This window comes from Acidobacterium capsulatum ATCC 51196, assembly GCF_000022565.1.
In the GTDB taxonomy this organism is placed as follows: Bacteria; Acidobacteriota; Terriglobia; order Terriglobales; family Acidobacteriaceae; genus Acidobacterium; species Acidobacterium capsulatum.
Map to the genome: position 1 here is coordinate 1266967 of NC_012483.1, position 57671 is coordinate 1324637.

General features: G+C 58.1%; 48 protein-coding genes (2 of these 48 only partly in view). 23 read left to right on the forward strand and 25 right to left on the reverse strand.

Annotation, left to right across the window (positions count from 1 at the left end; translation table 11 throughout):
* From ACP_RS05260 to ACP_RS05315, 12 genes are all read left to right on the forward strand, one after another.
* A protein-coding gene (locus ACP_RS05260) for a TadE/TadG family type IV pilus assembly protein (RefSeq protein WP_169305920.1) crosses the window boundary here: on the forward strand, positions 1-322 show its 3' portion. It extends 194 nt beyond the left edge of the window; 322 of the gene's 516 nt are visible here — the last part of the coding sequence; the start codon falls outside the window, past its left edge; the stop codon is at positions 320-322.
* A 2-nt stretch (positions 323-324) separates the two neighbouring features.
* Positions 325-774, forward strand: a complete 450-nt coding sequence (locus ACP_RS05265; protein ID WP_015896259.1) for a TadE/TadG family type IV pilus assembly protein — start codon at positions 325-327, stop codon at positions 772-774.
* Positions 764-2533 carry a pilus assembly protein TadG-related protein gene (locus ACP_RS05270; protein WP_169305921.1) on the forward strand — a complete coding sequence of 590 codons (1770 nt, stop codon included), beginning with the start codon at positions 764-766 and terminating at the stop codon, positions 2531-2533. Before ACP_RS05265 ends, ACP_RS05270 begins: the two co-directional genes overlap by 11 nt.
* Positions 2534-2774: 241 nt before the next feature.
* Positions 2775-2960 (forward strand): Flp family type IVb pilin, encoded by a 186-nt coding sequence (locus tag ACP_RS05275; RefSeq protein ID WP_041839306.1) that lies wholly within the window; start codon positions 2775-2777, stop codon positions 2958-2960.
* Positions 2961-3078: 118 nt separating this feature from the next.
* Positions 3079-3654, forward strand: coding sequence for an A24 family peptidase (locus ACP_RS05280; RefSeq protein WP_015896262.1), 576 nt, complete (start codon positions 3079-3081; stop codon positions 3652-3654).
* A gap of 3 nt (positions 3655-3657) precedes the next feature.
* Positions 3658-4473 carry a Flp pilus assembly protein CpaB gene (gene cpaB / locus ACP_RS17195; protein WP_015896263.1) on the forward strand — a complete coding sequence of 272 codons (816 nt, stop codon included), beginning with the start codon at positions 3658-3660 and terminating at the stop codon, positions 4471-4473.
* A 53-nt stretch (positions 4474-4526) separates the two neighbouring features.
* Positions 4527-5918 carry a type II and III secretion system protein family protein gene (locus tag ACP_RS05290; RefSeq protein WP_169305922.1) on the forward strand — a complete coding sequence of 464 codons (1392 nt, stop codon included), beginning with the start codon at positions 4527-4529 and terminating at the stop codon, positions 5916-5918.
* Between the two features lie 2 nt (positions 5919-5920).
* Positions 5921-7147: a CpaE/TadZ family protein gene (locus tag ACP_RS05295; RefSeq protein WP_015896265.1), complete on the forward strand. Its 1227-nt coding sequence runs from the start codon at positions 5921-5923 to the stop codon at positions 7145-7147.
* 27 nt (positions 7148-7174) lie between these two features.
* Positions 7175-8533, forward strand: coding sequence for a TadA family conjugal transfer-associated ATPase (locus ACP_RS05300; protein ID WP_015896266.1), 1359 nt, complete (start codon positions 7175-7177; stop codon positions 8531-8533).
* Between the two features lie 2 nt (positions 8534-8535).
* Positions 8536-9507, forward strand: a complete 972-nt coding sequence (locus ACP_RS05305) for a type II secretion system F family protein (RefSeq protein ID WP_015896267.1) — start codon at positions 8536-8538, stop codon at positions 9505-9507.
* A 5-nt stretch (positions 9508-9512) separates the two neighbouring features.
* Positions 9513-10412, forward strand: a complete 900-nt coding sequence (locus tag ACP_RS05310) for a type II secretion system F family protein (protein WP_015896268.1) — start codon at positions 9513-9515, stop codon at positions 10410-10412.
* Between the two features lie 241 nt (positions 10413-10653).
* On the forward strand, positions 10654-11013 hold the full coding sequence (locus tag ACP_RS05315; RefSeq protein WP_015896270.1) for a DUF192 domain-containing protein: 360 nt from the start codon (positions 10654-10656) through the stop codon (positions 11011-11013).
* 89 nt (positions 11014-11102) lie between these two features.
* Here ACP_RS05315 and ACP_RS05320 read toward each other — a convergent pair whose 3' ends face one another.
* From ACP_RS05320 to ACP_RS05340, 5 genes are all read right to left on the reverse strand, one after another.
* A complete protein-coding gene (locus ACP_RS05320; protein WP_238525660.1) occupies positions 11103-14033 on the reverse strand; it encodes a M14 family zinc carboxypeptidase in 2931 nt (976 codons plus the stop codon).
* Positions 14034-14198: 165 nt separating this feature from the next.
* Positions 14199-15749 carry a glutamine-hydrolyzing GMP synthase gene (guaA, locus tag ACP_RS05325; RefSeq protein WP_015896272.1) on the reverse strand — a complete coding sequence of 517 codons (1551 nt, stop codon included), beginning with the start codon at positions 15747-15749 and terminating at the stop codon, positions 14199-14201.
* A 28-nt stretch (positions 15750-15777) separates the two neighbouring features.
* Positions 15778-16623: a hypothetical protein gene (locus ACP_RS05330; protein ID WP_015896273.1), complete on the reverse strand. Its 846-nt coding sequence runs from the start codon at positions 16621-16623 to the stop codon at positions 15778-15780.
* A gap of 36 nt (positions 16624-16659) precedes the next feature.
* On the reverse strand, positions 16660-19323 hold the full coding sequence (leuS, locus tag ACP_RS05335; RefSeq protein WP_015896274.1) for a leucine--tRNA ligase: 2664 nt from the start codon (positions 19321-19323) through the stop codon (positions 16660-16662).
* A 66-nt stretch (positions 19324-19389) separates the two neighbouring features.
* Positions 19390-20250 (reverse strand): deoxyribonuclease IV, encoded by an 861-nt coding sequence (locus tag ACP_RS05340; RefSeq protein ID WP_015896275.1) that lies wholly within the window; start codon positions 20248-20250, stop codon positions 19390-19392.
* A gap of 28 nt (positions 20251-20278) precedes the next feature.
* Between ACP_RS05340 and nagA the strand changes: the two genes are divergently transcribed.
* Positions 20279-21448 carry an N-acetylglucosamine-6-phosphate deacetylase gene (nagA, locus tag ACP_RS05345; RefSeq protein ID WP_015896276.1) on the forward strand — a complete coding sequence of 390 codons (1170 nt, stop codon included), beginning with the start codon at positions 20279-20281 and terminating at the stop codon, positions 21446-21448.
* 87 nt (positions 21449-21535) lie between these two features.
* Here nagA and ACP_RS05350 read toward each other — a convergent pair whose 3' ends face one another.
* A complete protein-coding gene (locus ACP_RS05350) occupies positions 21536-21727 on the reverse strand; it encodes a CPXCG motif-containing cysteine-rich protein (protein WP_238525661.1) in 192 nt (63 codons plus the stop codon).
* Between the two features lie 38 nt (positions 21728-21765).
* Complete coding sequence (locus ACP_RS05355; protein WP_015896279.1) at positions 21766-23235, reverse strand: hypothetical protein; 1470 nt, start codon at positions 23233-23235, stop codon at positions 21766-21768.
* A gap of 102 nt (positions 23236-23337) precedes the next feature.
* Between ACP_RS05355 and ACP_RS05360 the strand changes: the two genes are divergently transcribed.
* The 3 genes from ACP_RS05360 (at position 23338) to ACP_RS05370 (ending at position 26097) form a co-directional block, all read left to right on the forward strand.
* Positions 23338-24246, forward strand: a complete 909-nt coding sequence (locus ACP_RS05360; protein ID WP_015896280.1) for a D-hexose-6-phosphate mutarotase — start codon at positions 23338-23340, stop codon at positions 24244-24246.
* Between the two features lie 91 nt (positions 24247-24337).
* A complete protein-coding gene (locus tag ACP_RS05365) occupies positions 24338-25435 on the forward strand; it encodes a sugar kinase (protein WP_015896281.1) in 1098 nt (365 codons plus the stop codon).
* 5 nt (positions 25436-25440) lie between these two features.
* Complete coding sequence (locus ACP_RS05370) at positions 25441-26097, forward strand: bifunctional 4-hydroxy-2-oxoglutarate aldolase/2-dehydro-3-deoxy-phosphogluconate aldolase (RefSeq protein ID WP_015896282.1); 657 nt, start codon at positions 25441-25443, stop codon at positions 26095-26097.
* Positions 26098-26110: 13 nt separating this feature from the next.
* Here ACP_RS05370 and manD read toward each other — a convergent pair whose 3' ends face one another.
* The 12 genes from manD to ACP_RS05430 all read right to left on the reverse strand — a co-directional run bounded on the left by manD (position 26111) and on the right by ACP_RS05430 (position 41488).
* The gene (manD, locus tag ACP_RS05375) at positions 26111-27319 is read right to left on the reverse strand and encodes a D-mannonate dehydratase ManD (RefSeq protein WP_015896283.1); all 1209 of its coding nucleotides are present in this window, start codon (positions 27317-27319) and stop codon (positions 26111-26113) included.
* A gap of 24 nt (positions 27320-27343) precedes the next feature.
* Positions 27344-28552: an ROK family transcriptional regulator gene (locus tag ACP_RS05380; RefSeq protein WP_015896284.1), complete on the reverse strand. Its 1209-nt coding sequence runs from the start codon at positions 28550-28552 to the stop codon at positions 27344-27346.
* 93 nt (positions 28553-28645) lie between these two features.
* The gene (locus ACP_RS05385) at positions 28646-29422 is read right to left on the reverse strand and encodes an SDR family NAD(P)-dependent oxidoreductase (protein ID WP_015896285.1); all 777 of its coding nucleotides are present in this window, start codon (positions 29420-29422) and stop codon (positions 28646-28648) included.
* Positions 29423-29613: 191 nt separating this feature from the next.
* Complete coding sequence (locus ACP_RS05390; protein ID WP_169305923.1) at positions 29614-30762, reverse strand: efflux RND transporter periplasmic adaptor subunit; 1149 nt, start codon at positions 30760-30762, stop codon at positions 29614-29616.
* 70 nt (positions 30763-30832) lie between these two features.
* Complete coding sequence (locus tag ACP_RS05395) at positions 30833-33991, reverse strand: efflux RND transporter permease subunit (protein WP_015896287.1); 3159 nt, start codon at positions 33989-33991, stop codon at positions 30833-30835.
* A 3-nt stretch (positions 33992-33994) separates the two neighbouring features.
* Positions 33995-35401, reverse strand: a complete 1407-nt coding sequence (locus ACP_RS05400; RefSeq protein WP_169305924.1) for a TolC family protein — start codon at positions 35399-35401, stop codon at positions 33995-33997.
* A 255-nt stretch (positions 35402-35656) separates the two neighbouring features.
* The gene (locus ACP_RS05405; protein ID WP_148215045.1) at positions 35657-36061 is read right to left on the reverse strand and encodes a hypothetical protein; all 405 of its coding nucleotides are present in this window, start codon (positions 36059-36061) and stop codon (positions 35657-35659) included.
* Between the two features lie 164 nt (positions 36062-36225).
* Positions 36226-38997: an MSCRAMM family protein gene (locus ACP_RS05410; protein WP_041839310.1), complete on the reverse strand. Its 2772-nt coding sequence runs from the start codon at positions 38995-38997 to the stop codon at positions 36226-36228.
* Positions 38994-39806, reverse strand: a complete 813-nt coding sequence (locus tag ACP_RS05415) for a hypothetical protein (RefSeq protein ID WP_015896292.1) — start codon at positions 39804-39806, stop codon at positions 38994-38996. Before ACP_RS05415 ends, ACP_RS05410 begins: the two co-directional genes overlap by 4 nt.
* A 38-nt stretch (positions 39807-39844) precedes the next feature.
* A complete protein-coding gene (locus tag ACP_RS05420) occupies positions 39845-40402 on the reverse strand; it encodes a hypothetical protein (RefSeq protein ID WP_015896293.1) in 558 nt (185 codons plus the stop codon).
* Positions 40403-40429: 27 nt separating this feature from the next.
* Positions 40430-41035 (reverse strand): hypothetical protein, encoded by a 606-nt coding sequence (locus ACP_RS05425; RefSeq protein ID WP_148215046.1) that lies wholly within the window; start codon positions 41033-41035, stop codon positions 40430-40432.
* 27 nt (positions 41036-41062) lie between these two features.
* Positions 41063-41488, reverse strand: a complete 426-nt coding sequence (locus ACP_RS05430; RefSeq protein ID WP_148215047.1) for a hypothetical protein — start codon at positions 41486-41488, stop codon at positions 41063-41065.
* Positions 41489-41638: 150 nt separating this feature from the next.
* Here ACP_RS05430 and ACP_RS05435 point away from each other — a divergent pair, with 150 nt between their 5' ends.
* Positions 41639-41869, forward strand: a complete 231-nt coding sequence (locus tag ACP_RS05435; RefSeq protein WP_041839311.1) for a hypothetical protein — start codon at positions 41639-41641, stop codon at positions 41867-41869.
* 351 nt (positions 41870-42220) lie between these two features.
* On the opposite strand, the gene ACP_RS05440 is transcribed toward ACP_RS05435, so the two are convergent.
* From ACP_RS05440 to ACP_RS05465, 6 genes are all read right to left on the reverse strand, one after another.
* The gene (locus ACP_RS05440; protein WP_015896296.1) at positions 42221-43045 is read right to left on the reverse strand and encodes a ParA family protein; all 825 of its coding nucleotides are present in this window, start codon (positions 43043-43045) and stop codon (positions 42221-42223) included.
* 1040 nt (positions 43046-44085) lie between these two features.
* On the reverse strand, positions 44086-45198 hold the full coding sequence (locus ACP_RS05445; RefSeq protein ID WP_015896298.1) for an alpha/beta hydrolase: 1113 nt from the start codon (positions 45196-45198) through the stop codon (positions 44086-44088).
* Positions 45195-47237 carry an alpha-L-arabinofuranosidase C-terminal domain-containing protein gene (locus tag ACP_RS05450; protein ID WP_238525662.1) on the reverse strand — a complete coding sequence of 681 codons (2043 nt, stop codon included), beginning with the start codon at positions 47235-47237 and terminating at the stop codon, positions 45195-45197. The genes ACP_RS05445 and ACP_RS05450 overlap by 4 nt, the downstream gene beginning before the upstream one ends.
* Before the next feature lie 545 nt (positions 47238-47782).
* Positions 47783-50791, reverse strand: a complete 3009-nt coding sequence (locus ACP_RS05455) for a glycosyl hydrolase family 95 catalytic domain-containing protein (RefSeq protein WP_041839312.1) — start codon at positions 50789-50791, stop codon at positions 47783-47785.
* 295 nt (positions 50792-51086) lie between these two features.
* On the reverse strand, positions 51087-51293 hold the full coding sequence (locus tag ACP_RS05460) for a hypothetical protein (RefSeq protein WP_041839313.1): 207 nt from the start codon (positions 51291-51293) through the stop codon (positions 51087-51089).
* A 349-nt stretch (positions 51294-51642) separates the two neighbouring features.
* Complete coding sequence (locus ACP_RS05465; protein WP_015896302.1) at positions 51643-53181, reverse strand: glycosyltransferase family 4 protein; 1539 nt, start codon at positions 53179-53181, stop codon at positions 51643-51645.
* A gap of 197 nt (positions 53182-53378) precedes the next feature.
* Here ACP_RS05465 and ACP_RS05470 point away from each other — a divergent pair, with 197 nt between their 5' ends.
* The 6 genes from ACP_RS05470 to sbnA all read left to right on the forward strand — a co-directional run.
* Positions 53379-54212 carry a sulfotransferase gene (locus ACP_RS05470; RefSeq protein ID WP_041839315.1) on the forward strand — a complete coding sequence of 278 codons (834 nt, stop codon included), beginning with the start codon at positions 53379-53381 and terminating at the stop codon, positions 54210-54212.
* On the forward strand, positions 54209-55015 hold the full coding sequence (locus tag ACP_RS05475; protein ID WP_015896304.1) for a thioesterase II family protein: 807 nt from the start codon (positions 54209-54211) through the stop codon (positions 55013-55015). The genes ACP_RS05470 and ACP_RS05475 overlap by 4 nt, the downstream gene beginning before the upstream one ends.
* A gap of 217 nt (positions 55016-55232) precedes the next feature.
* Positions 55233-55526 carry a DUF6072 family protein gene (locus ACP_RS05480; RefSeq protein WP_015896305.1) on the forward strand — a complete coding sequence of 98 codons (294 nt, stop codon included), beginning with the start codon at positions 55233-55235 and terminating at the stop codon, positions 55524-55526.
* Between the two features lie 96 nt (positions 55527-55622).
* Complete coding sequence (locus tag ACP_RS05485) at positions 55623-56060, forward strand: DUF6072 family protein (protein ID WP_015896306.1); 438 nt, start codon at positions 55623-55625, stop codon at positions 56058-56060.
* Between the two features lie 44 nt (positions 56061-56104).
* Positions 56105-56314, forward strand: coding sequence for a hypothetical protein (locus ACP_RS05490; protein WP_015896307.1), 210 nt, complete (start codon positions 56105-56107; stop codon positions 56312-56314).
* Positions 56315-56464: 150 nt separating this feature from the next.
* Positions 56465-57671: the 5' portion of a 2,3-diaminopropionate biosynthesis protein SbnA gene (gene sbnA, locus ACP_RS18260; RefSeq protein ID WP_015896309.1), read on the forward strand. 869 nt of this gene lie beyond the right edge of the window; 1207 of the gene's 2076 nt are visible here — the first part of the coding sequence; its start codon is at positions 56465-56467; its stop codon lies off the right edge, out of view.

Sequence of the window (57671 nt, forward strand, 5' to 3'; positions counted from 1 at the left end):
GGTAGCGGCGCTGGCTCTCGCCGATCTGGGCGGGCTGGCCAAATCGACAACGGTCACGACGATTACGGTGTGCTCAAAGCAATTGGGCACCAGCAACAACTACACCAAATGTGCCACCTATAACTACACCGGCGGCAGCACGCCCTATAGCACCACCACTACGACGGCGACGGAAGCCGATCCGGAAGCGCCCACCTTCTACCTGAATCGTGTGGATGTGACGTATAAGGTGCAGCCTCCGATTCCCATCTCGCTGTTTGGAGCAAACCTGGTGCCCAGCAGCAGCTTTCATCGAGCGGTCGTGATGCGAGCGGAGGACTGATCATGTTGCGCCGCCTGCGATCCCTGCTTCGCCGCACGCATGGCTCGGCCACGCTGGAGACGGCGCTGGCCTTGATTGTGGGGATCCCTTTTTGCCTGTACGCCTTTGAGACGTGCATGCTCACCTACACCGAAGGCGTGATTGCGGATGCGACGCGGCTCGGCGTGCGCTATGCCATTGTGCATGGAACCGACAGCAGCAATTGCAGTGGACCCAGCAAGGGCTGCGGCGACAGCACGGGAACAAATGTACAGAATGTGGTTACAAATAACGCTGTCATCAGCCTGCACAACATGACGGGGCTGGTGGTGACGGTCACTTATCCGGACGGAACATCCACCCCCGGCTCGCATGTGAAGGTGGAGTCCAGCTATGAGTATGTGCCCTACTTCAGCATGCCGGGAATCGCTCAGACCCTGCAGGCGGAATCGGAGGGGGTTGTTGTCTACTGACTTGCGCAGCAAAGTGCGAAACGCGCGGGCGGAGTCAGGCCAGGCAGCGATTGTGCTGCTTGCCTTTTTCTCTGTGCTGCTGCTCACCGCCGCAGGGTTGGCTGTGGATGTGAGCAATCTCTGGTTTCATCGGCAATCTGCGCAAGCAGCAGCGGACGCCGCCTGCCAGGCAGGCGCGCTGGACCTGCTGGACTCTTCTGCCGGAGGAACTCCCAGCTCGGGATTCACGCCGGGCACTGCCGGCACCTGCACTTCTACTTCCTCGGCCAGCATCTGCAAGTATGCCGCCTTCAATGGATTCAATAGCGCTGGTCCCAGTTCACCCTCTGCTACGAATACCAGTGCATGGAACAGTGTCAGTTATAGTTTTCCCAGCAGTATTGCCGGCATCACCACGCCTCCCACTTCGATGACCAGCACACCGTACCTGCAGGTCACTGTCACAGAGAGCGTTGGGACCTTCCTAATTCAACTAGTGCATGGCTTTCACTACTCGCAGGTGAAGGCCACATCGATCTGCGGACTGGCGGAAGTCATGGAACCGGCTCCCGTTCTGGTGCTGGATCCCACTGCTTCGGGCGCGTTCTATTATTCCGGCGGAGCCAGCCTGAACATCATCGGCGGACCATCACGCGCATTGCAGGTGGACTCGAACAGCAGCAGCGCAGTTGTGTGTGCTCCTTCAGGCGTGATCAACACAAGTCTCGGCGGCCCCAAGTATACGGGCTCTGACGTGGGCATCACGGGCGACGAACCGCTCAACACCAATGGCTGCCAGAACAGCGGCGGCTATGTCGGCTTCAACCCCGGCACCACCGGAAGTTGGAATCCCAATGTGCTGCCTGTGGGAGATCCTTATTCCGGCGTTGCGGCACCGACGAGCGTCATGTCGATTACGCCCGCGACCTACACCGCAACCAAGAACAGCAACTATGCGGCAGGCACTTATTACCGCTGGGTGGGCTACCATGTGGATGGCTGCCCTGACCCCAATGCGCCAGCTTACGACAACGGCATACCGACCAACTGCGCAGAGTTCGCGCCGGGCTACTACCCTAACGGCATCACTCTGCCGAACAACTACTCAACAGTCATTTTTCTGCCGGGCATCTATTACATCAATGGATCGCTGAACGTTACCAACAACGATGTTCGCGTTGGTCTTCCCTGCTGGAGCAGCTATACCTCGGGATACTCTGCAGCGGCATGCAGCCCGGTTTCGTCTGCGGAAGGATGGGATTACAGCCAGGGCCAGGGAGTGATGTTCTACTTCTCTTCGGGCACCTATACGGCCTCAGGCGGCAGCGGAGACAGTGGTCTCGATACGGTTCCTGCGACCATGCTGACCTGCGATGGATCATCACCACCATCCGAACTCAACATGCCATCCTCTCTGAATGATGACGACCTGCTGTGGGCACCCTGCACGCAGAACGGCACCTACTATGACAGCGGCGGAGACACGACTGACTCTGCCGGCAATCCGGGCGTGCGCGGGATTCTCATCTTTCAGGCGCATGGCGACACAGCCTCGCCGAACTTCTCAGGCAGCGCGGGCCTGTCTTTTGCCGGATCGCTCTACTTTCACTCCAGCAGCTATGGAGATGTGCTGAAACTCAGCGGCGGCACCAGCACCGGGACCTTCATTGTGGGCGACATTGTGACGGACCAGATCAGCCTGACCGGTAGCGGAGCCATCAATCTTGCCTTGCCCTCCACTCCCTCCATACCCACGCTGAAAGTCGCCGCATTTCAATAAACTTCGGGACTTTTATGGTTTTCCTGGGGATTATGCGTGTAGAGCTGGATGATTCCTTAGATGCCCGCTTCATCGTTACAAATATTTACCAAAAGTAACCGCACACTTGTGTTACCTGAGTACCACCAAAGTGCCAGCATGGAATGGGTACCAAAAGAGCGCTTTGAGGTTACTATTCTACCCAGGAGGCCGGACCGGTAAGGAAGTACGAGCCGGGTTTCGAGCCCTGGAGGAGAGACACATGAAGCACTATCGCACCGTTCTGAATAATCTGCTGCAGGATGAATCCGGTCAGGATCTGATCGAATACGCTCTCGTCGCCGCACTCATCGGCCTGGCCGCCGTTGCCGCCATGAGCGGAGTGGCCAACGGAATCAAGAACGCCTTTAACAGTGTCAACAATCAGCTCACAACCGCCACCAGCTAAGCCGATGAAACTTTCCTGGGTGGGCACCGCGCCCGATGACGGTGCCCATTCCTGAATCTCTATAACCCGCACGGCAGCCACACTCCCCTCAAAATATCGAGCTGCCTGCGATTGCCAGATGTACCTGGTTTTGACTGCTTTGGTGACTCCCATGAATGCTTCCCACCCTGCGCTGATCTATGTAATTGCAGCCTCCGCAGTTGCCCTTGCAGGCGCCGTCCACGATGCGCGCACCCGGCGGATTCCGAACAAGCTAACGGGGCCGGCGCTGCTGGCGGGGCTGCTGCTGCACTTTGCTTTTGACGGTTGGCGCGGAATGGGAATGGCAGCCCTGGCGGCGTTGCTGGCGTTTGTAGTCTTTCTGGTTTTCTTTCTTGCAGGCGGCATGGGCGCCGGCGATGTCAAGCTGATGACGGCTGTAGCCTGTGTGGCTGGGAATCACTTTGTGATCGAACTACTCGTCACCACGGCTATCGCCGGCGGTGTGATGGCCCTTGGATTGGCACTGGCACGTGGCCGTTTCAAGCAGACCCTGGGCAATGTCGCGATGCTCATGTCGCACCATCGCCATGCGGGATTGCAACCACATCCTGAGCTGAATGTCAGAAATCAGCAGAGCCTGCGTCTGCCTTATGGACTGGCGATTGCTGCCGGATGCATTTTTACCCTGGCATCGACCTATGTACGAGGTTAAGCGATGAAGAGCCGTCAACTAACCGCGCTGCTCGCCGCATTGGTCATCTCAGGCGGATTCACGTTGCTGCTCGGCAGAAAACTGACTCACTCGGCGCATCGCGCCGCACCGCAAAAACAATATATGGCTGCGGCACGACCCATCGCAGTCGGTGAGGTGATTCAGGCCGCGGATGTAAAGACGATTCTCTGGCCTGCGAATCTACCGTTGCAGGGTGGCATGGCTACGACCAAGGATGTCATAGGCCGCGCTGCCATTTTTCCTGTAACAGTGGGGCAACCCATCCTCAGTACCGATCTGGCGGCTCCCGGCTCCAGCCTCGGCATCACGACGCGCATTCCCAATGGCATGCGTGCTATCGCGCTGCATACGGACGATGTGATTGCAGTGGGCGGTTTCATCTTTCCAGGCTCGCATGTGGATGTGCTGGTGACCTACCGGAATCCGGGAAGTCCGCAGCCGATTACCGCAACCGTACTGCAGAACGCACTGGTTCTGGCGACGGGGCATCAGACGCAGCCTGATCCGCAAGGCAAGCCAACCACCGTGAACATTGTGACTCTGCTGCTTTCCCCAGAGGATGCAGAACGTGCCGTGCTGGCGAGCACACAGGGCACCATTCACTTTGTGCTGCGCAACGGCGCAGATCAGCAGAAGGGCATGCCTCCGCCGGCAGACCTGGCAGAGTTGGATGGCTACTCACCGCAACCGCGACACACTGTGGCATCTGGCGGGCACCGGCGGCAGGCGGTTTCAAAGCCAAAGCCATATGTGGTGCAAACCATACTCGGAAGCAAGATTGAGGACAGTACGTTCTGACCATGAACATCACTGCTCCAACTCGGAGGAACCTACTGCATCGAGCGATGACCGTGGCGCTGATCGCAGTGCTGCCGCTTGCCGGTGCGCGCCCTGTCAATGCCGCGGCAGCAGCAGAAACGGCACAGGGGCCGGTCGATTTTGTGCAACTCAACAACAGCAATTTCATGTTGCATCTGCTGGTAGGCCGCTCCATGTTTCTGGACACTGCGACGCCGCTGAAGCGCGTCTATGTGAGCGATCCTGCCGTGTTGAATTCCTTTACGGCAAGTCCGCATCAGGTACTCATCACGGCCAAGGCGCCCGGGATCAGCAGCCTTGTGGTATGGGATGAAAGCGGCCGCAGCAATGTTTATACCGTGTCGTCTGACATTGACGTGAGCGGCTTGCAGGCCGCGATCAATGCAGCTTTTCCGCACGATATGATTCACGCTTCGGCGTTACAGGATCGAGTGACGCTGACCGGCGAGGTTGCCACCGAGAGCGAAGCGGCGGCCGCAGAGAAACTTGCGCAAGGCTATGCCAAGACGGTGGAGAACTCGATCGATCTAGCGCCACAACGCGTGCAACAGGTGCAACTGAAGGTGCGATTTGCTGAAGTGGATCGGACGCGCGCGCAACAACTTGGCTTCAACTTTATCAGCGCAGGCCGCAACGCCGCGGTGACCGGCACGCAGCAGTTCCCTTCGTTCAGCAACTACACATTGGGAGGAAATTCCACAGCGAATCCTATTACGGTGTCCAATCCGCTCGATCTGCTGCTGTACAGCTCTGACCTGAATCTGGGCGCTACTATCCAGGCTCTGGAAAATGACCAGGTACTGCAAATTCTGGCAGAGCCTACGATTACATCCATCAGTGGCGTCGAAGCCAGCTTTCTTTCCGGAGGTCAGTTTCCATTTCCCGTGGTGCAGGGCGGCACGACGGGCTTTACTTCGGTTACGGTTCAGTTCCGCCCTTATGGGGTAAAGCTCGACTTCACACCGTATGTAAATCCCGATGGAACGATCCGGCTGAAGGTCGCACCCGAGGTAAGTGCGCTGGACTACACGAATGAAGTGCAGATTTCCGGCTACAGCATTCCTGCGATAGATACCCGGCGCGCGAAGACCGAAGTCGTTCTGAAAAATGGACAGAGTTTTGCGATCTCAGGGTTGCTTGACCATCGCCTGACCAATGATTACGAGCGCATGCCTGGTATCTCGAGAATTCCGATTCTTGGCCAGCTCTTCCGGTCTTACCAGAAGCAGGCATCGACCACGGACCTGATCGTGATTGTCACGCCGACCATCGTTGATCCGCTGCATGAGCCTACTGTTGCACCGAAGCTGCCCGCACTGGCCAAGCCTTATCTCGACAACAAGCTTTTTGATCAGCGACTCAAAAAGCACCCACGCCACAAGAAGCAAAAGGGGAACCCTCCTCCGATGCCAGTGGAGCCATGAATATGACGATCCCAGGAACAGATACCGTCGTGGCCCTCTTCACGGTGTGCGCTGATGCTGCGCTCAATGAACTTGCCGCGCAGGTTCCACAGCAATTTCAAACGGTGCAATTTGCAGGAGAATTTCAGCAGTACATTTCCGCGAGCCAGCGGCCGCACTTTCCGCAAAGTATGCGCAGTGCCCCGTGCTGTGTTGCGCTCATAGATTTTGACCGTGATGTGGAAGCGGCGCTGGAAACAGCGGAGACACTGCACACCATGGCTTCACCTCGCGTCACTTGCGTAGGCGTCTCGACAAATCTGGACACAGAGATCCTGCTGCGCGCCATGCGTGCCGGATGCAACGAGTTTCTTCAGAAGCCCCTCGACTCTACACACTTGGTAGAGACCCTCGAGCGAATTCAAGGACGAATTTTCTCGAAGATGGAATCGACAGCCGCGCGCGGCCGAGTGCTCTCAGTTTTTGGCGCCAAAGGCGGCGTAGGAACCACCACGCTTGCCGTGCACCTGGCCTCTTACCTCGTCAGACGCTGCAGCAAGAAGACGCTCTTAATTGACCACTACCATCAGCTCGGGCACGTGTGCCTTCACCTGGGACTGAAGGAGAGCAACTATCATTTTGACGACCTGATCCGCAATGTAGACCGGCTCGACTCAGATTTACTTCAGGGCTTTCTGCTGCGACATGCGAGCGGCCTCTCTGTCATTTGCTCCCCTGACACATGCACGGCTCGTTCCCGCGCAAGCTATGAAGATCTGGAACGCATCTTCGACTTTTTGCGCCGCGAATATGACTACATCATCCTCGACTCCTCGTTGCAGTACGAGGAGACCGCAGCGGCGATGATTCGCCTTTCAGACAGCGTCTATCTTGTATCCACGCCTGACGTAGCCGCGTTGCGCGATCTTTCGCGCCACATCGAGAACCTGAGCCTTTCAGAGATGAACTCCTCCCGGCTGCGCATTGTGATCAATCGCGCTTCTTCTCACGATGCCATCGATGCCGAACAGATTGAGAAAGTGGTCCGCTTCCCTGTTTCCATCAGCGTTCCTAACAGCTACGCAGAGCTGCTAAAAGCGATCAATGCCGGAGAGCCGATCTCAGCACAGCGCCGGTCAGATTTTTCAACCAGCATTAGCAAGTGGGCCGATCAGGTGACCTCGGATTCTGGCGAAACCCACACTATGAACAGCGCGGGCGGGAAGAAGAAATTCGCCTTCTGGAAATAGCCATGAGAGCAAACAGAGGAGTACAACATGGCCGCTGACCCAATTTTAAGATTGAATGCGATCACTCGTCCGACAGCGGTGGAGCCGAAATCAACAGCAGCTCCCCTGCCGCTGAACCGCTACCACGAGCTCAAGTCGGCCGTGCATCACGAGCTCATCAAACGAGTTGACCTGGAAAAGCTGGGCGTACTGCAGGGCCAGCGCAATGGTCAGGGGCAACTGCTCACCCTGATTCAACAACTGATTGGCGAACAGGGCGTTCCACTCAGCGCTATCGATCGTGACCGGCTTGCGCAGGAAGTACTGGATGAGGTTTTTGGCCTTGGTCCACTTGAGCCTTTGTTGCAGGACCCCACCGTCAACGACATTCTGGTCAATACGCACAAGGTTGTGTACGTTGAGCGCAAAGGTGTGCTGGAGCGCACGAACGTCGTCTTCAAAGACGAAACACACCTGATGCACATCATCGACAAGATCGTCTCTGCCGTGGGCCGTCGTGTGGACGAGTCTTCTCCCATGGTCGATGCTCGTCTGCTCGATGGATCACGCGTCAACATCGTGATTCCGCCGCTGGCAATCGATGGTCCGAGCATCTCGATCCGCCGATTTCCAAGCTCTCCGCTGACAGCCGACGATCTGGTACGCTTCCGCGCCTTGACGCCAGCCATGCTGGAACTGCTGAAGGGTGCGGTGCGCGCTCGCCTCAACATTGTGGTGGCCGGCGGTACGGGTGCTGGCAAAACGACCCTACTCAATGTGCTCTCTGGGTTTATCTCAGAGAGAGAGCGCATTGTTACGATTGAAGACTCCGCCGAATTGCAACTGAAGCAGGATCATGTGGTGCGGCTGGAATGCCGTCCTCCGAATGTGGAGGGCAAAGGAGCTATTCGCCAGCGGGAACTAGTGATCAACGCACTGCGTATGCGCCCTGATCGCGTGGTGCTCGGTGAAATTCGCGGGGAAGAAGCCCTGGACATGCTGCAGGCCATGAACACAGGCCACGATGGCTCCATCACCACCCTGCATGCGAACACTCCTCGCGACGCCATCTCGCGCCTGGAGACGATGTGCATGATGGGCAACGTCACTTTGCCGGAAAAAGCAATCCGCAATCAGATTGCTTCAGCCGTGCACATTCTGATTCAAGCGCACCGCCTGAGCGATGGTAGCCGCCGCATCACGCATATCAGCGAGATTACCGGAACCAGCGGCGATGTGGTCAGCATGCAGGATATCTTTCTCTTCGAAAAAATGGGGCTTGGCCCCAATGGGAAAGTGAAGGGCCGCTTTTACTCAACCGGAATTGTGCCGAAGTTTGCAGAGAAATTGAAGGCTGCCGGCATTCCATTCAATCTCAATATGCTTGATCAACCGGTGGAGGTGTAGCGATGTTGCTGATCCTTATCTTCCTCATCATGCTGCTGATCAGCTTTGCGATGATTGCGGTGCTGTCCCGCCCATCCAAACAGGAAAAAAAGGTCTATCAACGGCTCGATGCACTGACATCGCGCGGCTCCGTGCAGGAAAACAAAGCTGGTACTCCAGAGACGCTGCTCAAGCAGCCTCTTGGAGCAGGCAGTGTGGCACGGGTGGATGCATTCCTGGACCGCTTCGATTTCTATCCGCGGCTGGAGAAGATAATCCTGCAGGCCCACCGCAACACAACTCCGGGACGTGTCCTTTTGCAGACTGGAGGATTTTGTATTGGAGGATTCATTGCAGCTCGTTTGCTCTATCCGCAACTGATCGTAGAGATCGGCGCTCCAGTTATTGGCCTGGTATTTCCGTTCGTCGCGTTAAATTTTCAACGTGCTCAACGATTGAAGAAGTTCAACGCCGCGCTGCCTGACTCTATCGACTTACTCGGACGAGCTCTGCGCGCCGGACATTCCGTTGCATCCGCTATTGAGGTGGTTTCAGAGCAGGGCCAGGAGCCTGTTGCCTCGGAATTTGGCGAAGTCTTTCGCGCACAGAATTTTGGACTTCCCTTTCGGGACGCCATGCTGCAACTGGCAGAACGAGTGCCATCAAGCGATTTGCGTTTCCTGGTGACAGCCATGATGGTGCAAAAGGAGACGGGCGGCAATCTCACGGAGATTCTTGATCGCACGACCTACGTCATTCGCGAGCGGCTCCGCATTCAAGGTGAGGTGAAAACAAAAACGGCGCAAGGTCGGCTCACGGGCGTGATTCTGGCATTGCTGCCCATCATTCTTGGAATTCTCATCAATGTGATCAACCCCGATTATGCGAAGCCACTCTTCACTGATCCGCTTGGGAAGAAGATGCTGTATGCGGGCGCGGGACTAATCTCTGTTGGAGCATTCTTTATCAACAAGATCGTAAAGATCGAAGTGTAACTGCCATGACTACGCTTTTTTATCTCGCTCTTGCCATCATGCTCTTCAGCGTTAGCGCGCTATTGGTGAACCTTCTTCTGGCTGCTCCCGAGCGTACGGCAGCGCGGCGCATTGCAGAAGTAACGCAGCACGAAGTTGTACGCGGTCCATCCCCCACCAAGGTTCTTGGCAAGAGCATGCTGCATGCCATGAAGGGACTGCGTGTGACGCTGGGGATGGTGGAAAACCAGAAATTGCGCGACCGCTTCATGGCCGCCGGAATGCGCAAGCCGGAGCATATGGAACTCTATCTGGGCGCGCGTCTGCTGGCTCCTCTCTTGGGCGTGCTGATAGGGACGTTCTTCCCAAGCAATACATTTCTGTGGGCCGTCGCACTTGCAGGTGCCGGATATCTTGGTCCGGACTTCTGGCTGGAGCGCAAAGTGAAGGGACGCCGTCACAGAATCAGCCGCAGCATGCCCGACGCTATCGATCTGCTTGTGATCTGCGTCGATGCCGGGCTTGGACTCGACCAGGCGATGTTGCGTGTCGGACAGGAACTAGCCGTCAGCCATCCTGAGATCAATGAAGAGTTTCTACAGATCAACCGGGAGCAGCGAGCAGGACGGCCTCGTGTCGATGCATGGAAGGGTTTTGCTGAGCGCACAAGATTGCCTGAGATTCAGAACTTCGTCAGCATGCTTGTGCAGACAGAACGATTTGGCACGCCAATCACGCGCGCGCTGAACACCTTCTCAGACAGCATGCGCCTCAAGCGCAAGCAGATTGCAGAAGAGAAAGCGGCAAAGACAACCGTAAAAATGCTCTTCCCACTGGTTCTTTTTATCTTCCCCTGCATTTTTATTGTTCTGCTAGGCCCCGCGTTTATCACCATTTCCAAAGGGCTGTTTCATATGACTCAATAGGAGCAAGAGAGGTGCTGTGAAACAGCCACAAAAGAGAGATTAGAACAGTTTGCTGTAAAGGATGTATCGCCCCGAATGCTATCGCCGCCTGAAGCAGCGATTTTGACAACAAACCATTACTCAAGAGGAGAGAGAAACCATGATCAGCACTACTTTGATTCGCATCATCGCAGGTATCGGAATCGTTGTTGTAGCCGCTATTCTCGTTATGCGCCGCAAGAACAAGGCAGCCTAACCACAGATGAAGCAGGTACGCATCTTCAACAAGAGCAAGGCTACCGTGGCCGGCGAACGAATCGCGGTAGCCAACTCTTTTCTAACCCGGTTGATCGGCCTGATGGGCCGTACGTCCTTGGCTCCGGGCGAAGGCATGTTGATCACGCCCTCCTCAGGAGTACATACGTGCTGGATGCGCATGAAGATCGACGTGGTCGCCCTCGACAGGATGAAGCGTGTACTGCGAGTGGGACATGAAGTAAAGCCTTGGCGACTGTGCGGGCTCACACTGCGCACGGCGCACGTGCTCGAACTGCCCCCTGGACAGATTCGAGCCTGTGGCATAGAGGTAGGCGACGAGCTCGAAATCGACCAACAGAATTAGTTGTCTCAAAAAGAACACGGCTCGCGCTTCCTGCCAGGGAGACGCTGAGCCGTAGTCTGTTTAATTACTGCCTTAGTCAGCCAGATGGTCTATTGAGCCACCTGATTGAGCCTGTCGAAGTTGAGAATGGCATTGAACACCAACGGATATGTGCCGATGGTTTCTCCGCGATAAACCGGATTGATAGCGAACAGAAGCGTATTACCGCTTCCATAATGTGCATCTACTACGACCGGCCGGTTGGCGATATTACCTGCGCGGACCAGCAGTCCAGAGAGCAGTAGTCCATTGGCTGGGCCAAGGCGCACCAGCACCTGCGGACGATCTGCCACCGGAATCACCCACGGGTTGTTCCGCGTCTGCTCAATATTGAGTGGGGTTGCCTGCCACGGCTCGGGGGACGGCAGCACCACTTGCGGAGCAGGCGGACGAGCTTCCGGCGTGTCGACCGCATTCGGACCACCTCGTCCCGTGGGGCGCTTATAGTCCTGCTGGGTAGGCACATATTGCCGCACCATCTCATTGCTAATCGCAAAGGTCATGCCCGATTCGCTATAGACGCCAAAGTTGCCACGGTAGCCGGCAAGGACTGGACCGGCGCTCATCGGAGTTGCATTCAACACCGAGCCGACGACGCGAGTGCCGCTGGTCTGATTCATAAATACTCCAGGCGCCATACCTTCATCGATGGCGAACCGAGCCGTACTCTCTGACGTAATCAGCAGGCCGCCCTGACTCACAAAGCTCTTCAAATGCTGGAGTCCATCGAGACCCAATTCGGGGCGCATGTCGGCGGTAGAATCGATGCGGCCAAGATTGGGAGTGATGGGCGACTTCTCCCACGGGATGGGGTTGCCCCACATCGGCATGCCATCGATGATCTGCTCATCGCTCACATAACTGACGGGTGCGAAGATGATCACATCATATTTACTGCGCAGGTCCTGCTCTTTTGCAACTGTTTGAGTGCTGATGTAAGCGTAGGGTACATGGAGTTTGTCGAATGCGAGACGCCACCAGCCTTCGGTCTGCGTGGTAAGCCACGTGTGCATGAAGGCAATCCGTGGCAAGGGAGCTACGTGCATCTTCACGTTTGGCATGGTTGCGAGCGTGATGCCCTGTAAATCCGCGACGTGCAGTGCGTCACGTAGCTTTGTCTCATCAGCATCTTGAATGAGGAGCGAGCCTGCATGAAAGCTGTGCCCTGCCGCATTGAAGCTCGCATCCGCAATCGAGACCTTGGCGTCTTTCATGGCATAGCGCAGGCCGAGCAGAGAGATCTCGCCCTTTTGATCCACGGCTACAATGCCACCACCCGTCAGCGTCTGGTCAGCTTGCTTCTGCTCCAGCGCAGCCACAGACGGCACTGGTGTCATGGGCGCCTTTAGGATCCCATCATCGGTGACGCGCAGTGTATGTACTCCAAAGAGGTCGGGGAAAGACCATCCTGTATCGTCATAGGGATGCTTCTGCGGATCATCAGGCGCCCAGTACTGACGGTCGAGCAACGCGTCGGCAATCCGCGAGTAAGGCTGATCCATGCGGATGACATAGCTTCCAGCAGGGATGGTCGTGGTCACGGCCGGAGCGTTCGGCTGATTCTGAATATCCGGCTTCTGCGTGATGGTGAATGGCTGGCTCAGGCGTTGTATCTCGACATGCTGCAGCTTCATCACCTGCAACAGAGCGACGCGGCGGCTCGACGCACCATCAGGGTAGATGACGTAAGCGGCGGGTCCTGCCAGACTGGGTTTCTCGACAGAGCGCTTCGACTTCAGGTAGTAGTTCTGCAACCACTCTGAGCCGTGGTGCGAGAAGTAAGACAGCGTGCTCAGCAGCGCGGTCTCTTCATAGTTATTGTTGTCGCGCTGCGACCACATGGTCTCTGGCAACGGCGGATTGGGCTTGTACCAGGTACGCTCATACTCATCAGGATCGAGAATGCGCTTTTCAGTATCAGCGCCGCCATTGCCAAAGGTTTCATACAAACGGCTGATGCCGTTGTGCATTGCCGCCAGAAACATCAGGTAGCCGGGACTCCAAGTGTCAAAGTCGCCATGCGTAAAGACACCCGGCATGCCAAGCTGCGTCATCGTTTGCACGTTGTTCCAGCCAAGCTGCTGCCACTCGCCAGTCAAGATCGGATCGATCCATGCATTGTAGGGGCCGTCGCCCACCGTGTTGTCGTAGAGGAACGGCACTGACTCGTGCAGATCATGCAGCACCTGGGCATGCCAATCGAGATAGGTGTTCAGCACGTTGCGCGTCAGATCGAGCGACATGCCCATGGCATCGCGGTTGTTGTCATGCGCAACGTAGTGGCCCCAGTACAGCAGGTGCGGCCACTGCTCGTTTGGATGCGCCCGATGCCAGCGGTATATGTCCACCATGCGGTCGCGGCCATCCACCTCGACCACCGGGGTGATGAGGACAATCATGTGCGACCGAATGTACTGAATGTAAGGCGAATTATCGACCGCAAGCCGGTAAGCCAATTCCATCAGCGCTGTAGGCGCGCCGGTTTCAATGGAGTGGATGGTACCGGTGATGTAGTAGACCGGGTAGGACTGCTTTTCCAATTGCGCTGCGACTCTGTCATCCATGTGAATGGTGCGCGGATCGGCCAGCTTTGCAAGCCGAGCATTGTTAGCCTGCTGCTGGTCAAGCAAGGGCTGATCCGCAATCGCGACGGCGATCATCTCGCGGCCTTCTTCTGTGTGGCCGATGGTGTAAACACGCACGCGCGGGGTGCTCTTGGCCAGCAGACGGAAGTACTTGTAGACGGTCTCCGCATAGGGCAGCGTGTTGGGCGCCCCGCTCACATCGCCCAGCACAGCTTCAGGCGTGGGAACTGTCTTCGACGCCGGCAGATAGTCGGTCAGCGGAGAGTTGAAGTACGGCTCAGTGGTGTACTGCTTGATGTGTTGGGTGTATTGATGATCGATCGGCTGCTGCGGATCGCGCGCGAAGTAGTTCAGCGTATCGCTGCTCTGAGCAAAAAGGAAAGAGGAGCATGCCATCAAAATGGCTGCAGTCACAAGAGAGCGGAACCGGGGCATATCGGGCATCCTTGCAGAGGGAAAATGGGGATGCCGAAGGATATCAAAGAGCAGCTAAAGAGCAACCTTGTATTCGTGATGTTTGCCTGCATGCCATTGAAATGATGGCATGCAGGCGGTCAGAGACTACTCCCACTCGATGGTGCCGGGCGGCTTTGACGTGATGTCATACACGACGCGGTTGATGCCACGTACTTCATTCACGATGCGGCTGGAGATTTTCTTGAGCACATCGTAGGGCAGCGGCACCCAGTCAGCTGTCATGCCGTCATCTGAGTGGACGGCACGAATGGCACACGTGTAGGCATAGGTGCGCTGGTCGCCCATGACGCCCACGCTTTTGACCGGCAGCAGCACGGCAAAGGATTGCCATATCTGCTGATACAAACCGGCCTTCTTGATCTCGTCCACCACGATGTCATCGGCTTCCTGCAGCAGGGCGACACGCTCAGGCGTAATTTCACCGAGAATGCGCACAGCCAGACCAGGCCCCGGAAAGGGCTGGCGCTGCAGAATGTCCTGCGGCATGCCCAGATCGGCTCCGATGCGACGGACTTCATCTTTGAAAAGATCGCGCAGCGGCTCAATCAACTTGAGCTTCATATCCTCAGGCAGGCCACCGACGTTGTGATGGCTCTTGATGGTCTGCGAAGGACCTTTGACGGATGAAGACTCAATCACGTCAGGATAGAGCGTGCCCTGCACCAGCCAGTCCACGCCGCCGGTCTGCTGCGCAATGCGGTGCGCCTCATCGTCAAAAACCGCGATGAACTCGTTGCCGATGATCTTGCGCTTCGCCTCCGGATCGGTGACGCCGGCCAGCTTATCGAGGAAGCGCTTGCTTGCATCCACGGCTACCAGGTTCAGGCCGAGCTTGCCGCGCAAGTTTTGCTGCACCTTCTCAAATTCATTCAGGCGCAACACCCCGTTGTCGACGAACACGCAGGTCAGCTGGTCGCCAATGGCGCGATGCACCAGCACTGCGGCCACCGATGAATCTACTCCGCCTGAGAGCGCGCAGATGGCCTGGCCATCGCCAACTTTTTCGCGAATGGCGGCCACCGTGCTCTGAATGAAGAGCTCCGGCGTCCATTCCGGCTTCGCATCGCAGATGTTGAAGACAAAGTTGCGCAGCAGATCAGTGCCGTGCGCCGTGTGCTTGACCTCAGGATGAAACTGCACGGCCCAAATGCGGCGCTCGGGGTTGGCAATGCCGGCGACAGCATTTGCCGTCTTCGCGGTGCGATGAAATCCGGGCGGCAGTTCGAGCGCCTCGTCGCCGTGCGACATCCACACGTTCACCGAAGGAGGAACATTCGTGAAAAGCGCGTTGCCTGCGTCTTCTACCATGACCTCGGCATGACCGTATTCGCGCTTCTCTGCCGAGCGAACTTTGCCGCCAAGATGATGCGTGATGAATTGCAAGCCATAGCAGATGCCGAGCACCGGCAGGCCCAGCTCGAGCACGCGCGGATCGGCCGGCGGCGCATCGGCGTCGTAGACCGAGCAGGGACCACCTGACAGAATGATGCCGAGTGGACGCTGTGCCTGCACTTCTTCGAGCGAGGCCGTGCATGGCAGCACGACAGAAAAGACGTTCTGCTCACGAATACGGCGCGCGATGAGCTGCGTGTACTGAGAGCCAAAATCAAGGATGACGATCGAGGAGGTTTCCACGTATCTAGTTTACGTGGTTCGGGCAAGCTCAGGCAGCCGGGGCTGACTTCCAAAGCTGAAGAAATATCCCCTGCCGGACCATGCCGAGGAAGGCCGAGGCCACCAGGTAGAGGACGGTCACCATCGTCCACCATAGGTACAGCCCAAGCCCGGCGAGCCCCAAGGGAACGGGCAACCCGCTGAGCGCTATGGAGAGCAGAGCCAGCATGAGCCGGATCAGGCTGATTCCCAGATTGGCCTGCGCCAGACGGGCGCTCCATGGCCTCGGACGCAGACTCTGCACCAGGCTCGCGGCAAAGCTGCGGCCCTCCAGCAAAAGCAGCAGCGGAGCGGCATAAAAGACCCAGCTCCACACCGTCCAAAGCGCGCAAAAAGCGAGCAAAAAGAGAAGAACCCAGCCGAAATAGGCCGTCAAATCCGGGGCTTGGCCACCATGAGACGTGGAAAACGCCGCCCACTGAATGCTGCGCCACCAGAGGGTGAGCGTAACGGCTAGGGCCCCCAGCCGCAAGGCCTGCATGGCTACCAGATGCCATGGTTTGCGAGGCAGTTCCGGCGCGTACCGGTGAAGCACCGCCATGCGGCCAAAACCAAACGCCAATGCCCAGCCCGCCCCGAGCAGCGGCAACAACCACATGGCGACGGCACTGACGGCCGGTTGCAGCACCTGCATCATACCGGCCAGAATGAAGGCGCTTTGATTCACATGTGTGAAGGAGAATTTCCGTAAGCCGGCGGCCAGCAGGGCAGGCCTGGCTTGCTGGTAAATCCGCCAACACTCGTAAGCAGTGAGCAGCAGAGCCGGAACACCGTATCCCCACCGCCAGGCCAGCTCGCGAGCCAGCAGGCCCGGCCGGAGCCAGCACGCCCTCATCCGTTGCGCGAGAGAAGGCGTGGGCTCCGGCATGGCTTACCGAACCACGAGATTCACCAGTTTGGCAGGCACCACGATGACCTTGACCACCTGCTTGCCCTCGATCGCAGCGGCAACCTTTTCATCGGCCATGGCCGTGTCGCGCAGCGTATCCTGCGTAGCCTCGGCGGCCACGCGAATCACCGAACGCAGCTTGCCGTTGATCTGCACGGGAATCTCTATCTCATCTTCGCGGGCCAGCGCCTCTTCAAACTTCGGCCATGGAGCGCGCAGCAGATTATCCTGCTCGCCGAGTTGGTCCCATAGCTCAAAGGCCAGATACGGCGCGAACGGAGCCAGCAGCAGCACCAGGTTTCGCAGCAGCTCGCGCAGCACCGCATCTGACACTTCTCCGTTCTGAATGGCAGCTTCTGCGGCGGTCGCGGTGTTCACCAGCTCCATGATGGCGGCGATGCAGGTGTTGAAGTGCCAGCGGCCACCAAAGTCCTCAGTGATTTTACGAATCGTCTGATGCAGCTTGCGCAGCAGTGCCTGTTCGGTCGCGGAGTTTGCTTCCGCCCCGCCGCTGGCCTGCTTTGCGCGTTCGGCATGACGCATGGCCAGCCGGTAGACGCGTGACAGGAAGCGGCTCACTCCGGCGACGCCATCTTCCTGCCAGTCCAGATCGCGGTCGGGCGGCGCGGCAAACAGCGCGTACATGCGCGTGGCATCCGCTCCATAGCGCGCAATCATGTCTTCGGGCGAAACCACATTGCCCTTGGACTTCGACATCTTCGCGCCGTTCTTGATGACCATGCCCTGCGTGAAAAGCCGAGTGGCAGGCTCGTCGTTTTTGACAATACCGAGATCGCGCATCACCTTCGTCCAGAAGCGCGAGTAGATCAGATGCAGAATGGCATGCTCGACGCCGCCAATGTACTGGTCAATCGGAAACCAATATGCCACCGTGTCAGTGTCAAATGGAGCCTTGTCATTGCGAGCGCTGGTGTAGCGGTAGAAATACCAGGACGAATCGACAAAGGTGTCCATGGTATCGGTCTCGCGCCGCGCCTTGCCGCCGCACTTCGGGCAAGTGGTGTTCACAAAGCCGGGGTCGCGGCCCAGAGGCGATCCGCCCTGCTGCGTGATCTCGATCTGGGGCGGCAGCAGTACCGGCAACTGATCGTCCGGCACCGGCACAATGCCGTCCTTCTCGCAATGGATCATCGGGATGGGCGTGCCCCAGTAGCGCTGACGGCTGACGCCCCAATCCTTGAGCCGGAAGGTGACCTGCGCCTGGCCGAAGCTGTTCTCCTGGGCGTAGGCGGCCATCTTCTGCTGCGCTTCCTGGCAGCCGAGCGTGTTGAAGTCGCCAGAGTTGATGAGGATGCTCTCCTCTGAGGTGAACGGCAGCAACGGCTCTTCCGGCTCGCCGTCGGGCGTCGGCTCATCCGTGCGGCGCGGCAGCACGACCACGCGCATCTCCAGCCCATACTTGTGCGCAAACTCAAAGTCGCGCTCATCATGCGCGGGCACAGACATGATGGCGCCGGTACCGTAGTCGGCCAGAATGTAGTTGCCCACCCAGATAGGCAGGCGCTCGCCATTGAACGGGTTGATGGCGTAATGCCCTGTAAAGACACCATGCTTTTCAATGGCGCCTACGTCACCGGCTTCCCGCGCCTTGCGCTGCTGCTCGAGCAGTTCGTCCACTTCGCGAGCCAGTTTCTCGTCAGCCGCGCTAAACTCTTTGACCAGCACGTGCTCCGGAGCCAGTTGCAGACTGGTCGCGCCGTAAATCGTATCAATACGGGTGGTAAATACCCGGATACTTTGGCCGCTCGCTTTTACCGTTTCTCCGGCAGGCAAAATCGCGGTTCCGCCGCGGCGCTGCTGCTCGTCCTCTGAAATCGAGGCGGCGTCTTCCACGGCAAATTCGACTTCCGCGCCTTCGCTGCGGCCGATCCAGTTGCGCTGCATGGTGCGCACCTTTTCCGGCCAGCCTTCGAGCTGGTTCAGGTCGTCCAGCAGCTCCTGCGCGTAGTTGGTGATGCGTAAGAACCATTGCTCCAGGTCACGCTGCTCCACAATCTGGTCTTCATGCCGCCAGCAGCAGCCATTCACCACCTGCTCATTGGCCAGCACGGTGGCGCATTGCGGGCACCAGTTCACCTTGCTCTGCTTGCGGTAGGCCAGCCCCTTCTCATACATGCGCAGGAAGAACCACTGGTTCCAGCGGTAGTACTCGGGCAGGCAGGTGGTCACCTCATTGCGCCAGTCATAGCTCAACCCCAGGCGATCCATCTGCTTGTGCATATGGGCAATGTTGGAGAGCGTCCACTCGCGCGGCGGTGTGTTGTTTTTGAGCGCGGCATTCTCTGCCGGCAGGCCGAAGGCGTCCCAGCCCATGGGGTGCAGCACGTTGTAGCCCTGCATCCACATGTAACGCGCCAGCGCATCGCCAATGGAGTAGTTGCGCACGTGCCCCATGTGGAGCTGTCCCGAAGGATACGGCAGCATCTCGAGCACGTAATACTTCGGTTTGCCGCTTTCGGGCGGCTCAGTTGCGTAGAGATCCGGCTGCGCGGCCCAGCGCTCTTGCCAGCGCGGCTCAATCTCTGCCGGGTTGTACCGGAGTTCTTGTGCCGCGTCAGGGGTCATGGACGGAGAGGACTCAGCCCCAGCCGCAGAGGCGGCCTTTGGTGTCATGTCGGTTGCCATATTCACCTTCGATTGTAACTGGGGAGCCGCCCGGCATGCGGCTCCCGGCGATGGTCCGTCGCGCGGCTATTGGCGGCTCAACTGCTGCAATAGATGCAGATTCCGGGCGTCATCGTCCTCTTCATCCACCGGAGTTTCCGCAATAAACGCGCAGTGGGCAAAGCGGGCATCCTGCAACAGCCGCCGAAAAGGCCTGGCACCGATGGTGCCCTCGCCAATATGCTCATGGCGGTCGAGCTTAGACCCGCGAGCGGCCTTGGCGTCATTCACGTGCCAGACGCGCACGGTTTCAAGCCCAACGGTATCGGCAATCTGCTGCACGGTCGCTTCGTATCCGTCATCGCCGACCAGGTCGTAGCCAGCCACGTGGCAGTGGCAGGTATCGAGGCATGCCCCGACTGGAACCACGCTGCGCAGCCGCTCGATCAGCTCGGCTACCTGCTCAAAGCTGCCGCCCAGCGAAAACTCCGCCCCGGCAGTGTTCTCAATGAGCACCTGAAAGTCTCGGCCGGTGAAGTCGATGCCCTCGGTCGCCGAGGCGATGGATTCGGCCGCCAGTTGCAGCCCCTGCTCGCGTGTCAGCCCCTTCCACGAGCCCGGATGCAGCACCAGCCCCCGCGCGCCGAGCGCCAGTGCGCGCTCTACCTCGCCGCGAAAGGCTGTCACAGACTTGGCCCGCACCTCCTCAGACTGGCTGCAAAGGTTCACGAGATAACTCACGTGAATCACCAGCGGATTGCAGTCATACTCCCGGCACAACACCTGCATTCGCTCGCAGTCGGCCGGGTTGATTTTGGGCGCGCGCCACATGCGCGGACTCGCCGAGAATATCTGGAATGTGTTCGCGCCAATCTCATGCGCGCGCTCGGCGGCTTTATAAACTCCGCCAGAAGTGGAAAGATGGATACCGATTCTACGCAATTTCATGCTTCTACCAGTGTAGATTCGGAGTGTGATGCGAACGATCCTTACTGCCGCGCGGCTTGTGACCCCTTTGGACGAGCTACCGAACCCGGTCGTGGTTCTGGAAGACGGCCACATTGTCAGCATCGCCTCACGCTCTGAAGCAAGCCTGCCCGAAGGCGAAGTTCTTGACTTTCCGGGAGCCACACTGGCTCCAGCCTATTTTGACGTTCACATTCACGGCAGCGCCGGCCACGACATCATGGAGGCCACACCGGAAGCCCTTGCGACCATTGGCCGATTTCTGGCAGGGCATGGCGTGGGTGCCTACCTGGCCACCACGGTCACGGCAGAGGTGGAACCTACCCTGCACTCCCTCTCAGGACTGGCCCGGCTGCTCAGCGGCCCGACGAGTGATGCCCAGCCTGGCGCGCGGCCGGTGGGCATTCATCTCGAAGGCCCGTTCCTCTCGCCGCACAAGCGCGGAGCGCACCCCGAGCGGCTGCTGCAGCGCCCCTCTGTCGCGCTGCTGGATCGCATGTGGCAGGCCGCCGAAGGCCACGTGCGGCTGCTGACCATTGCTCCAGAACTGCCGGGCGCGGACGAGGTCATTGCCCGAGCGGTGGAACTGGGCATTCGCGTCAGCATGGGCCACAGCAACGCCACGCTGGCCGAAGCGCAGCGCGGCGTCCAGGCCGGAGCCGTCTCCGCTACGCACACCTTCAACGCGATGCGGCGCTTTGACCATCGCGAACCCGGCATTGTGGGCGAAGTGCTCACGAACCGCTCACTCCATGCGGAGCTGATCTGCGATGGACTGCACGTCGATCCTGTTGCCGTACGCATCTTCTGGCAGATGAAAGGCCGCGAGCGCGGGATTCTCATCACCGACGCCATGGCTGCGGCCGGCATGCCGGATGGGCCGTACAAGCTGGGCGAACTGGATGTTCGGGTAGAAAACGGCACCGCACTGATTGAAGAAAATACGCTAGCGGGCAGCACGCTTACACTCGACCGGGGCGTGCGCAACTTTTCCAGCTTTACCGGCGAAGATCTTGCGCAGATTGTGCCGCTCGCCACCAGCAACCCGGCCACCATGATTGGGCTGGGAGACCAACTCGGCGAATTGGCCCCTGGCCGCCGGGCCGATATCACCGTGCTCTCCCCTTCAGGCGAAATCCAGCAGACCATCCTGGGCGGCGTGCCGCAAATCAGGAACTGATCTGGCAAACCGGCGGGTAGACAGAGAATGCTACCGAGGGCTTTCTCCGCTCAAAAGGTGATTCGCTGGTGTGATTACGGCGATGAATCAACTCTCCAGTTCGGCCCGAATGGTGTAGGCCTCGCCATCCCAGCGAACATCGAGCACGTTAGGTTTGCAGCAGACTTGGCAATCTTCTACATACGACTGGCGGCTGCCGCCGGTGGGGTCCACCTGCGTCTCATTCCATTCACCACAACCGGCACACTGAAAACCCGCCGAATAAATCCTGTCCATCATTGCTGCCCTCAGGAATGAAGCCAGTGTAGTAGCCCGGCTCATCGCCGAACAAATACAGCCGCCTGTTTATCTTCATAGACGAGCTTCCACTCCTGATCCAACCGCAGCAACTGTGTCAGAGCATCCTTTACAGGAGCGATGACCAGGCGCGCGGTTTTCAGATTCGCATCATCCTGCCATCCGGGCTGACCACCCCAGGTTTGGGAGGAGCGGTTCATGCGCTGGATGCCGTAAAACGCAGCGCGCCCGTCAATGCTCACCGGCATGCGCAGATGCCAAATCAGAAAACCACCCCATCCATAATCGTTAAATAGCGGCCCGGAATAGCCTTTCTCTTTCACGAACTCCACGGCCTGCAACGGTAAATCCTTCGCCATCTTTTTGTGCAGGCTCTCATTGCTCACATGCATCAGCCAGCCGCCTGCGGCCATCACCGCAATCGTGGCGGCCAGCACTGCCGTGACCGCCTGCCAGCGCCGCCAACGGGGTGCCCGTACCGCATCGCCACGCCCGGGCAACTGTGAGGCCAGAATCAGCAACGCGACGCTTGCCAGAAACCACACGTCTCTCTGGGAACGGAATGAAATCACCAATCCCATGGCCAGCAGTAGCGACAGCCACAGATCTGGCATGCGTTTTCGCGCCAGCGCCGCCGCGCTGCCCACGGCCAGAGCCAGAATCGTATAGTCCTCCCAATGGCGGAAGGGCATCGCCAGCAGTTCCTGAATCTTGTTGATCACGCCGGGCTCAGAAGCCAGCTTGTAGGCGATGTGATAGATATTCCAGCCATATGGATTGGCCATCGCCGCCACGATGCATCCGCCCAGAATGGCAAACAGGCGGCTGGCAGGCCCCCCCGGAGCCTGCGGACACGGCCAGAAGCGCCGCAACAGGGGCTCGCATGCCGTGGCCGCCAGCACCACAAGGCCATCAATGAACTGAATATGCAGATTGGCCCACAGTGCATACAGCGGCAGCAGCCACAGAAGCTTGCGCCACTGCCCGCTGCGCCGCGCGCGATCCAGCAGATCAAGCTGGATCACAAAGAAGAGAATCGACGGCAGCCACGAGCGTGGCTGATAAAGCCGGTCAATACTGAGGACACCCGCCGCCGTGAGCAGGATGGCGATAGTGAAATCGCTCTGCAGGCGCGCTACCATCCGGTACATGGCCACCGTAATGGCCAGCATAAAGCCGATGAGATAGGCCATCAGTCCGAGAAATCCAAAACTGCGATAAAGCCCCAGCGTCAGTAGCTCAAAAAGCCAGCTATAGGCATGCCATGGCCTGGCCGGTGTAATCCGCGAGAAAAAGTCGATGTGCGGAAAAGCATGATGATGCGCGATCCACTGTCCGGCGCGCATCTGCCACCAGATATCCAGATCAGAGCCTGGCGAGGTACGCAGGCAAGTCAAGCCTATGGCTGAAAACAGGGCAGCAAGCAGCACTACGCGTGCCACCTGCTCAGAGCGGGACATTGTCGAAGGGGGAGTTTCTGTCAGATGCATGGCAATTCGGCTCCCGTCCATCCAAACATAGCTGCGCCTTTCCGCCAATCCCCCACCGGGGCGAGCGCGACAGCTGAGTAGGGAAAAGAGCATACTGCCCCTATGGAAGCTCTCTCCGCTGAAGCATTGCAGGCCCGCCACGGACTGCCTGGCCTGGCAGAAATTGTCCCTGGCCAGGGCGGTCTCACAAAAATCCGCATCACCGCACCTGCCGCTCATGGGGAGATTTATCTCCACGGCGCGCATGTCACTTCCTGGCAGCCTGCAGGCTCAGAAGAGGTCCTCTTCCTCAGCCAGCATTCGCGCTGGCAGCCGGATCAGGCCATCCGCGGCGGCATTCCTATCTGCTTTCCATGGTTTCGGGCGAAGGACGATAACCCGGCCGCGCCCAAGCATGGCTTTGTGCGCACCACGTCCTGGCAACTGGACAGCATTCAGCCCTCAGGCGAAGGCGTGACGGTCGCTCTCAGCACCGCGCCAAATGCCGAGTCTCAGCGGTGGTGGCCGCATCCCTTCCGCCTGCGCTATGAGGCAACATTCGGTCCGGAGCTGAAGCTCGCCCTCACTTTCACCAATGAAGCTTCCATGCCCGTTACCATTGCCGAAGCGCTGCACACGTATCACGCAGTTGGCGATGTGACGCAGGTACGCGTGGCCGGCCTCGATGGCGCGCATTATCTCGACAACATGGACGGCAACCGCGAAAAGCGGCAGCAGGGCGATCTGCAATTCAGCGGAGAAACAGACAATGCTTACCTCCACACCACTACACCTCTGACAATTCACGACCCCATGCTGCACCGCCGAATAGAAATCGAGAAGACCGGATCCAACTCTACCGTGACCTGGAACCCATGGGAGAAAAGCGCGCGCGCCATGAGCGACCTTGGAGATGAGGAATGGCGCCGCTTTGCTGCCGTGGAAGCCAGCAACGTACTCACCTGCGCTGTCACGGTACCTCCCGGGGAGAGCCATCTGCTCGGAGCCGTGATCCGAGTTGCTGCGGAATAGCCCGCGGCTTGTGCCGCGTGACTGAAACCTTACGCGCTGCGCCGTCTTGCGATGCTATGGTGACATCTGAGTTGAAGTCTTTGAGGAACCAATGAGCCTACTGCCGCCATTCCACCGCACTCATTATGCCTGGGATTGCCTTGCCCTCGGCGAAATCATGCTGCGCTTTGATCCCGGCGAAGGCCGCATTCACACCACACGCCAATTTGCCGTGTGGGAAGGCGGCGGCGAATATAACGTGGCTCGCGGCCTGCGCCGATGCTTTGGGCTGCGCACGGCCGTTGCCACGGCTTTCGCAGATAACCCGGTAGGCCGCCTTGTCGAGGACCTCGTGCTGCAAGGCGGAGTGGACACCTCTCTGATTCGCTGGGTGCCCTATGACGGCGTAGGCCGCGCCGCACGCAATGGGCTTTACTTTCTGGAGCGTGGCTTCGGCCATCGTCCCGGTGTGGCCTGCTTTGACCGCGGCCATACGGCCATTGCACAGGTCAAGCCCGGCGACTTTGACTGGACGGCCATCTTCGCCCAGGGTGTCCGCTGGTTCCACACAGGTGGCATCTTTGCGGGGCTCTCGGCGAGCAGTCCCCAGGTCGCGCTTGAGGCCATTCGAGCCGCACGCTCTGCGGGAACCATTGTCTCTTTTGACTTGAACTATCGTGACTCGCTCTGGCGCGAGTTTGGTGGCAATCCTGAAGCGACACGCGTCAACCAGCAATTGGTTCGTGAAGTGGATGTGCTCATCGGCGGCGAAGAAGATTTCCGCGAGCGACTGGGCATTCCCATCACCGTGTCGCCCACCAAAAGCTCTGGCCCTATGCCACTCGAAGGCTGGGATCACCTGCTGCGCGAAGTGGCCGCGGCCTATCCCAACCTGAAGGTGATCGCAGCCACGCGCCGTACGGTCACGAGTTCGATGCACAACACATGGGGCGGCGTGGCGCACAGCCAGGGCCAGACAATCGAGGTTCCCTTGCGACCGATCGAGATTCTCGACCGCGTGGGCGGCGGCGATTCCTTTGCCTCGGGATTCATCTACGGATTACTGCAAAACCAGTCCATCGAGTGGGCGCTGCGTTGCGGCGTGGCTCACGGCATGCTCACCATGACCACCCCCGGCGATGCCAGCATGGTGACGCTCGCGGAAGTCGAGCACACCATGGCCGATGGCTCCATACGAATGAGAAGATAGTTGCGATGGCCAACGAAATCGAACAGAGACTCGAAGCAGCCGGGCTGATTCCCGTACTGCGCGCAAAATCCACAACAGAAGCCCATGCCCTTGTGGAGGCCATGATGGCGGGCGGCGTCGAAGTCATGGAGGTCACCATGACTGTGCCCGGCGCAATTGATCTGCTCAAGGACCTGCGCAAGACCTACGGAGACCGCCTGCTGCTCGGCTCAGGCACCGTGACCACCGCAGCCGAGGCCGTCGCCACGATCGAGGCTGGTGCGGAGTTTGTCATCAGCCCCAGCCTGCATCTCGATGTGGTGGAAACCACCTTGCGTGCGGGCAAGGTCTCCATTCCCGGTGGACTCACGCCGACTGAAGTGGTCACGGCGTGGCGAGCGGGTGCGGCTTATGTCAAGGTGTTTCCCTGCTCTGCCGTGGGCGGCGCCAGCTACCTGCGAGCCTTGAAAGCCCCCCTGCCGGAGATTCGCCTCATTCCCACCGGCGGCGTCACCATCGCAACGGCGGCAGACTTTCTGCATGCCGGAGCCTCCGCGCTCGGCGTCGGCTCTGATTTGGTCAATCCCAAGGCGATTGCGGAAGGCCGCGCCGCAGACATCACGCATATCGCACGCCAGTACCGTGAGGTGATTGCCCGGGTGCGCAGCGGCTCCCAGGCATAAGCCATCACCACGGTTACCAATCGAAGAGTGTGCCGTCGAGTTTCCGGTTGACCGGCAGATAAGCGCGCTCATAGGGATACTTCGCGGCGAGTTTCTCATCCAGATCCACGCCAAGGCCAGGCGCATCGCCCGGGTACATGTACCCGGCCTCGAACCGGTAGTGATGAGGAAAGACCGCCTCGGTCTCCTCGTTGTGCGGCATGTGCTCCTGAATGCCAAAGTTGTGAATCGCCATACCGAAGTGCAAGGCGCCGGCCATCGTTACGGGAGAAAGATCCGTTGCACCGTGGCAGCCCGTGCGCACATGGTAGAGCGCGGCAAAATCGGCGATGCGCTTCAGGTGCGTAAATCCACCGGCATGCACCAGTGTAGTGCGTACGTAGTCGATCCACTGGTTCTCGATCAATTCCTTCACATCCCAGATCGTATTCAGCACCTCGCCCGTCGCCAGCGGCGTGGTCGTGTGCTCGCGGATCACGCGAAAGCCCTCCTGCAGTTCCGCGGGTGTCGGGTCTTCGAGCCAGAAGAGATGAAATGGTTCCAGATCTTTGCCCAGCCGCCCAGCCTCAATCGGAGTGAGCCGGTGATGGCAATCATGCAGCAGATGTACATCATCTCCGAACTGCTCGCGCACCTTCGCAAATAACTGCGGTACATGACGCAGGTATTTTTCCGTAGACCAGCGGCTCTCTGAGGGCAGGCCACGCTCGGCCGGTTCATAGGGCTGATGCCCTTTGGGAACACCATAGGTCGAGTCGAGACCGGGAATTCCGCTCTGTGCGCGCACGGCAAGATAGCCCATATCGATGTGCCGGCCCACATCATCCACGGCCTCTTCAATGTCCGCGCCATGAGCGTGCGCATATACCATCACGCCTTCGCGGCTCTTGCCGCCTAGCAGGTTATACACCGGCGTATTCAGTGCCTTGCCCTTGATATCCCACAGGGCCATATCCACGGCGGCAATGGCAGACATCGTCACCGGCCCCCGCCGCCAGTACGCGCCGCGATAGAGGTATTGCCAGATATCTTCTGTCGCAAACGGGTCACGCCCGATCAGGCAAGGAATCACATGGTCGCTCAGATAACTGGCCACTGCCAGTTCCCTGCCATTCAGCGTGGCATCCCCTAAGCCATAAATCCCTTCGTCGGTTTCAATCTTCAGCGTGACAAAATTCCGTCCTGGCGAGCACACATTTACATAAGCGTGTTTGATCTTCATGAATTTATCCGTCGTTTGCAGATTTCAGGTTCGCGGCTTCGGCTTCGTTTTGACTTTTCCGTTCCGGTCAATGGCCGAGGCGCGCCGTTGCAACAGCATGGCTGCTGCTCCTCGCAGGCGTGCTGCATCGCTGTCAAACGTTGGCTCAATGCGCGGCATGGTGCCGCCCAGCCATTGCGCCTCCATTTCCTTGCGAAGCGCTGGAGCCACTAGATTCCATGCAGATGTAACCTCACCCGCAATCAGCACCAGTTCCGGAGAAAGCGAGGCGATTACCAGCCGCAGTCCTCGCCCGATCTGACGTGCCTGCTCGGTCAATGCCCCAACCGCATGAGGGTTTTTCTCTGCCCCAAGCGCCAGCAAATCTTGATAGGCAATGCGGCGAGAAGCTCCCGAAGACTCCTGATAGTGGCGCAACGCTGCTTTGCAGGAAGCAAATGTTTCCCAGCATCCACGCTGTCCGCATCCGCACCTGGGTCCTCGCGGGTCTAACGAAATATGTCCAAACTCACCCGCCATCCCGTTCTGGCCGGTCACCAATTGCCCGTTCGCTAAAATACCGCCGCCGATGCCCTCTGACACGGTAATCAGCACAGCATTCTGCACTCCCTGCATCCGGCCAAACCAGAGTTCAGAAGTAAGACAGGCATTTGCCGCGTTCTCCATCTCTACGGGCATCCGCAGCCCTTTGGCCAGAGCCTGCCTCAAATCAAAGTCGGGCCAATGCAGGTTTGGAGCAAAGATGAGCCTCTGCGTCTGGCTGTCCACGCGCCCTGGCAAGCTGACACCCACCCCACGAAAGGACTTCTCAGGGTGCGCTTGCCGCAAACGTCGCATGCATTCGAGAATAGCGGTCGCGACCTTTGCGGGATCGTGGCTTAACGACAGCTCGGCATGCGAAAGCACACGGCCATTCAAATCGATCACGGCGATGGCCGCCTTCCTCGGATGCAGATCGGCCGTCAACACCACAACATCCTCGTTGAGCACCAGCATCGTCGGGCGGCGGCCCCGTGGCAGACGCGCTACCGCGCCTTCACGAATCCACAGTTCCTCAATCAACTGCTCGATGATCTGTGAAACCGTGCTGCGCTGCAGCCCGGAAACGCGCGCCAGATCGGCTCGCGAAATCGGCTGCCGCGCGCGAATAATCTCCAGAAGGATGTCACGATTGATTCGCCGCGCTGTTTCGCTCGATGCCAGCTCAGCACGTGTCAAATCTATGCGGCGCATATCGTTCTCAGCTCCTCATCCTCAACTGCGGCCATGCCATAGGCTGCACCGCACTGGAGTCACTCTATAACGCCAGTACCGCGCCACACCAATTTATTGATTGACACCGCTCGCCAGAAATCCTCCATCCACCGCCAGCACCTGGCCTTGAACATAAGCGGCTGCGTCCGAGGCCAGAAACACAGCAGCCCCCACCAGTTCATTCAATTGCCCAAAGCGCTGCATGGGGGTGCGCGTCTGCAGTTCCTGCCCACGTCCGGTGCCATTGAGGATCTTCGCATTCAATTCTGTTGGAAAGATACCCGGCGAGATTGCATTCACGCCCACCCCTCTGGCGGACCACTCCACTGCGAGCGAGCGTGTGAGGGAAGCCACCGCTGACTTACTGGCGCCATATGCCGCAACCTCATAAAACGCTACAAAAGACGCCAATGAAGCAATATTAATGATGCGCCCATAACCGCGCTCAAGCATGGTGCGCCCAAAGATCTGGCAGGCACGCAGCGTACCATTCAGATTCGTATCAAGGATGGTTTCCCATTCCTCTTCCGCGACTTCCAGGGTCGGCGTCTTCTTCGTCATACCGGCAGAGTTCACCAGAATGTCTACCTTGCCGAATTCCTCCATTACCCGGTCATGCAGATGTTGCAGAGATGCGCGGTCACGCACATCTGACGTGCACACCATCGAGCGGCGTCCCAAAGCACGAATCGCGCTCGCCGCTTCTTCCACTTCATTCGCGCGCCGTGCGCTGGGCACGACATCCGCACCCGCTTCCGCCAGTCCAACAGCAATAGCACGACCGATGCCAGAAGAACCACCCACCACCACCGCGCACTTCCCGGTCAAGTCAAATATCGATTGGGCCACCCTCTATTCACTCCTGTTTCAGTCTTCGCGCCATGCAAATCTGAATTTGTTGTCCTTCCAAATAAAATACTCCACGGCCGCAGGTGGCGGCGCATGTGGACATAAAAATGCCGGCTGCTACACTCTGCAGCCGGCTCCTACAAAAACTGGCGGAATGCGAACGCGGCCCTGTCCGCTACCGCTTTCAGGCGCTACATAACCAGATGCGCATCCACAGGCACGCCCGTGTGCAGGTCATCAGTAACTTGGCGTGCAATCACGTCCCCCTGCTGCAGACTGCCAAACACCTCCGTCATGCCATCCGCCGTTCCGCCGGTCTTCACGATCACCTGTTCAACTTGCCCGTGGCGAATGCGCATCACAAAACTCTGATCCATATTGCGGCCAATTGCCGCGGAGGGGACCACCAACACAGGCTGCGTGCGAGAGACACGCCATTGCACATCTGGAAACATGCCCGAATAGAGCTCCGCCTTCGGATTGGCCACGTCCAACTCCACAGGCATGGTGCGCGTCGAAACATCCACCGAGTCTGCCAGTCGCGCGATCGTTCCGTGAAAGACGCGCCCCGGAAAAGCTGGAACGGTGAAGTCCACCACCGCGCCCTTCTGCACGCCGGCAACATAAATTTCGGGCACGGCCACCACAAGCCGCAGATGGGCCACCTGCTCGATTCGTAGCATAGACGGTTGCGAACCCGACCCTCCGGCCGGACCCACGAGCGCTCCCGGATGCACGTTGCGCTTCGTCACCACGCCGTCAAAAGGGGCAGTAATGCGCAGATAGCTTTCCATTTCCGTAGCCGAGCGTAGATTGGCGCGCGCCGCCTCTGTTGTGTTGCGCAGCGCGATCACGCGCGCCTGGTCTGCCTCGGCGGTCTTTTGGGCCGTATCCAACTCTTGGTCGGAGATCACGCCGGGGGTGCGTGCTGCATCTTTGAGACGCTCATACGTGCTCTTGTCCGCAGCCAGCTTGGCTTCGCCCGCAATGCGCTGATTTTCAGCGCTCAACATTTTCGCCTGCGCCTCGGCCTTTTGCGCCACAATCTCCGGTGCCGAAAGCACGGCAATCAATTGCCCCCTATGAACAACCGAGCCGCGATCCACGCTGATGGATTTCACAAATCCGCTCACGCGAGGAAATACGCGCACCTCCTCATAAGGTTGCAGTTCCCCGGGCAAGTGAATCATCAAATCCAGCTTGCGCGCGCTCACCTTCACCGCCTCCACGAGCACCGGCGCATCGCTTTGCACCGTCGTCGCAGACGCTCTGCCCTGGGAACTGCATCCTGCAAACAGCGTTGCGGAAGCTACTCCGGAGGCCAACATAACAACAGCCATAGTGGTGACTTTCTTCGATTGCATCTTCCCAATCCAACCTTTATGTTGCATACAAATCTCTCCTTCTGCTTTACAGCAGGGCATACGGACTGTGCTCATCCGTCACGTCAAGCGAAGCCGAATGTTTTGAGGCCCTCTCCTGCACCGCTGAGAAGATAGCGGGCAGTAAAAAGAGCGTAGCCAGCGTGGAAGCTGCAAGGCCTCCAATCACGGCGCGTCCGAGCGGCGCGGTTTGATGGCCGCCCTCGCTCAGCGCTAAGGCCATTGGAACCATGCCTGCGATCATCGCAATGCTGGTCATCAGGATTGGACGCAATCTCGTCATACCGCCGTGAATGGCAGCGTCGGCTGCTGTTACACCGTCGCCCTTGCGATGGCTCTCGGCAAATGTAACTAACAGAATGGAATTTGCTACTGAAACACCCAGTGCCATGATGGCTCCCATGAACGACTGCAGATTCAGCGTCGTACCGGTAATAAGCAGCATGATGACCACGCCACACACCACGGCAGGCGCTGTGGAAACAGCTACCAGCGCCAACCGCAGCGATTGGAAATTCGCCGCCAGCATCAGAAAAATCGCCACCACTGCGAGCAGCAGCCCAAAGCCAAGAGACTTCAGCGTCTCGCGCATCGGCACAACCTGTCCTCGCACATGCACTTCCACACCGCGTGGTGGAGGGCCAGCCCTGCGAATTGCCTCATCTACCTGATTCGCCGCTCGCCCCAGATCTTCGCCCTGCACGTTGGCCGTGAGCGAAACCACGCGTTGCATGTCGTAGCGATCCAACTCGCCGGCAACCTGCCCATAAGAGAGATGCGCCACATCGCCCAGATTCGGATGATTCGACGGCCCTCCGCTCACCAGCGGAATGCTCGCGAGATCATCCATAGTTTGCATCTGGTTCTGGGGCACCTCGACCTGCACCTGATAGCCAATGCCGGTCACCGGGTCCTGCCAGAAGTTGCGCGAAACGAACCGGCTGGACCAGGTCGCCGTCTCAACGGATTTTGCCACCTGGTCCACTGTGAGCCCAAGCTGTCCCGCGCGCACACGATCAATGTCCACATTCATGCTGGGGTAATCGAGTGGCTGCCCATAATGCAGATCACGCAGGTGGGGCAGCTTGGCCATCTCCGCGCGTACCTTCTCTGCATATGCATGATCCGCCTGCAGGTTAAAGCCCTGAATCGCGACCTCGATAGGCGTTGGCGAACCGAAGTCCATGATCTGATCCACAATGTCGCTGGACTCAAAGGTGAAGGCGGTATCAGGCAATTCCTGCGCCAGCACTGTTCGCAATTGCTCTTCCAGCCTCGGGATGCGAATGTGCGCGCCGGGCCGAAGCTGCACGCGCAGGACCGCTTCCTGCGGGCCGCTGGTCCACGAATAAACCAGGTTCACCGGATAACTCGGGGCATACGTTCCCACATAACCGATGCTGATCTCTACGTTGTTCGGACCAGCCAGACGTTTGATTTCATCCAGCACTTTCAACGTCTTCTGCTCGGTCACTTCGATGCGCGTGCCGGAGGGCGCGCGCAGGCGCAATTGAAATTGATCTTCCGGCACGTGCGGAAATATCTCGCGCCCGAGTTGCGGTCCCAGCAACAAAAGAATAGCTGCCGCTCCCCCCAGATAGGCCACGATCACGAGCGTGCGCCGGCGTAGCATCTGCGCGATCCAACCCGCATACCGGTCACGGAAATGATCAAAGCGGCTATGCCCGGTGCTCTCCGCCTCATCCCGATGCATCTTGCGATTGAGCCAGATATAAAGCACCGGAACAAAGGTGCTTGAGAGCAGGAATGACGCGATCATCGCAAAGCCTACGGCAAGCGAAAGCGGCACAAAGAGCGCCTGCGTCACACCCACCATAAGGAACGATGGGACAAAGACTGCAAGAATCGCAAGCATCGCCAGCATGCGAGGCACGAGCGTCTGACGCGTGCCATCCAGCACAGCTTGCGGCACACTATCGGTCACCTGCAGGTTGCGATGGATGTTCTCAATCGTCACCATCGCCTCGTCCACCAGAATGCCCACGGCCAATGCGAGGCCGCTCAGCGTCATGATGTTAATGGTCTGATGTGCGAGCCAAAGGCACGTCACCGCAGCCACCATGGCAAACGGGATGGACGCAACCACGATGAATGAACTGCGCCACTCGCGCAAAAAGAGAAAGACCATCAGGCCGGTCAGGAATGCGCCAATGGCTCCTTCCCACAAGAGCGAAGCGAGGGATTTACGCACCTTGCCTGACTGATCGAGCTCGTAGCTCACCTGCACATCGGGCGGCAGCACGCTGGCAAAGCGATTCAGGCTTGATTTCACTTCATGCACCACAGTCAAGGTGGAGGCATCCGCACGCTTCGTCACGGGCAGATACACGGTACGGTGCCCATTGACCAGCGCATAGCCAAGCGTGATGTCACTGCCATCTTCGACCGTGCCAATGTCGTGCATGAACACCGTGGGGCCTGCGCCGGTGCGCACCGGCAGATTCGCTAGATCCTCAATGTTTGAAACCACGGCATTGGAGGGCGTGATGCGGTCCAGGTTTCCCGTTCGCACATCACCGGCGGGAGCAATCACATTCCCCGACAACAGCGCCTTCACTACCTCGCCAGTGGACATGCGGTAACTTGCCAGCTTGTTGCGGTCTACATGAATCACAATGGTGCGCGAGCTGCCGCCAAATGTCGCCGGCGACGACACGCCGGGCAGCGTCGTGAAGAGTGGGCGCACGCGATTGAGCGCAAGATCCTGCAACTCATCCACGCTGCGAGTCTTGCTTGAAAACACCAGGTACCCGACCGGTACGCTGCCCGCGTCAAAGCGCAGCACAAACGGCGGAACTGTTCCCTGCGGCATATAAGCGCGAGCACGCTCGATATAGGAGACGGTCTGCGCCAGCGCCTGATTCATATCCGTGCCAGGAATGAACGTCAGCTTCAGGAGCGCAAAGTTCTCCACCGACTTTGACTCCACACTTTGCAATCCAGCTACGTAGAGAAAATTCGATTCGTAATAGTAAGTGAGATATCCCTCCATCTGTGACGGGCTCATACCGCCATAGGGTTGAGCCACATAAATCACGGGCATGTTCAGGTTCGGAAAGATATCCATCGGCATGCGCATCAGCGAAAGGATGGAGCATAGCGCCAACCCAATCACTGCAATCAGCACTGTGATGGGACGCCGCAAAGCTGCATGAATCAGCCACATAAATCAGTGCCCTCCCTGCGGCATAGCATCCACAGTGTTCAGAAATGAGTGGATACTGCCGTTCGCAGCCGACAGATCAGCCAGTGCCCGCCAGATGCTCAGCCGCCCCAGAGAGTCATCCGTCTCCGCCTGCGCCAGCAGACTTTGCGCCTCAGCTACATCGACAATTGTGCCCAGCCCAGCATGAAAGCGTGCCACTGCCTGCGATTCGCTTTGCCGCGCCGCAGCCAGCTCCGTGGGCGTGTTTTCGGCGACCCGTCGCGCGCCTTCCAGTTGAGCCAGAGCCATCTGCTGCTGGCTCGTCAGGCTCTGCATGGTCTGCGCATACACCGCTTCTTCGCGGCGGCGATTCGCCAACTCAACCTTCTTGCGCGCATGGATCGAGAAGATACTCGTCAAATCCATCGACGCGGTGAGCCCGGCTTCCCAGTTATGAACATCCCAGCCTAGCCCCGCTGGAAAAGGCCGGATCGCTCCGGTTGAAGTCTCCGCACTACCGCGTGCCGAAATCAGCCCTTCCGTAGTGAAGTGCGGGAAGTAGGCGTGATTCAGCACACGAATACGGGCCTTCTCTTCGAGTACCCGGTCCTGCTGTGCCACGGCAGCGGGATGATCGGTAAGCGGCAACGTCTCGCCCGCCTGCGCCGGCGGCACGGTCAGAAACGGCCCCGGAACAATCTCTATGCTGGCGCCCGCCAGCCCGAGAAGCTGCGCCAGCGCGATCCGTCCAAGCTGGCTGCTCTCCTGTGCCTGAATCAGGCGCGTGCGCGCCGCGGCCAATTCCGCATCCGCGCGTGAAGCATCGGCGCCGGGGCGAAGATGCGCATCCACCAGTGCATGCACTGACTTGTTAAAGACCCGGCGGCGATTCACATCCGCCTGGCTTGCATACACGCGCTGCTCCTGAGCCAGTACCGCCAGCGAGGCATCCGCCACCGCCGACGCCACTCCCAGTTGCGTCAATGTCACCTGCGCCTGCGTACGATTTGCCGTTGCCTCGGCCGAGAGCACCTGCGCGTGCCGGTATCCAAATGTGAATGGCTCCCACGAGAGCAGAACGCCTGCGCCTGATGTCCAAAAGGGACGATTCGCATGCGGCGTCACGCTGCCCTGCGTACCTGTCAAGATATTGGGGCTCTGCGGCAGCAGAACACCCAGCACACTTTCGCGGCTACCCCTATCCATCTGCCAGACGCCATCCATCTGCGGCAGATACTTCGTCTGCGCCAGCCCCACGCCTGCCTGGGCTGCGTTGTACTGCTCCAGCGCTGCGCGCACTGCAGGGTAGTTTGCCAACGCATAATCCACTGCCTGCTGCACGGTAAACTGCCGCACCTGCGGCGGCGGCACCGAAGCAACCACGGGCTGCTGCGCCCCGGCCTGCGAGCCGGCGATCAAGAGCGCACTCACGCAAAGTCCACCGCACCACTTCCACAACCTGCTCATTTGCTTGTCCATTGGCTGAGTTATTGCAATTTCCTCTTTTGCGGTTTCGTCCGCATACACGTTGGCCTGCCGCGCACGATGAGCCTCATCTGCGTGCACAGCCAAGGTGAAACTTCACGCATTTCTCAGCAGAACTCTTTGTTCTGCGGATACACGCCTGCCTGCAACTGAAAAGCAGACGGTGTCTGCTCACAGGCAGCAAAGCAACTTAAAGGGAAATTACAGAACGGGAGGATCGCGCCCGGAAGAGGCAAAGATGGCGGCGGAAGAGTACTGCTCCTGCAGGCCTGACAGGCGTGCAACCGTCAACGGCAACACATCACCACGCAGGCTATTCGCTTCCAGACCAAAACGGCGGTGCTGGTGCTGCGCGACCGCGCCGTCTTCGTCATCGCCCAGCCGGTGCAGATTAAACCGGATGCGCTGCTTCTTCAGCAGCGAACTGTGCGGGTGCCGGACTCTCTGATGAAGGACATGCAGGATGGAAACACTTTGCTCCGCAACCAGTTCGGGCTGCTCATCCGCAAGCATGGAAGCGGGCTCGGAACACGACTTACCCGCCGCAGCCGAAAGCTGCGAAGGATTGGCGGCCGCAGCCCAGCCCTGCATGCAGAGCAACAGCACGGGCAGGCACATCCACCACAAAAGTCGGGTTCGAATCCGCAGAGGGTTACCCCGAGATAAAGTGACCTTACTTTATCGCAAATCCCGCCCTGTTGCTGAATTATTTCCGCCGGCTGGCTTACGTCTTTCGTGGGAAGATCTAAATTTTGACCGCGCCACATTTCTTACTGCATCTTCAAACGGCGCTCTCTGCGCTGAGATCTTAAGTGATAACGATTCGCCCGCGGACGATAGCGCCGATGAAGCTGATTGCCCGGTATGGCCGGACTGGTTTCCGCCGGGGCGGGAGCAGACGGGGGAGCCAGCTTCGGGAAGGTATGCGGAATCAGGAAGCTGAGGCCGCTTTCAATATCCGGCCCAGATTCAAGAAGAACTCGCTGTTTGAATAACTTGCCATCATATCGAACAATGACGGACTGATTTCCGGCGGGGAGACTCCGGAACAGAAATCGTCCCTGAGAGTCCGTATGCACGGTCCGGTGAAGACCGGGAATGCTCACTTCTGCCCCCGCCAGCGGCGCCTTCTTGCCTGTGCTGCCATCAAAAAACTCCACCTGCCCAGAAGCGCTCCGCTCTGCCGGAAGCCGGAAAACGACGTGCCCCGGATTGCGAGCAGTCACGTGTACCTTTTGATCCTGCAGGCTGCTCAGCGGATAGCCCGGGGGGAAGGTCGACGCCTCCGGATGAATAGTGTAGACACCGTCCGGAAGTCCATCCACCGTGAATGTGCCATCGCCTGCCGTATCGATTTGTCTGGAGATATGCGCACCCGTGATTCGCAACGTGACCTCCAGGCCTTGTCCGGCATCATTGATCACCTTGCCAAAGATGCGCCCCTGAGCAATATCCACGCCGAAATCCGCGGTTCCTCCCGTCATGACTGACCGGGGATTGCTGCTGGTATAGAAAAATACCTGCTTGTTGCGGTAATCCACCTCAACGCGGTGCATACCATAGGGCACCCCGCGAAACATATAATGACCGGCCGCATTGGTATGAGTCGAACGATGCCCGTCCAGATAGACCAGCACTCCCTCCAACGGCTGATCTCCCGTCGAGAAGCTCTGCTCATACGCTGCATCTTCAAAGACGTATCCCTGAATCACTCCATGACGCACGGGGAGAATCCATCGCGGAATGGCATAAAGCTGATGCTGCAGTGAGAACTGAATGACAGGCTGAGTCGAAGCCTGTCCACCCGCAACGGTGTGAAACATCGAGAAGCCAGCATTCAGCACGTTGTTCGGCCCCATCTTTCGAGTCCACGTGACGCCGCCATCCAGCAGGCGCATCGCCGCGATATTGCCGCCACTACTCGTGTTGATCAGCGCATTGAACGAGAAACGGCCCGCTTTCCGGCTCGTCCAGTTCAACATTCCGCCATATTGTTTGCGGTTGGTCGCCAGACCAAAAGTGACCGGCTGGGTATAACCCTGCGAGGTAAGTGACGAGTTTTCCCGCATAAATTGCGCCAACTGCGCGGGACTCATCGCCGTGACGCTCTCATGCTGCAGCATTTGTTGCAGAGAACTGTTCCCGCTCTGCACCGGAGCCAGCACAGGCGTCTCTGTCTGAACATCGAAATACACAGAACCGCTCACAGCCGCCATGCCTGCCTGCAAGGTCGTCGAATAGTTATGGCTATCGGGCGTGGTGCCACCGTTCTTCAGCAACTCGTATTGAAAAGATCCGCCGACATGCTTCCACTGCAGTTGCGGACCAAAGAGAAATCCTTTGCTGATGATGGTCGGCGAGTAGGGCAGCGTCTCAATGAATCGCGACGCCGTAATACCACCCGTCACACCAAAGTGCCGCTGCAGATTCACAACTTCCTGCAGGCTGGCGGTATCGACTTGCTGACGCTCGAGCGCCAGATTGATTTTGGTGTCGCTGCCTGAAGCCTGCATTTGAGCCTTCTTCCCGAACTTGCCTGTCCAGTTGAAGCTGGCCGTGCGCCCATGCAGCAGCGTCATGCCCAAAGACGCGATTTGCGGAGACAAGTAGTGAATATTCAGGTTGTAGCGCTGCGTTGCAGTTCCACCTTCAATCTTTCCTGAAAATGCCCCGCCGTTCCCCATCCCAACTTCTGCCGAGGCCTGCAGGGTATGCCCCAGTGTAAGGTCATACTGCACCGTACCAATGCCGCCGGTCTGTGCGCCATAATTGACCGTAGTATTCGTGTCGAAGTAATAAAAGTTCCATTTCAGACTTGAGTGCTTGCTCAGGCGGAAACTGCGGGAGAGCCCTGCGACCTCATACCGATTGCCCGGCAAAAGAAAATCCTGAAATTGCGTCATCGAGGTGATGCCGGCATGAAACTCCCATGCACCGGTGGTGTAGTGAATGCCCCTCAAGAGGACGCCATTCAAAGTGAGGTCACTGTTATCGACCATCTCGTCGACCAACGTCAGGGTCCTCTTTGGATAGGAGACCTGATACGACAACAAGGGAAAGCCAATCGGAGTCTGTCCGTTCGCCTGAAACAGATCGGCATTGGTGATCTGGATGTGGATCGTCCGCACGCCCTCAATCTCGGTGAGGTTTTCTACATTCGTGATCTCGTCAGGATTGTTGTTATAGAGAAACTGATATTGCCCATACTGCACCGTCTGTCCCGGCACCGAAGGCAGGCCCGATGTCTGGCGCCGGCGCGAAACCGGGGCCGGCACGGTTACCAGCAGCGTATGCACACCGGTGATGGTGACCACCACCACATTCGCCTGGCCCGGGGCGCGCCCCACAATTTCATACCCGCCCGGCACCGCCTGGGCGTCTGCCACATCGGTATTCAGAGAATAGACTGCCGTCACCCCGGGCTCAGTGAACGAGCGGGTGTGCCGGTACTGCACCAGTATTGCGTCCCTTGCCTGCACCTGGGCCCACATGGGCGGCGCAAGCAGGCAGCCCAGCAGCACAAGCAACAGAAACCGGATCACTGAATGGTGAAGCCGGATTGAACGCTCTGTGTCTTGTCCCCGAAAACGAAAGTGCATAGTGCCCGATAACTGCCCGCAGGCAGCGTGCCCGGATACTCAGCATGGAAATTGAGTTTCTCGCCCGGCAACAGGCGCTTGATGGTGAAAGGAGCCTTCCCCACCAGATGTCCGCGGCTATTCAGAATGGCCGCCGTCCCCTTGGGAAGCGCCGGTTCCGTGCCGGTGTTCGTCAGCCCGGTATCCATGCTCAGGTTAGTGGTGTCAGTCGGGGGATGGATTTGCAGAGGCCCAATGCTCACAGCTACATCATTCGTGAGATTGAAAGTGACCAGCGTCCCAATCGAAGCCGTCAAGCCCACGCCCTTTTGATCGGTAGTGATCACTCGCTTCGTATGAAAGACCGCAACCATGGCCCGCAGAGGAGTCTTCAGAGGAAGCGTCACCGTCATGAGTACAGTTGCACTCGTGTGAGGGGGAGCCACAATTTCCTTGGGCGAAAACACCGCGCTCGCGGCGATGCTGTCCGGCGATTCCCCCGCGGGTTCAAAGACACGCTTGCCGTTCTTCACCACCACATCCTCTGCGACCATATCGAAGCGAAAGGTCGCCGGAGTGTTGTTATTGATCGTCAACCGCTGCGTCAAGCTTTGCCCAAATGTCCCTTTGGCCATAATCACGGCCGGGGTAAGAGAGAGAGAAGAAGACTGTGCCGAGGCAGAAGAAACCGCAATCCATCCGCTGAAGCAGGCAACTGCAAACACCGCCGGCAATGCGGACACAAGGGTGGTTCGGAGATAACGGAAGATCATGGCGAAAAAGAAGCTCCGGGGTTGAGGGGATAGATTTGCTAGTTTTCAGTGATTTCAAAGCCAATCGTCGCTTTGAAATCGGCATTGGTTCCATTCGCACTACGTGGAATCACAATCTTCAACGCATGGCTGGTGATACCCATAGAAGCTGCGCTATCGATGGATTTTGGCTGCAGGGTTAATGGCACATTGTCGAGATAAACCTGAAAAGGCGTTACAGGCAACGATAGCCAGGCCTTCAGCGAAGCTGTTCCCTGCGAACTGCTCGTATTTCCAATCTTGACTCCAAGCGGAGCGATGATCGAAAACTCTTCGTCTCCGCGCTCGACCTGGATGCCTTGATTGGAAGCGCCCCCAAAATAAGATACCGAGCCAATATTCAGCACTCCGCCGCCCATCGCGCTCATGACTTTGGGCCCTCGCGAGAGCGGCACAAAGTCAAACGACAAGGTCTGCCCGGCAATCACCTGCATGGGCGCTGCATTCCGCAGATGCACCCCCACGCGCACGGCACGAACCGGATGGACATCGGTTGCGCCGCGCGCGACGGAGAGGAGCACCAGGAATACAGCAGGCAGAATACAAAAGCGTTTCATAGGCAGTGGCCCCGCCTTACCTCAGGCTTAGTTTGCGGTTGCGATGAAGGAAATCGAGTTATTCGGCTGTGCGGTCACGGTGCTTCCATTGGCAACACCTAAGAACACATACACGGTGTTCCCGCCGGTGCCATAAGTTCCAGTGGTGGAAGACGTGTACAGAGAAGCCGGCGTGCTGTTGGATAAAGGAGCCGAGGGAGTGGTGGTGGATGTAGCAACACCCCAGTAATAGCTGTCCGTCGTACCCAATTCAGCAGTGAGCGAAAAACCATTCGCCGTTGTCACATCTGAGCCGCTCACAACAATGTTGACCGGGGCATACACCACAAAGCAGCTGGAGCAAAGACCTGCTGTGGAGCCGCTATCCAGCGTGACGCCGCTGGGCTCGCTGCCGTAGGCAGAAATATTGCCGAAGTTAAGCGTTGCTGCATTCGTACCCGGGTTTGTGAGTGCGGGTCCACTCGTGGCCGAGCTGAATGTCAGGCTGATAGACGGATTCACAGTCGCAGTCACTGTCAGAGTGCCGGTCGATGTGGGGTTCGCACCGGCAAAGGCCGCCGGTGCGGCCATCAACAAAATTCCAGCAGATACCGCAAACAGCCGCCGAAGAAATACTCCATATTGCACTTGCATTGTAGATACCCTCTCTTGTCGGCCGGATCAGTTGGCCGTAGCGGTAAAGTTGATCGTGGAAGTCAACTGCGTTCCGGTGGTGGGCCCCCCAGCTCCAGAAGCAGACGTAGAAACGACGGCGCTCAAGGTATGCGCAATATTGCCGCCGTAAGAGCTTGTGGTGGAAACGGTCTGGCTAGTGGTACTCAGAGTGACTGAATCCACCTCAATCGTGATACCCGTTGGCGCGGTGGCGCTCAAAGCCGCAGCGAGGCTGTAGGTTGAGCTGGTTGTACCGCTTTCCTCGACATTGACATCAAATGGCGTAGAAACCGTGAAGCTGGATGTTCCGATCGTCCGCGTGACGCCGGTCCCCAACGACCCATATTCTGAAACCGTTCCGAATGCGAGCGTCGCTGCTGACGTTCCCGGATTCCCGAGTGTGACGCCCGAGGCATCGGAATTAAAAACCATGATTAGGCCCGAACCATTCTCTAGCTCGACATTCAGAGTTCCGGTAGTGGACTGCGCAACTGCACCCACCGTCGCAACTGTCACCAGCAGCAGCAACTGAATTAGCCTGGTTCTAAAACATGAAAGATAAGTCATCAGTTTGCCGTCGCCGTGAAGTCAATTGCTTGTGACAAGTTACTTGTCGTTACTGTAGAGGCAACTGTAACCGTCAAGGTGAAATACTGCGAAGCGTTGTATGGTCCATTTGCCGTTATAGAGATGGCAGAGGAACTGAGAGAAGTTGAGTTCAGCTTCCACGTCACGCCTGTAACGGGCGTCGATGGCAGTCCAGCGGTCAACGAAAAACTTCCGCTCGAAGTATTCGCTTCCGTCACCTTGTAATAGACAAGATCCTGCAGCGTGTAAGAGCCAGTCGAGCCGCCTGTCGAGGTGAATTGAACACAACTCTCGTTGTCGCTGGCCATAGTCGCTATTCCAAGGTTCAGAGCCGCACTGCTGCTGTTCGCTCCAGATAGCGCGCAGTTGTCCTGGGTGCCCACCTGAGGACTCTGCACAAATATAAGACTGATACTGGACTGCACCGTCATGCTGACCGTAAGGCTCCCAGTAGTGGACGTGCTCTGCGCCGCCCACGCGCTACCCTGCAGGCAAAAACAGACGGCAAAGCAACACAGGCCGAACAGCCACGACTTGACTGCCCTGTTCCGTACTACAACCAACGCTGTAACAACCTTAAAGATCGGCCACCTCGCGTGCAGGACCTTCCAGCAGCCTCTGCATCCATAGAGATAGGCGCCGATAATCCTGCACCAGCGGACTCGCGGGATAGCGCTCCATCCAATTGCGCTCCTGCGGCAAGGAGCAACTCATTCGCGCATCCCGGCTGAGCGTCACAGGAATCAACCGGCTTCCCAAGTGCGCTTTTGCCTCTGCCTCCACTCGCCGATGAAACGCGATCTCCGAATCAAATTGATTCAATACCGCATAGTAGGATGGCCGGTCCATTCCAGGAGTCGAGAAACCATCCAGACAATCTTCAATGCATGGAATGCTCAAAAGCGTACTCATATCCGGCATCAGCGGGATCAACACGTATTGGCTCAATTGCAGTATCTGTCGCGTCAGCCACAAAGGTGCCGTGTTGATATCAATCAAAACGTATTCGGACGGATCCGTTTCCTGCAGAATCACCTTTTTCATCCACATATGATCGGCAGAATGCGAATAAGCGCTGGCAATATCCAGGTTCATTGCGCGCAAAGTACCAGAACCAGCTTCTGATAAATCGCACAGCTGCCCTGGGCCGGTTTCCGCAGCTCCCAGGTGAAACGGCAAGAGTCCGTGCGGCGCCGTATCAATCAAAAATGCTCGCCGCTCCTGCTGCGCCAGAGTGCGCCCAAGGTTGACCACCAGGCTTGTCTTGCCTGCTCCTCCGGTCATGGACATCACGGAAATCACATTGCGCTCGAGATTGCACCTGCCATTGGCGCCATTTGTCGAACGCGTACGAGATTTCCCCAATCCATACGGGGATTTCATTTCAATCAACTTGGCCATAGTGTCTTTTCGTACTCATCTTGAAGAATCCCGGCTGGCAAGCAATGCATGGACTTGCTACTTCCTCTCTGCTCCATGAATTCACCAGGAGAAGAATGTTTCGGAAGGCCCACACTGCGTACTCTGCAGCCTGTCTTCATCCTCTTCGTTGGTACAGCAGGCAAGGTGCCGCCAGACATCTGCCTGCTGGAGATATTTCCCTGAACTTGCGGGAGCCCGGTCGTGCCCGTCGCCAATCGATCCGCGCTGACACGAATAAGAAATATTGCTAAACGCCCGGCAATCACGATGACGGATTTCAGACGCGGCCGAATCGTTCAACGATCCAGGCACTTAAAAAACACTAATGGATGAACGTGTGAAGATTAGCAGCATATCTGGCAACATGAGAAGAAAATTCATAACTATTTGTAGCCTTGAAGATGAAATTGCAGAGTAACAGTATCTACCGTAATCATCCTATCCCGGCACGGGTAACAGGATGATGGTTACCCGCGTTGAAAAGCAGTAATCGTTTGCGTCGTCCGAGCCTTGAAGGGAATGCGAGCACGCGCCGTATCCCCATAAAAATACAGATCATAGCGGGTATACATCGATTGGGAAAACCTGCGGTCCGGCCAAATCTTATCGGCGCGCTTGGGGCGCCCGGCCCTAAACGTTTCACCAAATCAACAAAGTCTCCAGGACGCCAATGGCACAAAAAAATAAAGCAAGCTATTCATTGTGCATAACATTATCGATCACTCAGTAGGTCGTAGTGATATCCGGTGAGGATTTTATGGCACATTCCATTAATGCAGAGGTGTACTTATCGCCCCTCAATGGAAAAGTTCGCAAAAGTCGCAAAGGCTTCCGAAATGTGCAGGCATGAGAGCAATCACCGCGTGACGAGCCCTACATACAGAGGTGCATTTATGGCCGATGAAGCCGTTAGCGAGCGGTCCAGCCCCAACAAAAAGCCCTCCGGCATCAATGCCGGAGGGCGAAAGCGTGAAAGAACAATCAGCCGCGAAGGCTGTGAACGCCGTGCCGCGTTCAGGTCATTTGCAGTTCTTTTTGAAGCAGAGATTGTGGCTGAAGAAAGGCATCACATGATTTTGGAATCGATCTGCGACGGCACTGGTATGGGTGCCGTAATAGATCGTGAAACTATTCTGTATGCCATAGCTATCCAGAATCTGGTGGACCTTGCGCATGTCAAAGCGCAGCCCATCATGATCTCCTACATCCAGCGAAATGGCGCGATACTTTTTCAGGTTATCGATGTATTGATCAATAAAGGCAAGCGGTGCATTGGCGGTCCATTTGGCCACCACATCAGGCTGCAGAACCCCATTCTTGACTGGCAAATCCAAATAGAGGGGCGGATTCTTCGGGTCAGGCGACCATGCAGCAGCAGTTGCCAGCTGCGCCTTCCAAAAGAAGGGAAAATTCGCAGCACCAGCCGGAGACTTCAGCTTCGCCACAGCCTCGTCGAAGGCCTTCTCCTGCGGGGAATTTGGATCTGGCGCGGGACGCGCGGACAGGCAGCAGCCGCTCATTACATACAAAGCGCCAAAGACCTGCGGATACTTCATCCCGATCCGCAACGCGCCGTAGCCGCCCATCGAGTGCCCCACCAGCCCACGGCTTTGCCGATCCGGAATCGTCCTGTAGTGCGCGTCAATATATTTCACAACATCGTGCGCAATGAACTCCTCAAAATCTCCAGTCGTTTCGGAGCGCGAATACATCGAGCCGCCATACACTGTCTTCGAGTCTGGAAGAACCACAATCATCGGTTTCGCGCCCTGGGCAAACGCCCCCTCAATGGTCTGGGGAACATGAATCTCATGCGTCCACTGCTCTGCCCCGATGGAATAGCCATGCAGCGCATACACCACGGGATAGTGACGATGCTTGTGCTTGAAGTATCCCGGCGGCAGAAAAACGATCACGTCGCGATCCACGGCTTCGCCTTCCAGGTTGCCTTCAAGCGAAGTGCCGTGGATTTTGATATGCTGCACCGTCACCGGCTTCGCGCCGGGAATCACCGGCGGCACGATTGTTTTAACCTGCGCACGGCTTGAAGACACGCCGCCAACCATCAGGAGAGCCAGGGCCGTCACAGCAGCCATGGCGAACTGTCGAATTACTCTCTTCTGAGCGCTCATTGCGCCTCCTCCACCGGAAAGTGATAGATGTTGATGCTGATGGGGGCCACGGAAACCGCACTCCCCACGTTGCCCAGACTCACCTGCTGAATGCTGACCTCGGGAGCCTTTCCGAGATCGTTGGCTGCGGTGAGATTACGGCCGGTCATTCGCCACACAGTCGCGGCACCATACACGTGCATGCCCGCGAGGTTCATCTCAAAGTTCTGATCCTTGTCCGTTGCATTCACCACGGCAACATTCAGATACTTGTGATCCGGGCTCAATGCGGCCACCATGTCGAGCGGATAAGTTGGGCTGCCGGCATTCGTCTTTGGCAAATCGCCCACCATATGCTGCGTGGGCAGCGGTTGAGGAGAATTGCCCGCCAGTTTCACCGGAATCATGCCTGCGCCCATGTGCTCTCCATACAGCTTGAAGAGTAGCCCCGTCGTATTCATTGAGGCGGCGGTGGGCGTGATATTCAAGGTCGAAACGCCCATCGTGAATGCCGACATGCGAATGAAATCGGTGTGCCGCAACATTTCGTTGAAGACCATCGCGTAGGCCATCGCCGTCTTCAGGTTGGGCGGAGCACCCGTATAGGCGTACTCGTCGATCGACATGAAAATATGTTTCTTCGCCATATCCGGGAAGAGTTTTTCATAGGCCTTCCACTCTTCGGCCTTGATGTGTACGCGATTCGAGGGGTCCCGCACCCATTGCAGCACGGAGTAATGCGCAGGCACATAGCCGGCCTCCAGGCGGGGCAGCTTGAATCCAGAGTCCGCCTTTGCCATGTCAAAGCGATAGCCGGCCCGCGCATACCAGTGTTCGGTAATCCCGGAGAAATTGCCCCACGAGTGCTTCAGGAAGCCGCAGGTCCAGTCCACCTTGGAGCAAAGCGTCGCGTCAGTGTCCTTCACATGATCGGCCTGGGCCACGCCTTCGATGATCATTTCGTCTGGAGTCGCCGCCGAGGCCAGCAACGTGATGGAAGGATCGGCCTTGCGCATGGCGGCGGCAAACTCATTGTGCTTGAGCACGTAGTATTTCAAGTCAGTGCGGCCTAGTTGCCATTGGCCATACGGCTCATTACCGATGTCCCAGAACTTCACCCCGTACGGCGCGGGATGCCCGTTGCGCGCACGCCATGCGCCCATCGGCGTATTCACCGAGCCGTTCAGATACTGCACCTCCTGCGCGGCCGAGTGCGCGCCGCCAAAGCCTGCATTCACCGTGACATAAGGAGTAGTGCCAATCAGCTTGCACAGCGTCATGAACTCGTCCATGCCCACGTCATTTGGCTGCATCGCATTCCAGGCATAGTCAAACGTGGGTGGCCGCTTGTCACGCGGACCCGCGCCGTTGTACCAGCTCCAGTCAGAGAGGAAGTTTCCGCCCGGCAGACGCCAGAAACCAGAATGCAGTTGCCGCAGCAGCGCAATCGTATCGGGGCGGAACCCATCGATGTTGTCCGCTGGCATCAGCGAGACGGTGCCGACGTGAAAGCTCCCCTTCCCTGTGCCCGTAATCGAAAAGCTGGCATCGCTGCTTGCAGCACCGGCCGTAAAGTGAAACGGAAACTTTCTGTAAGTCGCACCAAGCGGCGGCAGGCTCACCACCTGGCGATCACCCACACCGGGGCCCCAGCTCAGGGTCACCTTCGTCTTTGTTCCCGGTGTGCCGCGCAGATAGATGTAGCCCTCATACTGCTTGCCCTTCACCAGAGAAAGACCAGACTGCTCAATGCCGCCGGGCGTGGTCCCCCGCAAGGCAATGCGCGGACTGTGCGCCCCCACAAAGGGGTCGTTTGTATCAAGCGTGACGGCATCCTGCGCACCAATCGGGTGCCAGTGGCGCGGCATCATATTACGAAACGGCCCCGGCAGCGGCGCGCCGGTCTTCTTCGCAGCGGCCGTGATGGGGAAATAGAACTTACGGTCATCCAGCATCTCTGACCACAAGGTGCGATACACCAGAGCGCCGATATGCTCAATGAACATGCCGTACTCATACCTTGAGACCGGCTCGGCCATCTGCTGCGTCTCAATCGTCACCTGCAATGGCGACGGAGGGGCCGGACTCGCCTGCTGCGCTCTTCCTGTCCTTGTCCCTGCCCATGCAAGGCAACACAGCACTGCCATGCTCCATCCGCCGTAACGCTTGGCGACTTTTACTGCCCGCCGTAATTGCATTTCACTGATCCACCGCATTCCAACTCTCCTGTTTCAGCCCATGTTTTTCCGCAGCAGGTACCGTCATTCCAGCAGCAACCGGAGTGTACGGACTCTCTCGCAAAGAGAAATCGTTTACCAATTAAATCGATTTTCTAAACTTTCGCGACAAAGCCCCTGCCCATTCAGGAACCACAGCATCCTACCCTTGCGAAATATGGAATGAAAAGCGGTAATTTTGTGCCGAACCCATCGCACGCATCACACCGAATCCCGCCTCATCTGGAAGGCGGCTTTCCCGGTGCACTGCATCGCTCTACCGGCGCGACACGCACAGCGAAATTCCTCCTCTGCGGCAGAAAGCCCGGTGCGAACGACCAGAAGAAACGATCTGACAGCTGCACAAACCACCATGAAATCCCACTCGCTTATCGGGAATGCTCGGTGAGCATAAGTTGCTCCCCGATATGCGTCGAAATATCAAGCTCCGCCCCATGCAGCAGTTGGGTCTTTTCGCCAGCAATCTTCAACTCAACCTCGGCCTCCGCACCCCATGGATTGGCCAGCCTGCAAAGACCGCCGCGCTCGCTGGTGATGCGCACGTAGGCGACACGTCCGCCCTTGAGTTGGCTGGAGACGAGGAAGTCCCCGACCGCCAGCAGATCGCCGAAAGACGCATCCTCGGTCGATGGCCAATCCGGGAAGACGTGAATGTCTTTCTGATAGCTCTGCAGCAACATGGCGGCGATGGTTGTGGGAACCGTTGCCTCGTTTTCGATGCCGCCGGCCGGCATGTCATAAGCAAAGCTGGGGTAGCCGATGTGGGTCACCAGCACGTGCAGGTGCTTGAGAATCGCTTCCGGATCGTAGCCCGCGCCCACCGCTGCCGGATAGAAGCTCGACGTGTCGTTGTTGTCGTACCAGAGACGCGTGTAATGGACCGTATACCACGCGGCGCTGCGCAACGCAGCCGGGCTTTCGAGACCGATGTTCCAACCGGGGAAGACTACCTGCAGAGAGTTCATACCCGCTGACGAGCCCGTGGGCCTGACCGGCGGCTCCGGCCCTTGCGCGCCGCCCCACGGCAGATTGACCCATTGCATGCCGTGCTGGCTTTGCAAAATCACCATCTGATCTGGCGGAATCGGCTTGCCCACGGCCTTCTGAATGGCAGCGACGCTATTGGCGGGCGCGATCGGCAGATCACTCAGATGAGCAGAAATATTGCTCCATGTGGCCCGTTGGCTTTCATCCGCGTGCAACTGTTCGCTCATCTCGATCAGCGCCGGATACAGCATCTTCAAAAAGCCAATCGTCGTGGCCGGATTGACGCCGCTTGATGGTCCCCACAGGTGTTCGTCGGCCGCATCGTTGAAATCCACATACCGGCCATTCACCAGCTTCAGGTCGTGATCCCAATATTCGGCGACGCCGGTCAGAAAGGGCCAGACCTTGCGCGCGTACGCCGCGTCGTGAGTGTAGCGCCAGCGCTGAATGCAGTTCACGGCTGCGAACAGCGCATCACTCTTTTGATCGAGCGCGCGAAAGTTGTCCGCACTCCAGCCAGGCGACGGAGCCAGATGGGTGTAATACACCAGGCCCTGACTGTGCAGTTTGGCGGCGAGTGCTTCTCCGCGCTGCATCCACGCCAGCAGCGGAGCATCATAAGGGTCGGCGAGGCTCACGTGGTTCGTCGGGTAGGCGGCCCAGAAAGGGGCCTGATAGTTGTAGTCCAGCGTGTAGTCGCCCTGCCAGGCCATGTGCGTCGACGTGATCCAGTTGCCCCACAGGCCGGGGGCCACATTGCCCGGCTCACTGCATGAGGCCAGCACATAGAGCGACCCGTACCACCAGGATTGGATGGTCTTGTCTGGAATCTCCACATACGACTTCGACCAGAAGTTGCGCCACCAGGCCACGTGCCGCGACCAGCTCGCCGCCACATCGGGCAGGCTCGCCTGCTCCAGATCAGTGAGCGCGGTCTGAAAGTAAGTGGACGTGTCGCGGTTGTCCATCGCCGCCACCAGCATCACAACGTGCTCTCCGGCGGGAATGGTGAAGTGCATCTTGCCGTTCGCCAGCGTGGCATCACTACCTACGATACGCATGGCCAGCACGCCCTCTGGTCCGATGCCTTCATAGGGAACATTTGCATCTCCGGGATGCGCGGCAGCCCATTGCCATTCAGGCCCCATCACCTGGGCCGCCGTGGGAAAGCTGGTGGTTTCACCTATTTGCCTGCCGTCGGCCAGCAGCACCAGCTTCTGGCCGTCATAAGCAACCGTAACGGTTACCCATTGCCGCGTGGGCAGCGTTTGCGTCGAGGTAATCACGGTGCCATTGAGGTTGGCGACGAGCCGTCCGTGCGAGAGATAGACGGCCAGCCCCGCAGCGGCTCCCTGTGCCCGAGGCAGATTGCGTCCGCGCTGGTTGCCCAGCGGATCGGTGGGGTCGATCTGCTGCTTCATCCACTGCTGCCCCACCATCGCGGTGAAGATCGCGCCAGAGCCATCGGCACCGTCCACGTTGACGGCAGCGCGCATGGTGAAGTGACGCAACGGGAGAATGACGCGGCCACAGGAAAACCGCTCCGGCCCATTGCCACCCGCCAGCACCGTAGACGACGACCAGTCATAGCGCGGCTTCTGTGCGGAATTGCCCGCATAGACCCGCACCGAACGGATGCGCAGATTCGACGCCGCCACTACGCCGCGGCGCGACCCGCCGATGGTGGCCTCGACCGTCTCTGGAGAGACGCGCAGCCACTGCACATTCCCCGAGGCTCCGCTAAGCGTCTGAGCCTCGCCGCTGCCAAAGCCGTCGAGCAACGCGGCGCGCACATGCAGCGGCTGGCTGCCGGAGTTTCGTAGTTCCACCGCAAACACATTGCGGCCGTTCGCGACCCAGGTGCGCGACTGCAGCGCGTCGCTGCCCTGCACGAAGTGAGCCGTAACATCGGCAGGACCGATATTTTCGCTCACCTGCGCCGAAGCGCCCTGCAACGCAGCCACGGTCAGCTCGAGCCGCCCCATGGGCATGATGCGCCCGCGCAGCACGCTCCAGAAATCGTTGCGGCCTATGTAGAACTCCTGCCGGTCAGGGCTTCCGCCCATCGCCACGCCGACGCTGCCATTGCCCACGAGCGCGCCGGGCGTCATGAGTCCCGTGGCAATGCTGCCCGGCTTGCGAGACCACGGCATGGGAGGGCCAAATCTCTGGAAGCGAGGCGTCTCTGCTCCGGGCATGGCATTCCAGGTGCCGTGCACCGTATTCGCAAGCGCGATGCCCCGGGCCGCGACGGTCTGCGCGGGCACGGATTCCAATACGGCGGCCTTCGTCTTCACTGCCGCATGAGCTGGCGTCGCGCAGCCAGCAATGGTCAACATCGCCCCTGCAATCACCGCGCCCGCAATCCCTCGTTTGCCCTGAGTCTTCAAGCCGCCCCCTTCCAGACCGGACTGCTCCGCTGAGTCGAGCAGATGCTCGGGGGAAGACTGCTGAGAGCGAGATCCTCCTGGCGGATTCGTATGTCCTGTTGCGTGGATAGGCGGCACTATAGTGACGGCCAGCAGGTGGTGTCAAACGATACAGTTAACGTGCATGAAAGAAGATGGGCGTCGCGATTGGGGGGTTATGCCTGAAGGCGCGCAGAGCTTTTGCGAGAACAGCAGGAGCCGCTGATTACAAAGACGGCAACACCGAGCCACATAAGCCCCGCTTGACAGTAGCGCCTCAGACTTCCTGTATCTGGCATCGGGAGACCAGATCGCGAATCTTTGCATGGATCATGCCGCAGGTGACATAGAACGGAGCGCCCAGGCACTGAATGGTGAGTGAACTGCTGGTCGCGACATAGGACCAGGCGATGGTGATACCACTCTGCGTCGTCTGACCTTCGGTCCCATCAATCTCGATTCCCTGGCTCTTTGCAGCCGCCATCAGGGATGCAAATTGTGCTGGAGAAATATTGCCGAATCGCTGAGCTGTACATTGAGCCAAGAAAACCTCCGATGCAAACGAATTCCAGCGTTGCCCATAGCTCCAGACCGGAATCGTTGTCAGCCAAATGCGCTCCCTCCATCTATCGCGCCGCCAGAATATTTGGGCGCAACGAAGCGTTCATCTCTAGACGATGCCTACACCCCGGCAGCGATAGAGCAGAGTGGGCTGACACATTTGGCGAGTGATTTCAGGATAACGGCGAAATGATCTTCTGTCTGCGGCACCGCGGGACAAGGGATTGCGGTGTCCCGTTCTTTGAGAAGAGGAGCCAACAACGCTTTGTGCTTCAGGCAAGAGACCCCAATCTCAGATGGTCATACTTGATCAGCCACAGAAGATGATTGCGGAAAACATCCGGAGTCACCCCCAGCGCCGACGCTGTCGACGCCTCTAACTCACCCACCGTCGCAGTGTCGGCTGCGCACCGCATGACACAGTGCAGAACATCCTTGGCGAGAAATCCTTCCACCTCAGGATAGAGAGAAAACTCGCGAGACGGACCAAGATAGACCTTTGCCGCGAGCGACAGCATTTGCGTGGGGTAGTGCTGAAAGGTCTTGCCATAGTCAGGCCGGAACCAGGATTTTCCCATGGGGGATTGTTGGGCCGACGCAGCCTGCTGATGAAGCGTTTGCCAGAGATCGATGTGCTGCTCGATGACACGCCGCCAGTCAAAGAGAGCCTGAGCGCGGCGGCGTCCGTTCGCTCCCCAGGTGCGGCGCAGCCCTTCATCACCGATGAGCCTGGTCATCGCAGCGGCCATCGCCGGAACGTCGATGGCAACCGATTGTGCATTCAGGAAATGATTGGCGAGCCAGTCTGAGACGCCGGAGTAATCTGCTACCCTGCTATCGCACTCCATCCAGTAGGAGGGCACGCGATAGCCCGTATCTTCCTGCACGACCAACTCCTTGTATCCATCCCAGTCTGAACAAATCACAGGCAGTCCGGAGGACATGGCTTCCACAATCGATTGGCCGAAGGTCTCCTGCAGATTGTCGCTGGGAGAGACGAAGAGATCGGCAGCCGCATAGTAGGCCGTCACGTCCGCTTCCGGTATATCGGTGCGAAGAATCACTCTGTCCGCAATTCCGATCTGGGCGGCAAACTGCCGCACTCTCTCCGAGTATTTGTGAAAGCTCTCCGAACCAGCCAACACCAGCGAAGTCTTTTGACCACAGCCATCCAGCACCATCTTGAATGCAAGCAGCAGCGGGAAGAGGTCCATTTTGTCGTAGTGGGAGAATCGTCCGAAATACAAGGCCAGCACTTCGTCCGCAGGCAGATTCAGACGGCTGCGCAGTTCTGCCTTGTTGCCGGGCCGAAAGACGTCGGTGTCGAGTCCCAAGGGAATGACATCGAGTCGCCCATCAAAGGTGAGTTGGATCTGCCGCTCTTCCAGAAACGATGCCTGCAAATGCTCGATCCACCGCCGCATTACGACGCGGGCCGATTCCGTGGTGCAAAGAATCGAGTCCCAGGGCCGAATGCCGAGCAGCATGGTTCCCAGCACGCGCGGCAGAAACGACTGATAACTGATCGTATGTGTGAGCCCGGTAACGGGGAAGCTGACCGCGCTCAACCGGTTGCGAAGATCGGTCCATGGACCGATGTCGGGCGACCACAAGTTATGAAACGCATGATAAGTATGGCGGGATGTCTGGCTCTCGAACTGGCTGACTGGAATGAGAGAGATACGAGGATCGGAAAATAACAGGCCGCCTTGATCGAGCCGCGGTGCAGCGCCGCTGTAAAAGAAGTGAAATTCATCGAAATCTCCGAAGCGCAGCAATGCATCTACAAAGCGCCTCAGAAAAATGGTCATTCCATAAATCCCCTCAGAGGGAAAAGCAGAAAAGCCAGATAACTCCATCGGGCCAGCAAGCGTTCCGAAATATTTCATACCTCTCCCTGAAACTTCTTAACCGGCTCAGGCTACCATGTAATTCATCATTCCCTGCTACGGGGATCGTATCTTATCGAGCAGATCTCATCCGCTTGTCAAGAAAGCAGGAGGATACTTTGAAGATATTCGGCACGGGATTATTTCGGACAGGCACCACGACCATGCAGGAGATGTTCGCCAGATCCTTTGCTTCCGATCATGAATTTCAACTGCAGGACCAGCTCAGCATCTTCGAGCGGCGGCTTATGGGTACCATCACCGACGAGGAGATTCGCACATTCATTCATCAGAGGAATGCCGCCAAGCCCCTCGACATGGATTCATGCGGAGCACACTTCTGCATTGTGGACTTTTTGGTTGAAGAGTTTCCGGATGCGAAATTTGTGCTCACTCTTCGGGATGTTTACTCGTGGATGAATTCCTGCGTGGGGAAGCTGTTTGGTGATTTCACTGCCGGATGGGGCAGCCGCGCCGGCGCTCTGATGAACTGCCTCGATGTGTTACCCGATGGCAGCTTTCGGTTAATGAATCAACCCAACATGAAGGTGCGTCTAGAGCAGATGACGAAGATCTGGACAGGGGTCAACCAGCGAGTCATCTCTGCGGTGCCCAAGGAACGGTTGCTAATCGTGCATACCGATGAACTGGTGGCGCGTAATGGGGAAATCGCCGCATTTTGCGGCATCGACCCCGGTCTGCTCGATCCGATCCATGCAAATGCAGGCCAGAATATGAATTTTCTCCGCTGCTTTGACTCCGAACAATTAGAGGAGTTGGTGCATCTGCATTGCCGCACGTTGATGGAAGAGCATTATCCGGGCCTGACGCTGGCCAGTTATGCGACCGCTCGCAAGGATGTATCCTGCCCGGACTGCCAGGATCTGACTCGCTATTTTAGTCTGCGGGAAGTGACGCCCACCGAATTTGTCCAGACAAAGTTTCCCGCATGAGAGCATCTGCCTGGGTCCGCATCCCAGTACCGAGACCGGCGGCCTCGGCACGACTCTTCTGCCTGCCATTTGCGGGCGGAAGTGCGTCCTTCTACCGGCCCTGGTGCCATCATCTGAAGGAATCCATTGAGGTGTGCCTTATCCAGCCTCCGGGGCGCGAAGACCGGCACACCGAACCAGCCTACACGCATAGCCAAACGATAGTGGAGGCACTGATCACTCAGATCGGGCCCTTCCTCGACAGGCCCTTCGCCTTGTATGGGCACAGTCTGGGAGCGTTGCTGGCCTTTGAGACCGCCCGCGCCTTACGCGCGGCGGATCTGCCCGAGCCCTCGGTGCTCTTTTTGGGTGCCCACCGAGCGCCGCATCTGCCGATGATGCGGCGCGTTTTTTACAACCTGCCCGATGACGAACTGCTCGCCGAAATAAAGCATCTGAACGGAACACCATCGGCGATTCTCGAAGATTCTGAAATGCTGCGCTACTGGCTCCCTATCATGCGGGCTGACCTGCAGATATGCGACACCTATGAGTTTGCCGAGGCCCTCCCACTGCGTTGCACTATCATCGCGAATGCTGGCTCCGGCGACCAGGCTGCATCACCGGAATGCATGCAGGACTGGCGGGAGCATACGACGGGCGCATTTGCGCTACACATATTTCCCGGAGGGCATTTCTTTCTACGCACGGCACAGGACTCACTCTTCGGCATCCTGGAACGGTATATGGGCGAATTGCCCTCACATCCCCTACGCCCTCCAGAGGCGCGAGGCGCTGCCGGCAGGCTACACTCCGGCGAATGATTTCCACCCCGGCGTGCCAGCCTCCACCAAGTACGGGTGCAAATGGACCCCCGGAAAGCCCGCATAACTTTCTGAATCTGTCAGTTACTGCATAAAGCGGAAAGTTATCTTCCTTGTTTTGCTGTTGTTATCTTTTTCAGGTGGAATGAGTTTTAATCGTGTTTGTGTAGTTCTGCTATACTCCACGTGCAGTAGAAATACACAGGAGGAAGGTTCCATGAAAGTGGACAGCACTCAAGCCATGAAGACCGGGATACAGTTTGCAGGCGAAGTCATCCTCCCCGGTGGCAGCAATCTGGTCAGCGGCGACTACAAAGCGGGCGGTATTTATGCGGCACTCGGGCTGGCGGCCAAGGCCGTCTTCGGGGTTCCGGGCCTGCTGGTAGTTTCGGCAAGTTCGTTTGCCAACGCGGTCACGGGTAAAAACCTGATCGACTTCGTCAAATCCGTTCCGCCGCTTGAACTCGGCGCCCCCATGAGCAAGCCTGTTTCCGAAGAGCCTGCCAGCTAACCTTTTTTCACTTCTCTCTCCAGATAGGCATGCTGACTGCTGCGAGGATGCATCGTTTCCTCGCTGCGGGTGACTTTATTTTTTAAGCGAGCCCCCATGCCTCAAGAATTTCCTGAAGACCCCACAAAAGACAAGCCGCTGCGGGCCGGGCTTGCCTTTTGTGGAGAATATCTTGTTCCCGGCGGCAGCCACCTGGTTCAGGGAGACCTGAAGGGCGCGGCGGTCCACGGAGTGCTGGGCCTTACGGCCGGCATGCTTTTTGGATTTCCCGCGCGCCTGCTCTTCTCTTCCAACTCGTTGCGCACGGCCCTGCGCCGTCCTGCCACCGGGCCCACAGCCCAGGCGGCGGAGACTCCTGCGGCAGCCGCCCAGACGGCGGAAACCGTCCCCCAGCCATCCCCAAGGCGCGCGCCGCGCAAATCTTCCACGCGTCAGGCGCCCGCCAAGACCCAGGCCAAAGCCTCCGCTGCAAAACCAACGCCGGCGGCCGTTAAAAAACCAGCGGGCAGCCGTTCCCGAAAATCCACCTCATAAAACTCACGGCAGAAATACCACAAAAAAAGGAAGACTACTCCGCCATGAAGAAGAGCAGTTACCTACTCGGCCTTGCCTCCGGCGTTGTTGCAGCCGCTTACTGGAGAACCATCCTCAAAGAAGGAATCAAGGGCGGAGTCCGGGCCGGACGGGTCGTGCAGCGTGTCTCCGCCCAGGCCATCGAAGAGATGCAGGATGCCAGCGCAGAGGCATGGAGCGAGATCGAACAGCAGGATCACAAGGCATCCAAGTGAACACCGCAAGAAAAAACAAAAACGCCCAGCAACCGATCCTCATACTCCGATCCGCTATCCCAGGAAGACAACGATGGGACGTCATAACCATCAAAGGAAATCAAAAAAAAGCAAAAGCTCTGAAATTCGCGCATTCCTGGGGTGAGTGAGATGAGAGATACGGCTTTCCCGCTCTACAGTGGAATTCTATCCACCATCGGAAACACGCCTCTGGTTCCGCTGAAACGCCTGTTTTCGGGCATTAGTTTCGAGCTTTACGCCAAGCTGGAGATGCTGAATCCAAGCGGCAGCAGTAAGGATCGCACTGCACTCTCGCTGCTGCGCGAAGCGTGGGATGCGGGGCGCATTACAGCCGCGAGCACAATTGTCGAATCGAGTTCGGGCAACCTCGGCATCGGCATCGCACAATTCTGCGCCTACATGGGTCTGCGTTTTATCTGCGTCGTGGACAGCCGCACCACTCCCGTAAATCTGAAGATACTTGAAGCGTATGGCGTGGAGATCAGTCTGGTGGACGTTTGTGACGCGCCAAATGGCGACCTGCTGCGTGCGCGCATTGCACGTGTCCAGCGACTCTGCAGAGAGATTCCCGATAGTTTCTGGCCGAACCAGTATGCCAATACGGCCAACGCGCGAGCGCACCACACCACCATGCGGGAAATTTACGAGAGCCTGCACGGCCAGGTGGATTATCTTTTCGTAGCCACCAGCACCTGCGGCACACTGCGCGGCTGTGCGGAGTTCCTGCGGAACGCCGGCGCCTCGACCAAAATTATTGCCGTCGATGCAGAGGGCAGTGTGATCTTTGGTGGGCATCCGGGACGCCGCCTTATTCCAGGGCACGGAGCCTCGCGCGTACCGGAGCTCTACCAGCCCGGCCTAGAGAGTGCTCATGTTAAAGTTTCCGATCTCGACTGCGTGACCGGCTGCTACCAGCTTCTTCACCGGGAGGCGATCTTCGCCGGCGGCTCATCCGGCGGCATAGTCTCCGCCGCTGCCCGGCTAAAGGATGAGATTCCGGCGGGCAGCACCTGTGTCATGATTCTTTGCGATCGTGGCGAGCGTTATCTCGATACGATCTACTCCCGCCAATGGGTGCAAGAGTCCCTGGGCCAGGGAGCGGTCGAGCGGCCACCGGCAATCATCTCCCGGGCGTCCGGCAATGGCGTGGCTGCTCACGAGTCTGCGCTCCCATCCAAGAGCAAGACTGGCATGCTGATGCTGCGCGGCGAGGAGATCATCCAACTACTGGAACATCGCGAGCACGAGATCATCCAAAGCATCCGGGATGCCTACATCACACGCGAAAGCGGAGGTTACAGCCTTCCCAACTGCGAATACTTGCGCTTTCCGGGCA

Coding starts and splice junctions, on each gene's coding strand:
- ACP_RS05415 (WP_015896292.1), bottom strand. CDS start 39,806: ATGATCTTCCGTTATCTCCGAACCACCCTTGTGTCCGCATTGCCGGCG.
- ACP_RS05330 (WP_015896273.1), bottom strand. CDS start 16,623: ATGAGGGCGTGCTGGCTCCGGCCGGGCCTGCTGGCTCGCGAGCTGGCC.
- ACP_RS05305 (WP_015896267.1), top strand. CDS start 8,536: ATGTTGCTGATCCTTATCTTCCTCATCATGCTGCTGATCAGCTTTGCG.
- ACP_RS05315 (WP_015896270.1), top strand. CDS start 10,654: ATGAAGCAGGTACGCATCTTCAACAAGAGCAAGGCTACCGTGGCCGGC.
- cpaB (WP_015896263.1), top strand. CDS start 3,658: ATGAAGAGCCGTCAACTAACCGCGCTGCTCGCCGCATTGGTCATCTCA.
- ACP_RS05440 (WP_015896296.1), bottom strand. CDS start 43,045: ATGGCCAAGTTGATTGAAATGAAATCCCCGTATGGATTGGGGAAATCT.
- ACP_RS05300 (WP_015896266.1), top strand. CDS start 7,175: ATGGCCGCTGACCCAATTTTAAGATTGAATGCGATCACTCGTCCGACA.
- ACP_RS05460 (WP_041839313.1), bottom strand. CDS start 51,293: ATGGCGGCTGCAAAGAGCCAGGGAATCGAGATTGATGGGACCGAAGGT.
- ACP_RS05280 (WP_015896262.1), top strand. CDS start 3,079: ATGTACCTGGTTTTGACTGCTTTGGTGACTCCCATGAATGCTTCCCAC.
- ACP_RS05465 (WP_015896302.1), bottom strand. CDS start 53,181: ATGACCATTTTTCTGAGGCGCTTTGTAGATGCATTGCTGCGCTTCGGA.
- manD (WP_015896283.1), bottom strand. CDS start 27,319: ATGAAGATCAAACACGCTTATGTAAATGTGTGCTCGCCAGGACGGAAT.
- ACP_RS05475 (WP_015896304.1), top strand. CDS start 54,209: ATGAGAGCATCTGCCTGGGTCCGCATCCCAGTACCGAGACCGGCGGCC.
- ACP_RS05380 (WP_015896284.1), bottom strand. CDS start 28,552: ATGCGCCGCATAGATTTGACACGTGCTGAGCTGGCATCGAGCGAAACA.
- ACP_RS05320 (WP_238525660.1), bottom strand. CDS start 14,033: ATGGCATGCTCCTCTTTCCTTTTTGCTCAGAGCAGCGATACGCTGAAC.
- ACP_RS05340 (WP_015896275.1), bottom strand. CDS start 20,250: ATGAAATTGCGTAGAATCGGTATCCATCTTTCCACTTCTGGCGGAGTT.
- ACP_RS05445 (WP_015896298.1), bottom strand. CDS start 45,198: ATGAGCGCTCAGAAGAGAGTAATTCGACAGTTCGCCATGGCTGCTGTG.
- ACP_RS05490 (WP_015896307.1), top strand. CDS start 56,105: ATGAAGAAGAGCAGTTACCTACTCGGCCTTGCCTCCGGCGTTGTTGCA.
- ACP_RS05265 (WP_015896259.1), top strand. CDS start 325: ATGTTGCGCCGCCTGCGATCCCTGCTTCGCCGCACGCATGGCTCGGCC.
- ACP_RS05485 (WP_015896306.1), top strand. CDS start 55,623: ATGCCTCAAGAATTTCCTGAAGACCCCACAAAAGACAAGCCGCTGCGG.
- ACP_RS05355 (WP_015896279.1), bottom strand. CDS start 23,235: ATGCATCTGACAGAAACTCCCCCTTCGACAATGTCCCGCTCTGAGCAG.
- ACP_RS05295 (WP_015896265.1), top strand. CDS start 5,921: ATGACGATCCCAGGAACAGATACCGTCGTGGCCCTCTTCACGGTGTGC.
- ACP_RS05370 (WP_015896282.1), top strand. CDS start 25,441: ATGGCCAACGAAATCGAACAGAGACTCGAAGCAGCCGGGCTGATTCCC.
- leuS (WP_015896274.1), bottom strand. CDS start 19,323: ATGGCAACCGACATGACACCAAAGGCCGCCTCTGCGGCTGGGGCTGAG.
- ACP_RS05390 (WP_169305923.1), bottom strand. CDS start 30,762: ATGGCTGTTGTTATGTTGGCCTCCGGAGTAGCTTCCGCAACGCTGTTT.
- ACP_RS05275 (WP_041839306.1), top strand. CDS start 2,775: ATGAAGCACTATCGCACCGTTCTGAATAATCTGCTGCAGGATGAATCC.
- ACP_RS05360 (WP_015896280.1), top strand. CDS start 23,338: ATGGAAGCTCTCTCCGCTGAAGCATTGCAGGCCCGCCACGGACTGCCT.
- ACP_RS05310 (WP_015896268.1), top strand. CDS start 9,513: ATGACTACGCTTTTTTATCTCGCTCTTGCCATCATGCTCTTCAGCGTT.
- ACP_RS05350 (WP_238525661.1), bottom strand. CDS start 21,727: ATGATGGACAGGATTTATTCGGCGGGTTTTCAGTGTGCCGGTTGTGGT.
- ACP_RS05480 (WP_015896305.1), top strand. CDS start 55,233: ATGAAAGTGGACAGCACTCAAGCCATGAAGACCGGGATACAGTTTGCA.
- ACP_RS05430 (WP_148215047.1), bottom strand. CDS start 41,488: ATGGTTTTTAATTCCGATGCCTCGGGCGTCACACTCGGGAATCCGGGA.
- ACP_RS05395 (WP_015896287.1), bottom strand. CDS start 33,991: ATGTGGCTGATTCATGCAGCTTTGCGGCGTCCCATCACAGTGCTGATT.
- ACP_RS05420 (WP_015896293.1), bottom strand. CDS start 40,402: ATGAAACGCTTTTGTATTCTGCCTGCTGTATTCCTGGTGCTCCTCTCC.
- nagA (WP_015896276.1), top strand. CDS start 20,279: ATGCGAACGATCCTTACTGCCGCGCGGCTTGTGACCCCTTTGGACGAG.
- ACP_RS05365 (WP_015896281.1), top strand. CDS start 24,338: ATGAGCCTACTGCCGCCATTCCACCGCACTCATTATGCCTGGGATTGC.
- ACP_RS05425 (WP_148215046.1), bottom strand. CDS start 41,035: ATGCAAGTGCAATATGGAGTATTTCTTCGGCGGCTGTTTGCGGTATCT.